This is a genomic window from Vibrio sp. V31_P5A7T61 (assembly GCF_009904895.1).
Classification (GTDB): domain Bacteria; phylum Pseudomonadota; class Gammaproteobacteria; order Enterobacterales; family Vibrionaceae; genus Vibrio; species Vibrio metschnikovii.
In genome coordinates this window covers 1-57,671 of the sequence record NZ_WXWI01000060.1, presented here as the reverse complement: position 1 = coordinate 57,671, position 57,671 = coordinate 1, and the positions used below count along the sequence as shown (strand labels likewise).

Below are 57,671 nucleotides of genomic sequence, written 5' to 3'. Positions count from 1 at the left end.
ACTTGTTCAAATGGCGCTTCTTCGACAAGTAATTCATAAGCGGTGGCATCGACTTGGTATTTATCCACGCCACTGGCCATCGTTGCGTTGCCTTGCGGGTCAAGATCCACCACCAAAACTTTACGTTTTGTGGCCGCCATTGAAGCCGCTAAATTAATGCACGTTGTTGTTTTACCTACGCCACCTTTCTGGTTGGCGATCGCTACGATTTTGCCCACGGTATGCCTCGCTATTATCCCTTGCGCGATAAGATTACAAGATGACGCTCACCTTCCAACTCCGGAACTTTCAAAGCTTTGATGTCGATCACACTGCACCATTCAGGAAGAGAGTTTAGCTCTTCTTGCGGACGTTGCCCCTTTAAGGCTAAAAACACCCCCTGTTTAGCACAAGGTAAGTGATGACACCACTCTACCATATCTAACATGGAAGCAAAGGCACGACTGAGTACGCCATCAAAACCGTGCTCTGGCTTAAACTCTTCTACTCGACTTTGCAGTGCGGTGACATTATCGATTCTCAGCTCATGCAAAACTTGCTTAATAAATCGGATCCGCTTGCCTAAGCTATCGAGTAACACAAACTGTCTATCTGGGTTCATGATCGCCAAAGGAATCCCCGGCAATCCAGGCCCCGTACCTACATCAATAAAGCGTTGCCCCTGTAAATAGGGGCTGACCACAATACTATCGAGAATATGCTTAACCAACATTTCCTGTGGATCGCGTACAGAAGTTAGATTATACGCTTTATTCCACTTATTGAGTAACTCTACGTAACCGACCAGTTGCTCACGCTGCTGATCGGAAACGACCAAATCCGTTTGTGCAATCAATGCATCGAGTTTACTTCGTAATGGGTTCATTACGCAGCCTCTCCTTTTTTCAAGAGACCTTGCTTTTTCAGGTGTACTAATAAAATCGAGATAGCGGCAGGAGTTATCCCTGATATACGCGATGCAATCCCTAATGTTTCTGGCTTCGCCGCGTTTAATTTAAGTACAACTTCATTCGATAAGCCTTTGACTTGCTTATAATCTAAATCTGCTGGCAATTTGGTATGCTCATAGCGCAATGATTTTTCTATTTCATCTCGCTGACGCTGAATATAACCTTCGTATTTAACTTGAATCTCAACTTGTTCCGCCGCTTCACTATCTTCAATCGCTGGAGAAAACGTCGCGATAGACGTCACCTGTTGATAGCTCATTTCTGGACGACGCAACAAATCTTCCCCATTGGCTTCTCGCGAAATAGGGGTTTTCAATAATGCGTTCAACGCCTCAGCATCTGTAGACGTTGGATTAATCCAGGTTTCTTTTAAACGCTGGCGTTCTTGCTGCATATGCTCGACTTTTTGATTAAAACGAGCCCAACGTTGTTCACAAACTAAACCCAGTTGATAAGCTTTTTCTGTGAGACGGAGATCGGCGTTATCTTCGCGCAGCAACAAACGGTATTCAGCGCGAGAAGTGAACATACGATAAGGTTCTTTGGTGCCCATGGTTGAAAGATCATCGATCAATACGCCCATATAAGCTTGATCGCGGCGCGGGCTCCAACCTTCTTTATCTTGGCTATACAAGCTGGCATTCAAACCTGCCATCAAGCCTTGAGCGGCCGCTTCTTCATAGCCGGTGGTACCATTGATTTGCCCAGCAAAGAACAAGCCGTTAATAAACTTGGTCTCGTAAGTCTGTTTTAGATCTCTTGGGTCAAAGAAGTCATATTCAATCGCATAACCAGGTCGAACAATATGCGCATTTTCGAAGCCCTGCATCGAGCGCACAATTTGTACTTGGACATCAAACGGCAAACTGGTCGAGATACCATTAGGGTAAAGCTCGGTTGTTGTTAGTCCTTCAGGCTCAATAAAAATTTGGTGGCTGTTCTTATCTGCAAAGCGCATCACTTTATCTTCAATGGATGGGCAATAACGCGGACCAATCCCTTCGATAACTCCGGCATACATCGGGCTACGATCCAAGTTATTACGAATCACATCATGGGTTTTTTCATTGGTGTGGGTAATAAAACAAGGAATTTGACGTGGATGTTGCTCACGCTTGCCCATGAATGAAAAAACTGGCGTTGGATTATCGCCGTGTTGTGCTTCTAGCTGGGAGAAATCAACACTACGTGCATCAATTCGTGGCGGAGTACCCGTTTTTAAACGATCGACACGGAATGGCAGTTCACGTAAACGATGAGCCAAAGCGATCGAAGGAGGATCCCCAGCTCGACCGCCTGAAAAGTTTTCTAATCCTATATGGATCTTGCCACCAAGGAAAGTCCCTACCGTCAATACCACCGATTTAGCGTGAAACTTAAGGCCCATTTGCGTGACAACACCACGCACATGATCTTGTTCAACGATCAAGTCGTCGGCTGCCTGCTGAAACAGGGTTAAATTCGGCGTATTTTCTAATGCATGACGAACATAAGCTTTATAAAGTGCACGATCTGCCTGAGCTCGAGTCGCACGAACCGCTGGACCTTTAGAAGCATTTAAAGTTCTAAATTGAATACCTGCATGGTCAATGGCTTGTGCCATTAAACCACCCATCGCATCCACTTCTTTGACTAAGTGGCCTTTACCAATTCCGCCGATCGCGGGATTGCAGGACATCTGGCCTAAAGTATCGATATTATGAGTCAGAAGTAACGTACGCTGTCCTGTACGAGCGGCTGCGAGTGCGGCTTCCGTTCCTGCGTGACCGCCACCAACCACAATGACGTCAAATGTTTCGTGATAAAGCATGAACGACCTCAGGTATTTATTGAGATAGGGATAAACAAAAGAGACGTATTCTACCTTCTTTCCTAAGCAGAGAAAATCGCTTTTCGAGTTTTTTACTTCACGCGTTATTTAATAATATAAAGAAAGATCTATAGAGAGATCTTTTATTAGATCTATTATTACGCAAGATGATCTCTGTGGATAAGCGGGAAATGATCAACAAGATCATGATCATGTTAGCGATCAGATCATGTGTTCAGACACTGATCAAATCGCGTATTAGCTGGGATCAAAAAAAGGTTTTATGCACAGGCATAAAAAAGATCTTCAGTTTAAAAAGAATAACTATAGGTTAATCACCGTATAAAGACATACTTATCCACAAGTGTTCGGAGAGTCAACCAAGTGAATAGGGATAAAAAGTGATGGGTATGAAGAGTGAAAAACGTAAAAAAGCGGCCGAAGCCGCTTTTTTGTTGTTTCTGAGAGTAGGGATTACTGATTTTCTAATAGATGATGCTGATTAATGGCAATCTTACGCGGTTGCATAGCTTGTGGTATTTCTCGTTCTAAGTCGATATGCAATAAACCGTTTTCAAGCCCTGCTCCTATCACTTTTACGTAGTCCGCTAATTGGAATTTACGTTCAAAATTACGTTCAGCAATACCTTGATAGATATAGTTGCGGTTGTCTTCTTGCTGACGCTCACCACGAACAATTAAGGTATTTTCTTGTTGAGTAATATCGAGTTCTTGCTCGGCAAAGCCAGCAACCGCCATTGTGATACGGTATTTATTGTCTTCTTGTTGCTCGATATTATAAGGAGGATAACCCCCTTGAGTATTTTTGTTACTGTTTGCTTCCATCATATTTAATAGACGATCAAAGCCAATCGCGTTGCGGTATAAAGGAGTAAAATCGACAGTTCTCATAATGCTATCCTCTTAGTAAGCAATAGTCTTAACGAGTTTCGTTAAGGATGAGGCTTATTGTTAACAACTAAGCTCATCAAGATTAATGTTGATGGACGGGCTTACCTCAGTGAGCGTAACGCCAATCCAAGTTGAGGCCCTTGCGGCATCCTCTTCACTACTTTATATAAGGTCAGTCGTTGGACTTTCAAGAGTCGCGTATCGATTTTTTTTAAAAAAAAGCCTAATCGGATGATTAGGCTCAGGGAGAATCGATTAGCTAAGAAAACGTTACTTGGCGCGACTTTTACGTGCTTTTTCTACTCCGTTTTCTGAGGCTTTTTCTTGTTTCAATTTACGCTTTTCCTTTAAGCTTAATTGAGGTTTCTTCAGGTCTTTTTTACTCATGAGTGAGATCTCCTTCATTTACTGACAAAGTAAACAACCACATGGTACAGATGTACGTCGAGGTTGGTATGACTGACGGGTAACTTGGGTGATAACAAAAGAGTGTCGTTGGCCGAGCAGTAGCAGACTAATCACTTCTTGCTCAGTTCGGCCAAACAGTGCGGCTCCTAAGTAGGAATCGACCGCAATATAGCCCACGGTATGATCACAACGATGATCTGCAACCAGCTTGATTTTAAAAGGACTGTTGGTGGCTACATCCAATAGGTGTACGGTATCACCTAAGCGAATGCTGGTGGCTTGAGGGCAATGCGGGGTATTTTGCTGTTCTTGTCGCTCGAACAATTGAATGAGGAGCAAAGGGGATTGGTAGGTGATAAACCCACTGGTTAGCCACCACATGCGTAGCGTTTGTAGCCATGATCGATAAAAGCGGTAAAGCATAGTGATTTCTCCTCACTCCTGATAACAAGACAGCCGTTAAGTGTCTCCCGAGAGCAAGTTTGCTCTCGGTCTAAACCAGAAATGCCATCACTATTCCTCCTACAAACGTTATGTGATTCCCTGTCACGGCTAGTGACGATTGGGCTATATCATGAAGTCTGTTGACTATAGCGAGTTAAAAAAAGAAAGCAAAAGCGCTCGACCAGAGAAAATGGCGTTTTTAGTCATTAAAGGACAGAAAATGGTAAGGGTAAGATTGATACTAGGACTAAAGGCCAGTTTTATCGAAATAAGAGAATAAAATGGTTATTTTCGCTGTTTATATAAACAAAAACGCAGTGCCGAAGCACTGCGTGAGAGAACACGATGTTATGAAAAACTACACATCTAAGTTTGCTACTCTTAATGCGTTGTTCTCAATAAAGGCCCGACGAGGTTCTACTTGATCGCCCATCAATGTGGTAAATAGTTCATCAGCACCGACGGCATCTTCAATGGTGACTTGCATCATGCGACGTGACTCAGGATCCATGGTGGTTTCCCAAAGTTGATCTGGGTTCATTTCTCCCAAACCTTTATAACGTTGGATTGCTAAACCACGACGTGATTCTTTAATGAGCCAGTCAAGGGCGGCGGTGAAACTGGAAACCACTTGGGTACGCTCGCCACGTTGAATGTATGCCCCCTCTTCTAGAAGCCCATCGAGCGAGTCAAAAAGATCCGCTAATCGGTTGTATTCTTTAGAATTAAGTAAATCAACACTGAGTAGGTAATCGTACGTAACTCCATGGGTACGGACGATAATTTTCGGTGAATAAACACCGAGCTCTGGATTATGCTCAATCGCAAAGTGATACTGACTTGCACCGACTTCTTTGGCGTTCAATTGAGTGACCAAACGTTCGGTCCATGCTTCTACCGCACTGCTATCTTGGCATTGTTGCTCGGTTAAACGTGGCATATAGGTAAATTCATTGAGCATCGCCAGTGGATAACGGCGGCTCATTCTTTCCACTAATTTCATCGCTGCATTGTATTGCAGCACCAGTTTCTCGAGTGGTTCACCCGCTAACGCTGGCGCATCGGCATTCACATGCAAAGAGGCATTATCGAGCGCTAAAGCAATTTGATATTGCGTCATGGCATCTTCATCTTTGATGTACTGCTCTTGTTTGCCTTTTTTGACTTTATACAGCGGTGGCTGAGCAATATAGATGTAGCCACGTTCGATCAATTCTGGCATTTGACGATAGAAGAAGGTCAATAATAGTGTTCGGATGTGCGAACCATCGACGTCAGCATCGGTCATGATGATGATATTATGATAACGCAGTTTGTCTGGGTTGTATTCATCGCGGCCAATACCACAGCCCAGTGCGGTGATCAGCGTCGCCACCTCTTGTGACGAGAGCATTTTATCAAAACGCGCTTTTTCTACGTTAAGGATTTTACCTTTGAGCGGCAAAATGGCTTGATTCTTACGGTTGCGTCCCTGCTTTGCAGAGCCGCCCGCTGAATCTCCCTCGACAATATACAGTTCAGACAGTGCTGGATCTTTCTCTTGGCAATCAGCAAGTTTGCCTGGCAAGCCTGCAAGGTCGAGTGCGCCTTTACGACGCGTCATTTCACGCGCTTTACGTGCCGCTTCGCGAGCTCGAGCGGCATCAATAATTTTACTGCACACCATTTTCGCTTCAGAAGGATGCTCTGCTAAAAACTCATTGAGCTTTTCACCCATCGCTGATTCAACCGCTGCCTTCACTTCAGAAGAGACCAATTTGTCTTTGGTTTGGCTGGAGAACTTAGGATCGGGAACTTTAACAGAAACGACCGCTGTTAAGCCTTCACGAGCATCATCACCAGAGGTCGCGGTTTTGGCTTTTTTGCTGTAGCCTTCTTTTTCCATATAGGTGTTAAGCGTTCGAGTCAGTGCTGCACGGAATCCGGCTAAGTGAGTCCCGCCATCACGCTGTGGGATATTATTGGTAAAGCAGTAGATGTTTTCTTGGAAACCATCATTCCATTGCATAGCGACTTCAACGCTGGTGCCATCTTCACGGTCATGATTGAAGTGGAATACTTTGTCATGAATAGGCGTTTTATTGCGATTGAGGTGGGTAACGAACGCTCGAATTCCCCCTTCATACATAAAGTGATCGTGTTTATCCGCTTCACGCTCATCTTGTAGACGAATCGAGACACCTGAGTTTAAAAAAGACAGCTCACGCAGGCGTTTAGCTAGAATTTCATAATGGAATTCAATGTTGGTAAACGTCTCGGCACTCGGCCAAAAGCGCAGTGTAGTACCAGTACGTTCGGTATCACCAACCACCGCTAAGGGTGCTTGAGGTACGCCATGACGATAGGTTTGAGTGTGAACTTTGCCACCACGATAAATGGTTAACACGACTTTTTCAGATAACGCGTTGACGACAGAAACCCCAACGCCGTGCAAGCCACCGGATACTTTGTAGGAGTTATCATCAAACTTACCCCCAGCGTGCAATACGGTCATGATAACTTCTGCAGCAGAGACGTTTTCTTCGGTATGTAATTCCGTTGGGATACCACGGCCATCATCGCTGACCGATACCGAATTATCTTCATGAATTGTCACGACGATATCTTTACAGTGACCCGCTAACGCTTCATCTATTGAGTTATCCACCACCTCAAAAACCATGTGGTGAAGACCGGTGCCATCATCGGTGTCGCCGATGTACATTCCTGGACGCTTACGTACCGCGTCTAGACCCTTCAGTACCTTAATACTCGATGAATCGTAATTATTCGACATGAGTGACTCTCTCAGTAGTTATCCTTGCTCTATTGTGCCATGTTCGACATGAAACATCTTGCTATTCGGCTCGATCATGTCGGTGACTTGGCTTTCAGTAATAGAACTTACAAAAACTTGAGCCCCCGTCGCTTTTAAGCAGTCTGCTAGACGCTGACGACGTTGGCTATCGAGTTCGGAAGCAAAATCATCAATCAGATAAATGCATTGCTTCCCGGTCAGCTCGGTTAAATGTTGACCTTGTGCTACGCGCAGGGCGCAGACCATCAACTTAAGCTGGCCGCGTGATAGAACATCTTCTACAGGTGTTCCATTCACTTTTATTTTCAAATCCGCTTTGTTTGGACCGCTGAAGGTGTAACCCAACAATTGGTCACGGGCAAAGTTGTTTTGCAATATCTCTTTATAAGGCGTTTGTTTATCCCAACCTCGATAGTAGGTTAAGCTGATCGAAAATTCGGGTAAGAAGCTTTGGCACAATGCTTCGGCGACTTTTTTCATGTGCTCGACATAGATCTGACGCCATTGATCTATTTGCTCGGCAAGCTGAGCTAATTCTTGATCCCAGTAGCTGATCTCGCGATAGCTTTTGGCGGTTTTAAGCAACGCATTACGCTGTTTATTTAAGCGTTTAAATCGTCCCCAAGCATCAAAAAAAGCCGGTTGAGAATGAAAAACCCCCCAATCAATAAAGGCTCGACGCTGTTTCGGTCCATCGGTTAGTAGTTCAAATCCTTCAGGATGAATTAACTGCAATGGTAGGACTTGCGCCAGCTGAGCTAACTTTTGTCCTGATTGACCGCCTATTTTAACCTCTGTTGAGCCATCTCGCTGCTTATTAATGCCAATCGGTAGCTCAAATTGATCCGAGTTCAAAAAACGGCCATGAACAAACAGTTCTGAGCACTCATTTTGGATCACTCTGCCAGTTAATGAGCTCTTAAATGAGCGGCCATGACCCAATAAATAGATAGCTTCTAGTACACTGGTTTTACCGCTGCCATTTGGACCAATAAGAAAATTAAAGCCTGATGACAGGGTCATATCACAGGCTTTAATGTTACGAAACTGCTGAACGACTAAGCGCGTTAATGGCATGCTATGTTCTTTATCTGTCAATTAAAGACGGATTGGCATCACCACATACATGGCACTGTCGTCCTCAACGTTTTCGATTAATGCACTGGCATTCGCATCTGACATTGAGATGCGGACTTGGTCACAGCGCAAGGTATTGAGCACATCAATCACGTAACTGACGTTAAAACCAATCTCAATTGCCTCACCAGTAAAGCTCACATCGAGCATCTCTTCGGCTTCTTCTTGCTCTGGGTTATTGGCGGTAATGCGCATCGTTCCTTCAGCAAGGTTGACGCGCACGCCACGAAACTTTTCATTAGATAAAATCGCCGCGCGCGAGAAAGCTTGGCGTAATTCATCGCAGCCAGTGATTAGTGTCTTATTAGTATTTTGCGGTAAAACTCGGCGATAATCAGGGAAACGGCCGTCAACGAGCTTAGATGTAAAGACAAATTGGTTGACTTCTGCACGTAGATTTGACGCACCAATTTGCAACACAACCGGTTGTTCTGGTGCATCAAGTAGTTTTACGAGCTCTAAAATGCCTTTACGGGGAACGATAATTTGTTTGTTTGCCAACGCTTGAGAGACGGTCGTTTGAGCGACAGCCATACGATGGCCATCTGTTGCTACGGCACGTAAGGTCGACGCATCGATTTCAAACATCATTCCATTCAGATAATAACGCACATCTTGGTTAGCCATAGAAAACTGAGTTTTCTCAATCAGACCCCGTAATTCGGCTTGAGTGACAGTAATATCGATATCGCTCTGCCAATCTTCAATATTTGGGAAGTCATTGGCTGGTAAGGTTGCCAGTGAAAAACGGCTGCGACCTGAGCGAATCGAAATGCGGTCTCCTTCAAGCAGCACGGTGATCACCGCACTGTCTGGTAAACCTCGACAGATATCCAAAAATTTACGCGCTGGAACGGTAATACTGCCTGCTTCAAAGTCCCCTTCCAGGGTAACTCGACTGATCAATTCCACTTCTAAGTCGGTTGCGGTGATCGAGAGTTGGTTATCTTCAATCTTTAATAATAAATGACTTAGAATGGGTAACGCAGCTCGCCCACCTAATGTACCGGAGACCTGTTGCAGGGGTTTAATAAAGTGACTACGTTCAATGGTAAATTTCATAGTGAGATCTTAACCTAACAATATGGAATAAAACGGTACCTAATAAGCGTTCAATATAGCGTAAAAACTTATGAAGAAAGGGTACGAATTAAATTGGAATAATCTTCTTTTATGTCGTGACTTTCTTCACGCAATTGTTCGATTTTTCGGCAAGCATGCAGCACCGTAGTATGGTCTCTACCACCAAATGCATCGCCAATTTCTGGTAGGCTATGGTTGGTCAACTCTTTCGAAAGCGCCATGGCTAGCTGGCGAGGACGAGCCACCGAACGAGAGCGGCGTTTAGATAACAAATCAGCAACTTTGATTTTGTAGTATTCAGCAACGGTTTTTTGAATGTTATCAATCGTGACCAGCTTCTCTTGTAAAGCAAGCAGATCGCGGAGTGCTTCACGAACAAAATCAATCGTGATCGGTCGACCGGTAAAATTGGCATTGGCGATCACTCGGTTAAGTGCTCCTTCCAATTCACGCACATTAGAACGTAAGCGTTTAGCAATAAAGAATGCCACTTCATCAGGAAGATGAATTTGATGATCTTCCGCTTTGGTCATTAATATGGCTACGCGTGTTTCCAATTCCGGAGGCTCAATCGCAACGGTTAATCCCCACCCGAAACGAGACTTCAGACGATCTTCTACCCCGTTGATCTCTTTGGGATAACGATCCGATGTTAAAATGATCTGTTGATTCCCTTCAAGTAATGCGTTGAAGGTGTGGAAAAACTCTTCTTGAGAACGTTCTTTGTTGGCGAAAAATTGAATGTCATCGATCAATAAAGCATCGACGCTACGATAATAACGTTTAAATTCTTCAATCGCGTTATTTTGCAGCGCTTTAACCATATCTTGCACAAAACGCTCAGAGTGCATGTAGACCACTTTCGCATTGGGTTTGTTATCGACAATCGCATTACCCACCGCGTGCAATAGGTGAGTTTTACCTAAGCCGGTTCCCCCATATAAAAACAATGGGTTATAAGCTGCACCTGGGTTATCGGCCACTTGACGCGCGGCGGCAAGACCGAGTTGGTTCGATTTACCTTCAACAAAATTATTAAACTTATGCTTAGGGTTTACATTAGAGCGATGATTGATATCGCTAGCGGCAGAATCGTCATCCCATGTTTTATGAACCGGTCGGCGCTGAGCTAATTGCGCTGGGGCAGAGGATTCGGCAGCAACATCCGCTGCGGTTCGGATGGGGGCGGATGGAGCGGACGCAATTACTCGTCGACTGCCGACTTCAAACCGTAAACTGGGCGCATTGTGCCCGCAATGTTCTCTAAGTAACCTGTTGATATTGTTTATGTATTTATCACGTACCCAATCGAGCACAAAGCGGTTTGGGGCGAACAAAGTGAGAGTATTGTCATTGAGCTCCGCTTGTAACGGACGAACCCACATACTGAATTCTGTGGCTGGTAGCTCTTCTTGAAGCTGTTGCAAACACTGCAACCAAAGCGAAGATGACACGGTTCCCTCACTCTAAAATTAATGGCTAATAAAGAAGGTGATTCTACCTGTTGATAACTTAGATCGCCAGTGATTGATCGATAAACTCTTGAATAAGATCGAAGTTATACACAAGGTTCAGGGGATATTTACGAAGATCCTCACAGGGATCAAGCTAATTACCCCCATTATGATCCACATATACTAAGATCTTGCTAAGTTATCCCCAATAGTGATTTTTACTATCTTATTTTGTATTAATCGCCGATAAGCTATGGTTAACTCGGTATAAGATGTGCATCAGATGAGATATTGATCCGTCGTTGAGTCTGTGGAAAAAGCCAGATTAAGTAAAAAAGCGTGAAGATCGAGCGAGGATCCTTGAGATTTCATTGATACTCCGTATAATCGCCCGACCGGAAAGAATGGGGAGGTAAATGGCTTATTGAAAAATGAGTAACACTTCGCCACCCCAAGTCATTGACACTTTTTGTGACTGTGATTACAATTCCGCCTCTTTGTTGAGAGGCGTCGGCGTCTTTACGAAGACACATATCCCACGCCGGGTTAACTTAAGAACCTAACACTACTGATCAGTAAAGGTAATAATAATGTCTAAACGCACTTTTCAACCTTCAGTTCTAAAGCGCAAGCGTAGCCACGGTTTCCGTGCACGCATGGCGACTGCGAACGGTCGTAAAGTAATCAATGCACGTCGTGCAAAAGGCCGTAAGCGCCTGTCAAAATAATCACTGAATTATTTTGAATACGTACGCGTTCAATCGGGAGTTACGTCTGTTAACTCCCGAGCATTATCAAAAAGTCTTCCAGCAAGCGCATCGTGCTGGCTCTCCTCACTTTACCATCATTGCTCGCGATAATAACCTTTCTCATCCTCGTTTAGGATTAGCTGTCCCAAAGAAGCAAATTAAAACGGCTGTGGGTCGTAATCGCTTTAAACGTATTGCTCGTGAAAGTTTTCGTCTCCATCAACATAAACTTGCTAACAAAGATTTTGTTGTGATCGCGAAGAAAACCGCGCAAGATTTAAGCAATGAAGAACTGTTTACTTTATTCGACAAGTTATGGCATCGCCTATCTCGCCCTTCACGTGGTTGACTATTGGTTTAGTTAAACTTTACCAATGGATCATCAGTCCGCTTATCGGCCCTCGTTGCCGGTTTACGCCGACTTGCTCAAATTATGCGATAGAAGCATTGAGAGCTCACGGTTTTATAAAAGGGTGTTGGTTATCTGGCAAACGTCTATTAAAATGCCACCCTTTGAACGAAGGGGGATATGACCCCATTCCACCAGTCAAAAAACCAGACAGAGACAAATAACGATGGATTCTCAACGTAATATCCTGTTAATTGCTTTGGCGCTTGTTTCTTTTTTACTTTTCCAGCAATGGCAAGCAGCAAAGAACCCAGCCCCACAAGTGATTGAGCAGGCTCAAACCAGCACCACGGCCCCAGCACCTTCATTTGCAGATGAATTTGATCCTGCTCCTGAGCAACATCGTGCTGCTGCACAAACCGTGACGGTCACCACGGATGTTTTGACTCTGTCAATTGATACCGTTGGTGGGGATATTATTCATGCTTTGCTCAATCAGTACGCTGATGAACTTAATTCATCGACGCCATTTACTTTGTTAAGAAATGACCCTAATCACTTGTTTATCGCTCAAAGTGGTTTGATTGGTCCGCAAGGTATCGATTTGAGTAGCAATCATCGTCCGGTTTATCACGTTGATGGTGATCATTTTGTGTTAGCGGATGGTGAGCAGGAACTGCGTATTCCGATGACCTATCAAGCGAATGGCATTGAGTACGTGAAAACCTTCATTGTTAGACGTGGTGATTATGCCGTTGATGTTACGTTTGATGTGATCAACCGTTCTGGTAATAACGCGACGTTAGGTATGTATGCGCATTTGCGTCAAACCTTACTTGATTCAGGCGGCAGTTTAGCGATGCCGACTTATCGTGGTGGCGCTTACTCTACCGAAGATACACGTTATAAAAAATTCAGCTTCAAAGATATGCAAGATCGTAACTTGTCACTACCTTTACCGAATGGTCAGGGGTGGGCAGCGATGATCCAGCATTACTTTGCTAGCGCATGGATTCCTCGCAATGAACCTGGTACCAATCTGTATTCTCGTGTGATTGGTAACGTTGGTGATATTGGTGTGCGCATGCCAAACAAAACTATTGCTGATGGTGATGCGACTCAGTTTACGGCGACCTTATGGGTTGGCCCTAAATTGCAAAATGACATGGCCGCTACCGCTCCGAATCTAGACTTGGTGGTCGACTACGGTTGGTTATGGTTTATTGCTAAGCCGCTGCATACTTTGCTGTCATTTATTCAGAGCTTTGTCGGCAACTGGGGTGTGGCGATTATCTGTTTGACCTTTATCGTTCGTGGTGCCATGTACCCACTGACCAAAGCGCAATACACGTCAATGGCCAAAATGCGTATGCTACAGCCTAAGCTACAAGCTATGCGTGAGCGTATTGGCGATGATCGTCAGCGTATGAGCCAAGAAATGATGGAATTGTACAAGAAAGAGAAAGTGAACCCTCTGGGTGGCTGTCTACCTATCTTGCTACAGATGCCGATCTTCATTGCTTTATACTGGGCATTGATGGAATCAGTTGAACTGCGTCATTCACCATTCTTTGGTTGGATTCATGATTTATCAGCGCAAGACCCATACTACATCTTGCCATTGCTGATGGGTGCCAGTATGTTCCTGATTCAGAAAATGAGTCCGAATACCATTACTGACCCTATGCAGCAGAAGATCATGACCTTCATGCCGGTGATGTTTACCTTCTTCTTCCTGTTCTTCCCATCAGGCTTAGTGCTTTACTGGTTGGTATCGAACATCGTAACGTTAATTCAACAAACGTTGATTTACCGTTCACTAGAGAAGCGCGGTTTGCACTCTAAGTAATAGGCGATTGAGTTAATGAAGGCGACCTTTTGGTCGCCTTTTTGTTCGCTGCTGATTACAATAATCACTCATCGATCGTTAAGTAGGTAATAGTATGACCACCGATACCATTGTCGCGCAAGCTACCGCTCCTGGGCGAGGCGGCGTTGGCATCATTCGTGTTTCTGGCCCACAAGCCGCTTTCGTGGCCAAGCAAGTAACCGGAATGGACCTTAAGCCTCGTTATGCGCAGTATTTGTCTTTCAAAGATGCTGATGGCGCTGAACTAGACCAAGGCATCGCGCTGTATTTCCCAAATCCTCACTCCTTTACCGGTGAAGATGTCCTTGAGCTACAAGGTCATGGCGGCCCCGTGGTAATGGACATGTTGATCAAGCGTATCTTAGCGATTCCTGGTCTTCGTCCAGCGCGCCCTGGCGAGTTTTCTGAGCGAGCGTTTTTGAACGATAAGTTAGATTTAACCCAAGCGGAAGCGATTGCGGACTTAATTGACGCCAGCTCAGAACAGGCGGCAAAATCCGCCCTTCAGTCGCTGCAAGGACAATTTTCTAAACGAATTAATACCCTAGTTGAATCACTGATACATTTGCGTATTTACGTTGAAGCGGCGATTGATTTCCCGGAAGAAGAAATTGATTTTCTGGCGGATGGTAAAGTTTCTGCTGATTTACAAGCCATCATTGATAATCTGGCTGCGGTTCGTCAAGAAGCCAACCAAGGTGCGATTATGCGTGAAGGGATGAAGGTAGTGATAGCCGGTCGCCCTAATGCCGGTAAATCGAGCCTGTTAAATGCGTTATCGGGTAAAGACTCGGCGATTGTGACCGACATTGCTGGTACCACGCGTGATGTATTGCGTGAACACATTCATATTGATGGTATGCCGCTGCACATCATTGATACCGCAGGTTTACGTGATGCCTCTGATGAAGTAGAAAAAATTGGTATCGAGCGTGCGTGGGAAGAGATCAAACAAGCTGACCGCGTTTTATTTATGGTCGATGGCACGACGACTGAAGCAACCGATCCAAAGGATATTTGGCCGGACTTTGTTGACCGTCTACCCGATCAAATGGGGATGACGGTGATCCGTAATAAAGTTGATCAAACCGGTGAAACACTGGGTGTCTGTCACGCTAGCCAACCAACTTTGATTCGTCTTTCCGCCAAAACCGGCCAAGGCGTCGAAGCGCTACGCACGCATTTGAAAGAGTGCATGGGCTTTACCGGTAATCAAGAGGGCGGTTTTATGGCGCGTCGTCGCCATCTTGATGCGTTAGAGCGTGCCGCAGAACACTTAGCGATTGGTCAACAGCAACTCGAAGGCTACATGGCCGGTGAGATTCTTGCCGAAGAGTTACGCATTGCTCAGCAGCACTTAAATGAGATCACCGGCGAGTTCAGCTCTGATGATCTCCTTGGACGCATCTTCTCTTCGTTTTGTATTGGCAAATAGAGTGGATAATCCGCTCTATTTTTGCTTGTCATGAGAAATAAAGCCCACGCGTGATCCGCTTGGGCTTTTTTCGTCATTTTGGCTACTCCATCTCTTGCTGAGAGCGATAGGTTTTGATGCGAGAGTGGATCCCTTCAAGTAAGGTTGTGGTCGATAAGCGTGATTTGAGTAACACGGCTTCAACTTGATCATGCTGATGCTGAGTGACTGGTTTACCAGAAAGAATGACGATTTTTATTTCAGGTTGGAGTAGCTTTGCTTCAGAAAGTAGCTCCCAGCCTGAGCCGTCAGGAAGGTTAAGGTCTAATAATAGGACATCAAAAGACGCTTGTTGTAGCTTTAGACGAGCTTGTGCAAGGGTTGAAGCAAGTTCAAAATGTGCTGAATCTCCCGCCATCTCACGAATGACCTCATGTAAGTCAGAATCATCTTCAACATGCAGTACGTGTGGCTGGTAGGGCGATGTTAAGGAAAGCTGTTGTTGGACTAAATGAATCAGTTGCTGTTGATCAATGGGTTTAGAGAGCCACTCGATACCACCGCCATCACCATTAAGCGCTAAGCGTCCTTGCTCAATGGTGGCAGAGACAACCACAATCGGGATAGTGGCCGTGGTGGTTTGCTGGCGAAGTTGACGGATGATCGCTAATCCGCTGATATCAGGAAGCATCAGATCTAAACTAATCAGGTCGTAAGTTCGGCTGTGTATAGCTTGCAGCGCATCAGCACCGTTATAGCAGATATCAACCTGATACCCAGCATCGCCTAGCATGATGGCCAACAGTTTCGCCACATCAACATTATCTTCTACCACCAAAATACGTCCTGTTGGCGGATGGTTATCGTCATGGCTTGCATCAGATTTGAGCGTACATAGTGGTGAAACTAAGGGTAATACAAAGAAAAATCGCGAGCCTTTACCCACCGTAGATTCAAAATCAATTTGCCCACCCATGCGTTCAATCAGCTCACGTGAAATGGCTAGTCCAAGTCCTGTGCCTTCTTTTGCTCGAGTATCAGAGGAATCGGCTTGAGCAAAACGTTGGAAAATACGTTCACGAAACGCTTGGCTAATGCCCGGGCCTTGGTCAATAACGCTGACGATCGCTTTACCGTTATCGGTGGTGACCTCAACAATTACCTGACCATGATCGGATGAAAATTTAATGGCATTGGATAATAAATTAGCCAGTACTTGCAGTAAACGTTGGCTATCGACATGAACCAAAATTGTGCTCGCGTCACAGATTAAGCGGATTGAGACATCGCGACTGCTGCCATAGTGTTGGTTAGTTTCTATCGCTTGTTCGACCAATGGCCTTAACTCGTGCAAGCGCATGTCGAAATGCAGTTTACCGGCAGCAATTTTTTCAATATCGAGTAAATCATTAATCAAATGGGACAAACGTTGACTATTGCGATGGGCTGTCTCGATTAGTTTTTGAGTTTTGTCCGGTAGTTGTTCAAAGCGACTACCGATAATCAAACCGAGCGCGCCAGAAATAGAGGTAAGGGGGGTTCTTAATTCATGGCTGACGGTTGAGATAAACTCACTTTTCATTTTATTCATACGTTTGTATTCAGTGATATCTTCTGCGATACCAAGGTAGCCGGTTATTTCACCAACCGCATTACGCATGGTGGTGACGATCAGAGATACTGGAATATGGCGGCCATTTTTGTGCACATAGGTCCACTCTCGTTTCTCGTGATTTTCTTTTTCTGCAATATCAACAAATACTCTAAAACCTTCAACAGGATAACCAAGGAGTGCGGTCAGTTCTACTGAACGCGCGGCGACTTCCTCTTCAATATGTAAGCTCGCCGGGGTCTGTTTGCCAATCATCTCGTGCTTGCTGTAACCAACTAAATGTTCCGCACCAGTATTAAATGCGGTGATAAGCCCATGCTTGTCGGTCGCAATAATCGAAATCTCGCTGGCCGCATCTAATACAGTCGCTAAAAAACGCTCGGCTTGAGATAAGGCAATTTCTGCGGTTTTTCGTTGTTCAGCAAGGCGATTCATCGCCCTCGCTAATGCGCAAACTTCAGGGCCTCCTTGTTCTAGGAAATCACCGTCAAAGCGGCCACTATCCGCCATTCGATCAATGCGTCGAGTCATTTTTTCAATCGGTTTGGTGATGCTGTGTGCCAAGCCGATCCCTGCTAATCCTATACTGCTTGTGGCGATGAGAGTGATTAATAGTAAGCGATGAAAAGAGGTTTGTGCGGGAGCCATTGCCTCGGTGTAAGGGATAGCGCGTAATACGACCCAGCCGAGTTCTTGTAGCGATCGATTGATCAGTAGATAGCGCTGTTGTTGATAATTAACTAAGGTGCCTGCTGGACTGAGAGACACAGCGGAATCAACCAAAGGGTTAATACCTACTTCGGGTAAGGGCTCAGGCTTATCAAAGGGTTGTTGCATCGATACAAATAAGCGATGTGTCGGATCAATAATGATGGTGATTAAGTTAGCGGAATCATTAGTGGCTAGCTGTTTATTGAGTAGCGGTGTTTTAGATAGATCTAAACTGCCGCCAAGGTAGCCTAAAATCTCTCCCTCGCTGGTGACCAAAGGATGTATATAGGAAATTAACGGTAGGCCAGTTCGACGACCTAATATGGGTTCCGAGATGACGGGTTGCTGAGTTTCTTTGGCGCGTTGAAAATGTGGTCTGTCGGCATAGTTGGTTCCAAGGCGACCAGGCACATAATCACTTTCGGCAATTAATGTTGCCTGGGCATCAAAAATAAGTACCCCATCAGGAAACAGATAGCGAGCGACAGAGGGCTTTTGCAGTAAAGCTTGTAGTATCGATGGGGGGGATAATTGCCCTTCTTGGTTTAATACACGACTCGCCAAGCCTTCTAATCCGAGTAAGCGTTGTTGTTGAGAGAGTTCAAGTTCTGACACTAGGCGGTCTATTTTAGCACTCTCGCGCTCCATCACTAACGCTTGGTAATCATTGATCATCAGTTTATAGACGGTCATCAGCAAGCCACCCACCAATACGGTACTGGTGATGATCACGAGGAGAATAATCCGCAGACTTAATGGCACTCGTAGCATGCGCTTCATCCTATCGGCAATTGAATAATAAACTCGGCCCCACGGCCGTTAGGTTGTCGGTACATGACACAACCTCCGAGTTGTTGACAGATTTCCTGAGTAATCGCGAGCCCAAGTCCGGTTCCAGGTAGTTTACGGGTGTCGCTACTGTCAGCTTGAGAAAAACGTTGAAACAGTCGGTCTTGAAATTCAGGTGCGACACCTTGACCACGATCGCGTACCAGAATGTGGATATTGGTATCCTGTTGTTGCACCTTGATGGTTATCGCTTCGCCTTGCGGAGAAAATTTAATCGCATTAGAGAGTAGGTTACTCAATGCTTGAATCAAACGCTGCCCATCAACATTGACTTGTACGGCAGGCCAGCTTCCAGAGTATTGCAGCACAACATTATGCTGATGAGCATAACTGCTTAAGGAATCGATGGTTTCATCCAGTAAAGGACCAAGAGGTTGTTTTAAAAAGGTCATCGGCATTTTGCCTGCAACCAATTTTTCCATGTCGAGTAAATCGTTAATCAAGGTCGTTAAACGTTGAGCATTACGCTCAGCGGTGACTAATAGGGCTTGTGCTTTATCAGAAACGGAGCCAACCGCTCCTCCGGCAAGTAAATTGAGTGAACCTTTAATTGATGTTAGTGGCGTTCGAAGTTCGTGGCTGACCGTTGAGATAAATTGATCTTTCATCTTATCAAGCTTACGGCGCTCGGTAATATCTTCAATCAATGACCAAATTACTGTGCGACCATCTTGCTCTTTGCTTAACATGCCTTGTAAGCGAACGGGATAGCGACTGCCATCTTTACGAATATATTCTTTTTCAAATGGGCCGTAGCGTCCCGTGGTGTTTAAGTTGGCGAGTGCTTGCTTTTCGAGTGGTTGATATTCTTGAGGCGTAATATCCCAATAGCTAAGGGCGACAAATTCTTCGCGAGTATAACCAGTAGGGGCAATCAGTGCGTTATTCAGATCTAGAAACTGGCCGGTTTCGAAATCGTTAAGTGCGATACCAATCGGTGAAAAATCGAATAAACTGCGCAATCTTGCTTCATTTCTTTCGGTGGTTTGGCGTGCTTGTTCTTGCTCGTGGATATCGTGTAAATAGCCGTGCCATAATACACTGCCATCGCTTAATCTTTCTGGCTTGGCTTGCCCAGCAAACCAGCGGTAATCTTGACCTTGGTAGCGGACTCGATAAGTTGCTTGCCAATATTCTAAAGTATTCGCGGAATGCTCAATAGAGTCACTAATTCCTTGCAAATCGTCAGGATGGATTCGTTCAAAAGCTGGGCTAGCATCTTGCGCGGCGTGTTCAGGTGTAATGCCATAGAGATCGAGAATTTGTGGTGAGCTAAAAGGGAAGGTGATTTTACCATTAGCAAAGCGTTGAAATTGATAGACGACCCCCGGAAGCTGGGCGGTTAACTTACCAAGTCGCTCATTACTGATCTCCTCCGCTTGAATTAATGCTTCAACGGTGGCGGCCAAATCTTTGAGCATTGAGCGTTGCTTGTTTGAGAATGATCGCGGCTGGCTATCAATTAAACAGAGTGTACCAAGGCGATAACCTTTAGTTGAGTGTAGCGGAGCGCCAGCGTAAAAACGAATATCAGGAGGCTCCATGACCAAGGGGTTATCGCAAAATCGTTGATCGATGAGTGCATTTTCAATCACAAATACCTCGCTATTTAAAATAGCGTGGCCACAAAATGAAATTTCTCTTGGGGTTTGCTGTGCATCAAGCCCTTGACGAGATTTAAACCATTGACGATCTCGGTCAACCAGAGAGATGAGTGCGATCGGGACAGAAAAAATCTGCTGCGCGAGACGCGTAATACGATCAAAGCGAGCTTCGGATCCACTGTTGAGTAAGCCGGTTTTATCCAGTGTTTTCTGACGTTCGCTTTCTTCCTCAGGAAGAGGTGGTATTTGCATTAGTCATCCTTAATCATTCGAGGTCGCCTCTGGCGTTGCTAAGCAAACTCGATTACGCCCGCGGTTTTTGGCCAGATATAGCGCTTGATCGGCACGCTTGAGTAGCGTTTCGGCGTCATCGTTGGGAAATTGCTGATTATCGGCAATACCTGCTGATATTGTGCAGGAAAATTGTTGTTGGCCACCACTAAATTGAATCGCTGAAAAATCTTGCCTTAAACCATTCACCATTTTTTCTGCCTGCTGAAGATCACAATGGAGAAGAATCAGCATAAACTCCTCACCACCGTAGCGACCGAGCTTATCTGTACGGCGAAAGCGTTGTTTTAATAAAGTTCCAGTCGTGGCAATAACCACATCACCGACCGAATGACCATAGGTATCGTTAACCCGTTTAAAGTGGTCAATATCGAGCATAACCACACAATAACCTTGCGCTTGCCTTTGAGATATAAGCCACTGATTATGTAAGGCTTCTTTAATACTGGCGTGCTTTAATAGCTGAGTTAAGCCATCTTGAGTTCGCGCTTGTTCTCGTTCACGGAGTTGCTGTACTCGTGCTCGACACAGTTTGATCAGTAGGGTGATGTCGATAGGTTTAGTCAATAATCCATCGGCGCCAGTGATTAACAGATCGGCTTCTGCTGTATTATCTGATTGGGGGGCGAGATAAATAATCGGTAGTTGACGCCATCGGTCGGATTGCCTTAATAAAGTCGCTATTTCTACTCCCGAGACATCAGGAAAGCTTAGGCTGATGAGTATTATTTCAGGATTAAATTCACTCATTGCTTCAAACAAGGTTTCTGGTCGATCGAGTGCCATCACTTCCATTCCCGCTTCGCTTAATGCGGTTTGGTAATCTTGTGCTAGGCCTTGGTTGTCTTCAATCAGTAGAACGCGTTCAGGAGCGGTTTGCTCGGTGTTAGTTAGTTCAATGATATAAGAAGAAAGCTTAATGATATCTAATGGTTTAATAAAATAGGCTTGTCCACCACTGCGCAGCGCACGCAAACGAGCGGTAAAGGTTTCCTCGACGCCCATAAATAGTCGTGGACAGGAAAAAGCGTTGAGATATTGCTGCCAAAAAGCGACCGGTTCGGACTTGAGTGCTTCTGTTTGTCCTGCGTTATGATCAATCAAAAGTAAATCTGGCGACTCAGAAGTGTGATGCTCAAGTTCATCAGCATCTTTTAAGTGCTTAACACGAAAGCCAAAGCTTTCTAGTTGCTGCATGGTGTATTCGGCGAGGATGATATCGCGTTCAATTAACCACACCTTTGGTTTTTCGATTAGTGTCTCAGCGTTAGGTGTCGAAAAGCTCACCGCGGTTTTTTGTTCTGTATCTGAATCAACGATGATCGCTAGTTGTTTGACCCATTCGAGAACAGCTAAGGGGTGTCGGTCGGTACGTTTTTTTGCTAGCTCTTGTTGGACTTGTTGCTCAAATAATCGTGCTTGTCGACCCAGTTGATTGAAACCAAAGGTGCCAGCCGAGCCAGCTAGGGTATGTAATGTTGAATGCAACTGTTCAAGATAGGCCGTATCATCAGGTTTACTGGTTATCTGTTTGGCGAGAGATCGAAGCTGTTCCAGTTCGGAATCGAGGCGTTTTGAATAGGCAAGCTTTAAGGCTTCTAAGCGAGTAGTTAGCGAGCTCGGCGGTGATGAGTTACTCATTAAATAATGCCCAAATTTTGATGATATCGTCAGCCAGTGTCATTGGGTCGAAAGGTTTAGAAATGACCTCTATCGCGCCAAGCTGTTTATAACGTTCAATTTCCTCAGGGTGGACTTTCGCGGTCATAAATACAATAGCAATGGATTGATTGACATCTCCCTGCTGGATCAGCCTCTGTAGTGTTTCTGGCCCATCCATATCGGGCATCATGACATCTAATAGCAGCATTTGTGGCGCAAAGTCGCTAATGTCTCGTAAAGCTTGTGCGCCTGAATCACAAGCTTTTACCGTCAGACCTCCAACATCGACCAGCGCAATGGTGGCAATTTCGCGGATATCTGGATCGTCTTCGACATACAAAATACGTTCGAGTTGTTGCAAAAAGAGTCTCCTCACGGTTTAGCCAATGCTTTAATGGCATCCGCTTCTTTTTATTGGTTTCGATGAGTCGATGAACGATTTATTTATCCTTGTTCTAACTTATGATCTCTGCGCGTTTATTCTCATCATGACTTTGTTAGGTTTTGGCTACAGAGTGCTTCATTTTACGTGTAATATAATTATCTTAGACGGCTATGTCGCTCGTTTCCAATCTCAAGAAACGATTTGTTGGCTTTCTTGAGCGATTGACGTCACGTTGCTGTATTAAGGCAGTTCGTCAACAGATATAGGCGAGAAGTTCATCACGCTAGCTGCGTCATTTTTTTATATCAGTTAATCGAGTAATGCACATGATTCATATTATTACCGGAAGTACCTTGGGCGGGGCTGAGTACGTAGGCGATCACATTAGTGACGTATTGCAGCAAGCGGGGCTTGATACTCAGATTCATAACCAGCCCGTATTGACGGATATTCCAGCGCAAGGTACATGGCTTATTGTGACCTCAACTCATGGTGCTGGAGATTATCCTGATAATATTCAGCCTTTTATTAATGATCTTCAGCAAACGCCACCGAATACTCAGCAGTTGTCTTACGCGGTGGTTGCGATTGGTGATTCAAGTTATGACACCTTTTGTGCGGCGGGAAAACACGTTGATGATTTATTGGAAGACATTGGCGCAACACCGATTGCAGATTGCTTAACGATTGATATTCAGCACCATCCTGTACCTGAAGATGCAGTTGAAGAGTGGTTAAGTGAATTTATTCAGCGTGTGGCGAAGTAACCTGAACCTGTAAAGTAAGTTAGTCGGCGGATTGAACGTGCGCGCATTTACGATTTGCGCATAAGTGTTTAGTGCCGTTGGCAAATTTTTTCTCTACCAGTAATGGGAATCCACAAACTTGGCATTGTCCTGCTAATGGTGGCTGATTGACGGCAAATTTGCATTTTGGGAAGGCATCACAGGCATAAAAGGCTTTGCCAAACCGAGATTGACGTTCGATCAGATGGCCTTGGCGACATTCTGGACAAACCAAGTGACTCGTATGGTTTTCTTTTGGTGTGTTTGCGGTTGGTGACTCGATATGGTGACAGATTGGATAGTTAATGCAACCGATAAACATGCCGTAGCGTCCTTGGCGTAGCACCAGTTCATGTTGACATTCTGGGCAAGCGACACCGAGTGGTTTGACAATGTGTCCATCGTTGTGATGCAAGGGTTTGATATAGTCACACTGGGGGTAGTGCTCACAGCCTAAGAATGGGCCAAGTTTAGCGTGGCGAAGCTGTAGGGCTCCGCCACACTTGGGACATGGTTGATGGTTAAGGGCTTGTTCATGAGCCGAAAATAGCGATGGATCGATCGAATTGCTCATAGTGGCTTAATGTAAAATACCTTGTTCTTTGCTGTACAGTAGCTCTTCCATCAAAGTGTAGGCATTTTCATTGCCAGGAACATTAAACAGCACCATTAAAATGATCCATTTTAGGTCATCGAGTTCGAATTCGTTGGTTTCTAAGCCCATGACTCGATCAATAACCATTTCTCTGGTATCAGAGGTTAATACTTTTATTTGCTCTAAAAACAGTAAGAATCCACGTGCTTCGATGTCCAAACGTTCCATTTCTTGGGCGGTAAACATTCGCATCGACGTGGTTGCGCTGGTGGCGATGGCAGAGTGAGTATCGGTTTGTTGCAACGCTGCCAGCTCTTCGAGCCAATGTAGTGCTTTGTAAATATCTGGTTGATGAAAGCCTGCTCTTAACAATTCATCTTCGAGCTCGTCTTGATCCACCTGCAATTCAGCATCGCTATGGATATACGTCTCAAATAGATACATCAAAATATCCATCATCATAGCTTGCCTCTCCCCTTACGAATATAGCCACCGGAAACGGCAACAACATGGCCTAAAAGCTCTAACTCTAGTAGCTGCATCATGACTTCTTGCACGGGGATATGGGTCCGTTGTGCCAGAATATCAACTGGTGTCGCTTCTACTCCTACGTTAGCTAACAGCTCGGGAAATGGCAATTGTTCTTCATCATTTGGGCAAGAAAAAAGTTCACCTTGTGTGCTAGAGGGTGAATCTTTGCACCAATTGAGCAGGTTTTCTACTTCTGCCAAAATATCCTCAACAGTCTGTACGAGACAGGCACCTTGACGGATCAACTGATTACTGCCTTGGCTATTGGTACTCGTGATCGGGCCGGGAATCACAAAAACGTCTCGTCCTTGTTCTATTGCGTAGCGGGCGGTGATTAATGAGCCGCTTTTTTCAGCGGCTTCTACAACCAACACCCCAAGAGATAAGCCACTGATAATGCGATTGCGTCGTGGAAAATGTTCGGCACGCGGTGGTGTATTAGGACGAAACTCAGAAATTAATGCGCCATTATCTTTGATCCGCTCCGCAAGCGTTTTATGCCGTGTGGGATAAATACAATTCAGTCCAGAGCCTAATACTGCGAGGGTTGCTCCCCCAGCTTTCAGCGCTCCATCATGCGCATAACCATCAATGCCTAAAGCCAGTCCACTGGTGATCACTATATTGTGCGCGGCTAATTCACCGGCAAATTGTTGAGCGATATGTTGATTATCAATCGTCGCATTACGACTGCCGACAATAGCGATTTGAGGTTGTTTTAACCAGTGCCGTTGTCCTTCAACAAACAGTACTTTGGGGGGCGAGGGAATTTCACGCAATAACGGAGGATAATTGACTTCATCATAGAGAGGGATGATATGACGCTGTGTGGCTTGTTGTTGCCAGATTAAACACTGTTCAACGTCCTTCTTACCTTGGTTAAGCAGATAATCCACTTGTTGAGCGGTTAATCCCAGAGCCAGCCATTGTTGAGCGGTGTAGCCCGCAAGGTTAGTCAATGCATCACGACTCAGTAATCGGCTTAAGTTTTTTTGGGTTAACTTAGGCGTAAAACTGAGTGCGAGCCAGATGGTTAAATCGTGTTGGTCGGTTGGCATCACTGTGCTATGGGTGAAGTGAGCTGAACGTCGATGTCGCGCTATCCGATACCTCGGGAGGTAGGATCACTATCTGATTATCAATCGCGGCTTGGCTACTGGTGATCAGCGCTAGACTCATGGTGGGATAAGGACGAATGACCATGAGAGTACCGACTTTTTTCGCTGGTAATGTAATGACTTGGCTGGCGCGCTGTGCTTTGTCGGTATATTGCTCCCCCTTTTGGTAAACCGTTTGGCCGGCTTGATAAAGTTCAAACATGCTGCCTTGTTCTAGGCCCTCTTCTCGCCCATGGTCGATAACCACCACATGGTGCTTCGCTGCGTATTGACTGCCTTCCAACGTGCCGAGTAGCCTAGGGCGCGCATCATGTGGTGCTGGGCGAGGGAAAAAAGTTGTACTTAATGGTAATGATTCCAAGCTGATTTCTGGCAAAGCGATATCGTTTGCACGGATCTCTTGATTGAGCTCATCAATGGCTAAGGTTGTCATTGAGGGGGTACTTTCAACCAGATGTGCGGTCGCCAAGCGACGTAGAGCTCGCATAGAGTGGTTGGCACGTTGAAACTCGTTCATGGGACGATAGATACCCCAATGTTGCGCCTCATGTTGACCTTCAAGGTATATCGCATCCGTTTGACTCAGGTATTGCTTGCCTTGATTTGAGCCAAGAATGCGTAACTGGTCGTTCAACTCTTGGGAGGGAATCAGTCTATCAGCCAGTAAATAAGGCAGCAGTAACGCTTCTTCGACCGTTGTGAGGGGCGGTTTTTTGAGTACTCGTGCTTGTGGGCTGAGTTTGATCATCGGTTTAAGGCTTAATGTCGGTTGACCGTCGCGCCAGATTAACGTCAGTTGATCGCCAGGATAAATTAAATGCGGATTACTTATCTCAGGATTTGCTTGCCACAGACGTGGCCATAACCAAGGGCTATCTAAATACAGGGCAGAAATCCCCCACAGTGTATCGCCTTTAACTACCGTATAAGTCCGTGGTGCTGAGTCTTTGATGCTTAACGGAGCAGGAGAGGCTAATGCATTGATGGATAAGCAGAGAGCGGCTAAACCTAGTGCGCTAAACCGTAGCCACAGAGAGCGATATCGAGTCATTAATACGGTCATCACCTGACTTCCTTGCTGGATGAATGAGAAAAGGTTTGTGAGAAATATGGCAGGATGCTGTCATTTAGGTCATAAAATGTCTAGAATTGACCCAACCAGCGTTAAGCTGTTTCGGCACAGTTCAATTTTTCGAGTGTATATGTCTGTATTACAAGTATTAACATTCCCTGATGATCGTCTTCGCACCGTTGCCAAGCCGGTTGAAAAGGTCACGCCAGAGATCCAAAAAATCGTTGATGACATGCTAGAAACCATGTACGACGAAGAGGGTATCGGGCTTGCTGCGACTCAAGTCGATATTCATCAACGTATTGTGGTGATTGATGTTTCGGATAGCCGAGATCAACCCATGGTGCTAATTAACCCGCAAATTATTGAAAAGCGCGGTGAAGATGGTATCGAAGAAGGTTGCTTATCGGTACCTGGATCGCGAGCTTTAGTGCCTCGTGCTGCTGAGGTGACTGTAAAAGCGCTTAATCGCGATGGCGAAGAGTATACCTTTGAGGCTGATGATTTATTGGCTATCTGCGTTCAGCATGAGCTGGACCACTTAGAAGGTAAGCTATTTGTTGATTACTTATCGCCATTAAAGCGTAAGCGTATCAAAGAGAAGTTAGAAAAGATTAAGCGTTTCAACGAGAAACGAAATTAATGCAATAGAGAGGTCAGCGTGAACCAATCATTACGTATTGTGTTTGCAGGAACTCCGGATTTCGCCGCCCGTCACTTGGCGGCGTTGTTGTCTTCGGAGCATGAGGTTATCGCGGTTTATACTCCGCCCGATCGACCTGCCGGACGCGGTAAAAAACTCACCGCCAGCCCAGTTAAACAGATGGCGCTTGAGCAAAATATCCCTGTGTATCAGCCAGAGAATTTCAAAAGCGACGAAGCAAAACAGACCTTGGCTGATCTTAATGCCGATGTGATGGTAGTGGTGGCTTACAGTTTGTTATTACCGAAAGCTGTGCTTGATATCCCTAAATTGGGTTGTATTAATGTTCATGGCTCAATTTTACCTCGCTGGCGTGGCGCAGCGCCGATTCAGCGCTCGATTTGGGCCGGTGACAGTGAAACTGGCGTCACCATCATGCAGATGGATGTTGGTTTAGATACCGGTGATATGCTGAGTATCGTTCGCTTACCGATAGAAGCCAGTGATACCAGCGCTTCAATGTATGACAAATTAGCTGAGCTTGGCCCACAGGCTTTGGTTGCTTGCCTTGATAAATTAGCTTTAGGCCAACTTAGCCCAGAAAAGCAAGACGATGCTTTGGCAAATTACGCCCAGAAGCTGAGTAAAGAAGAAGCGAAAATCGATTGGACACAAGAGGCGGCGTTTATTGAACGCTGCGTGCGAGCGTTCAATCCTTGGCCGATCAGTCATTTTGATGTCGCTGATAATACGATTAAAGTCTGGCAAAGCCGTGTCGATGAGCGCGAGTCTACTCATGCCCCCGGTACCATTATTCAAGCGGATAAATCGGGCATTTATGTGGCGACAGGCCGTGGTGTGTTAGTGCTAGAGCAAATCCAAGTGCCGGGTAAAAAAGCCATGCCAGTACAGGATATTCTTAATGCCCGAGCCAGTTGGTTTGCGGTGGGCACCCAACTTAGCTAAACCTTTACGAGGGCAGAGATGCCCTAATTGATTTTCTTTTTAATGTGGTATTACTCATGAATGTTCGCGCAGCTGCGGCCAATGTTTTATTCCAAGTGGTCGATAAAGGCCACTCTCTGTCACACGCTTTGCCTGCGGCGCAAAAAACCATCCGTCCCCGCGATCATGCTTTATTACAAGAAATTTGCTACGGGGCATTACGTTATTTACCCCGTTTAGAGTCGATAGCCGGCCAGTTAATGGATAATCCATTAAAAGGTAAAAAGCGCGTCTTTCATCATCTGATCTTAGTCGGTTTGTATCAGTTGAGCTTTATGCGCATTCCTTCCCATGCCGCAGTGGCGGAAACGGTGGAAGCCACCAAAACTTTGCGTGGTCCAAGTTTAAGTGGTCTGATCAATGCCGTACTGCGCAGCTATTTACGCGATCAAGAAGCCCTTGATGCTTTTGCTGTTAGCCATAATGCAGGATTATATGCGCACCCAAGTTGGTTATTGAAACTGCTGCAAGAGGCTTATCCTCAGCAATGGCAAACCATCATTGAAGCCAACAATAGTAAAGCACCGATGTGGCTGCGGGTTAATCGCCAGCATCATAGCCGTGAAGCATACCTTGCGCTGCTTGATAATGAGCAGATCGAATACACCGTACATCCACAGGCGGCAGACGCGATTAAGCTCGCGAGTCCGTGTGATGTTACTTTATTGCCCGGTTTTGATCGTGGTTGGGTGTCAGTGCAAGATGCTGCTGCTCAGTTAGCGGTAGATTATTTACAACCGCAAGATGGTGAGCTGATTTTAGATTGCTGCGCGGCACCGGGCGGAAAAACAGCGCATATTTTAGAGCATACTCAAGATACTGAAGTAGTGGCGATCGACAGCGATGCGGCACGTTTGGAGCGAGTCTACGATAATTTAGAACGTCTGCAACTGCGCGCGGATGTGATTTGCGGCGATGCACGCTACCCAGAAGAGTGGTGGCAAGGTGAGCAGTTTGATCGTATCTTGCTGGATGCGCCTTGTTCGGCAACGGGAGTGATTCGCCGTCATCCGGATATTAAATGGTTACGCCGCGCCAGTGATATTGAGGCTTTAGCTGAGCTACAGAGTGAAATTCTCGATGCTATGTGGAAGCAACTTAAAATCGGCGGCACTTTAGTCTACGCAACGTGCTCAATTACTCCGCAAGAAAACAGCCAGCAAATCAAAGCTTTCTTGGCGCGAACGCCTAAGGCACAGCTGATCGACTCTGATCCCGAGCAGCCGGGCAGACAAATTTTGCCTGGTGAGCAGGACATGGACGGCTTCTACTATGCGGTGTTGCGCAAGCAAGCCTAGTCATAGATAGACGATCATGGTTGTTGAGCGTTGATTAAAACCATCAGAGTTCAAAATATCATCCGTTGGATTACGTGAAGACAAGAGAGTAGGGTATGAAAATCATCATTCTTGGTGCAGGGCAGGTCGGTGGCACGCTAGCAGAAAACTTGGTCGGCGAAAATAATGATATTACCGTTGTTGACCGTAATCCCGAACGGTTGCGTGAATTACAAGATAAATACGATTTGCGAGTGATTAATGGCCATGCTAGCCATCCGAGTGTGCTACGTGAAGCGGGTGCACAAGATGCCGATATGTTAGTGGCCGTGACCAATACAGATGAAACGAATATGGCTGCCTGCCAAGTCGCGTTTACTTTATTTAACACCCCAAATCGAGTGGCGCGGATTCGTTCTCCTGAGTACTTGTTAGAAAAAGAGGCACTGTTTCAATCGGGCGCGGTGCCCGTTGATCATCTGATCGCTCCAGAAGAGCTGGTAACCAGTTATATTGAGCGTTTAGTTCAGTATCCCGGTGCGTTGCAGGTAGTCAGTTTTGCCGAAGAAAAAGTCAGCTTAGTGGCGGTAAAAGCCTATTATGGCGGCCCGTTAGTGGGCAATGCATTATCGGCATTACGCGAGCATATGCCACATATTGATACTCGTGTGGCGGCGATTTTTAGACAAGGTAGACCGATTCGACCGCAAGGTACGACGATCATTGAAGCTGACGATGAAGTTTTTTTCGTCGCTGCGAGCAACCACATTCGCGCGGTGATGAGTGAGCTACAACGGTTAGAAAAACCGTATCGACGGATCATGATTGTTGGTGGCGGTAATATTGGCGCGAGTCTAGCCAAACGTTTAGAACATACCTATAGCGTGAAACTTATCGAGCGTAATTATCAACGGGCGGAGCAACTGTCTGAAGAGCTCGAAAACACGATTGTATTTTGTGGTGATGCGGCGGATCAAGAGCTATTGTCGGAAGAAAATATCGATCAAGTCGATGTGTTTATTGCCCTAACCAACGAAGATGAAACCAATATTATGTCCGCCATGCTAGCAAAACGCATGGGCGCGAAAAAAGTCATGGTGTTGATTCAGCGTGGTGCTTACGTCGATTTAGTGCAAGGTGGGGTAATTGATGTGGCGATCTCGCCTCAACAAGCGACCATCTCGGCGTTATTGACCCATGTGCGTCGTGCTGACATTGTCAACGTCTCTTCGTTAAGGCGCGGCGCAGCAGAAGCGATTGAAGCGATTGCTCACGGTGATGAAACTACTTCTAAAGTGGTCGGACGCACGGTGGGAGAAATACGCTTGCCACCGGGAACGACCATTGGAGCGATTGTCCGTGGTGAAGAAGTGCTGATTGCCCATGATCGCACCGTGATTGAACAAGATGATCACGTGGTGATGTTCTTGGTCGATAAAAAATACGTGCCTGACGTGGAAAGCTTATTCCAGCCAAGCCCCTTCTTTTTATAACTATTCTTTCTGTAACTATAGGTATTTGGCGTTATGTTGAATATACGCCCGATTTTATTCGTGGTAGGGCTGGTACTGTCAAAGCTAGCGCTATTTATGTATGTCCCGACATTGGTGGCCTTTTTTACTGGCACTGAAGGGTTTATCGATTTTGCGCAAGCGCTAGTGATCACCCATCTTGCGTCGTTTGCTTGTTTGAGTATTGGCCGCTCCGCTGTATTTCGTCTGAATGCCCGAGATATGTTTTTGATCACCAGTTTGGTTTGGACGATTGCCAGTGCCTTTGCGGCATTACCGTTTGTGTTCATCAACCACATCAGCTTTACCGACGCTTATTTTGAAACCATGTCAGGTCTCACTACCACGGGTTCTACGGTGCTCAGTGGCTTGGATTCTATGGCCCCGAGCATTCTACTCTGGCGCTCCATTTTACAATGGCTAGGCGGCGTTGGTTTTATCGTCATGGCGGTGGCGGTATTGCCAATGCTTAACGTTGGCGGGATGCGTCTGTTCCAGACTGAATCATCCGATTGGTCCGATAAAAGCAGTCCCCGCGCTAAAACGGTAGCGAAAAATATTGTCGGGGTTTACTTGGTGTTAACCGGGCTGTGTATCCTCAGCTACTTATTGACGGGCATGGGATGGTTTGATGCTATTAATCATGCGTTCACGACTTTATCGACCGGAGGTTATTCAACCTCTGATGGCTCAATGAACCATTTCTCTCATGGTGCTCACTGGGTAGCGATCGTGTTTATGTTTTTGGGTGGGTTGCCTTTCCTATTATTTATTGCCGCCCTTCGTAAGCGTAGCCTACAAACGGTCATTCAAGATGCCCAAGTACGCGGCTTTTTCCTATTATTTATGATCACCAGTTTAGTGATTGCGCTATGGCTAACCATACATAATGGCTACTCGTTATTAGATGCACTGCGCGTGGCGATGTTCAATATTGTCTCGGTAGTGACCACCACAGGATTTGGACTGGATGATTTTACGGCGTGGGGGGCCTTCCCTGCGACGTTATTCGCTTTTTTGATGGTCTCTGGGGCGTGCTCGGGATCCACCTCTGGGGGGATAAAAGTCTTTCGTTTTCAAATCGGTTTTGCCTTGCTCAATAAACAAATGTTGAAACTGGTTCATCCGTCGGGTGTGTTTGTACAGCGCTATAATCAACGGCCGGTTAATGAAGATATTGTGCGTTCCGTCGTCGCCTTTGGTTTGGCATTTTTTATTACCATTATTTTGCTTGCTGGTGCGTTATCGGCGATGGGGTTGGATGCCGTAACCAGTATTTCTGGAGCGATCACGGCCGTCGCGAATGTGGGTCCAGGTATGGGCAATGTGATTGGCCCAAGTGGCAATTTTGCCCCGTTACCCGATGCGGCGAAGTGGCTGCTCAGTATTGGTATGCTGATGGGGAGATTGGAAATATTGACGATTTTAGTGCTATTTTTTCCGGCTTTTTGGCGACGGTAGAGGGTTGAGTCTATCCTTCGCTGTGCGTTTATGATGCTGGCACATAAAAATAAATCGCTAAAAAGTGGCAAGCGCAGCCGACCAAAACAAACACATGCCAAATCGCATGATGGTAAGGGATGCGCTTAGCAACATAAAAAATAACGCCCAATGAATAAATCAATCCGCCTAATGCCAACAGCAATAAGCCCCCTAAAGGTAAATTAGCGGTTAGTTGATAAATCACGATCAGCGATAACCAGCCCATGCTCAAATAGCTAAACAGCGAAAAGCGTTTAAAGCGCTGCATGAACGCGATTTTCATGATGATCCCCGCCAGCGCAATCGACCAAATGATCACCATTAAACCTATCGCTAAAGGCGTACGTAAGCTGACCAATAAAAAAGGTGTATAACTGCCAGCGATCAACAGATAAATCGCGCAGTGGTCAAAAACTTTCAACCCCTGTTTGATTTTTTGATCAGAAACCGCATGGTACAAGGTAGAGGCAAGAAACAGCACAATCATGCTACTACCATACAGAGCCATACTGGTAATGGTTAGCGGATCGGCCTCATAAGCCAGAGCCTTATTGAGCAATAGAATCAAACCAATAACCCCCATCAATAGGCCAATCGCGTGGCTGATGGTGTTGGCGATCTCTTCTTTATAAGGATAAGTATCTGTTGCCATGGTCTCTTTACCCATTAATGTATTTATCATTCGATTATCGCACATTAAGCGTACACGTGTAAGTTGGTTTTTTGTTAGTAAAAATGTTGGTTAACTATCGATCAATGGTTGAGTTGGTGCTAATCTATTATTGATATGCAAACATATCGTCATCCCTAAATAATTATTTGGATTGGCACTGCCAGAATGAGCCACTTTTTAGCCATTATTGGATAAAGATTAACTCATAATTATTTAGGCTATACCATTGGCAATGGATATGCCTGACCGTTAGGTAAGTTAATGCGCCCAACAGCTGTCAGGTTTTCGCACACTAACCGTAGTGCAATGCGCCGTCGTAGTGGTTTTACTACTGCATTGGTTGCAAAAAAAATCGCGTCTGCACCGACTCTTGTCGAACAACGTGCGTTTATCGCATCGAATGAAACAAAAGTGGTCCAGGCCGCTTAAGTTAAAAAGCGCAGCTTATTTTCTGCGCTTTTTTTTGTCTGTTGCTCTCCCTTTTTTGTCGCTCGCCACGGTTTTTTTTCATCGATGGCATCATGGCTACTGACCTTGCGCCGATGGTGCTATCTCTCCGATTAACTCGCTTACCCTTCCCCTTTGGATTGTTTGCCAGAAGGCAATTTGCTACCTTTAGTGAAAAACCATCATAACCATATGGAGACGAGCATGAAATGCCATCGCGTTGAAGAGTTATTAGCCTTATTAGAGCCAGAATGGCACAAGCAATCTGAATTGAATTTGGTCCAGTTTATTGGATTATTAGCTCAAGAGGCTGGTTACCAAGGTAATCTGAGTGAGTTAACCGATGATGTACTGATTTATCATTTGAAAATGCGTAATAGCAGTAAAGATGAAGTGATCCCAGGCCTTAAAAAAGACTACGAAGATGATTTTAAAACGGCGATCTTACGTGCGCGTGGTATCTTGCCTGAATAAACGAAGGATTAGCGAACGATTCCTTGGTTCTTCCTGGGTATAAGCTGATTGACACGATCTCACTATGGCAAGGGGCTCAGTAATGATCTCCTTTATGCAATGACGCAAGCGACTTTTCATTTCGATGCACTGACTCCGGATTTAATTTGGTACGCACTAGAAAGCATCGGCGTGCGTGCTGAATCAGGTTTTTTAGCCCTCAATAGCTATGAAAACCGAGTCTATCAATTTACTGACGAAGAGAGTCGACGTTTTGTCGTTAAGTTCTATCGACCACAACGTTGGACGGAGCAGCAAATCCAAGAGGAGCACGATTTCGCTTTAGAACTCGCTGCGGCAGAAATCCCATTAGCGCCCCCTTTAGTGATCAATGGCAACAGCTTACATTACTATCAAGGTTACTATTTTGCGCTGTTTACTAGCATGGGAGGACGCCAGTTTGAAGTGGATAATCCGCAGCAGCTAGAGTGGGTGGGACGTTTTTTAGGGCGAATCCATAAAATAGGGGGCAGTAAAACCTTTATTCATCGCCCGAACTTAGGTTTAGAAGAGTATTTATATCAACCGAAACGAGTCTTAGAACAAGCTTCGTTTATTCCATCACATTTACAAAATGCTTTTTTTAATGATCTCAATTTGTTAATAGAGCGTATCGAGCAATATTGGCAACCCACACTGAGCCCCATTCGCCTGCATGGTGATTGCCATCCCGGCAATATTTTATGGCGAGATGGGCCAATGTTTGTCGATTTAGATGACGCGCGTAATGGGCCTGCAGTGCAAGATTTATGGATGCTGCTTAGTGGCGATCGGCAGGATAAGCTTGTTCAGTTGGATATTTTGCTGGAAGGTTATCAAGAGTTTTGTGATTTTAATCCCCAGCAATTGAAACTTATTGAGCCATTGCGTGGTCTACGCATGGTGCATTATATGGCCTGGTTGGCTAAACGCTGGCATGATCCGGCGTTTCCACTCGCTTTCCCATGGTTCAATGATCCAAAATATTGGGAAGGTCAAGTGCTTGCGTTTAAAGAGCAGTTATCTGCCTTAGAAGAACCTTCTCTATCACTGATGCCAAATTGGTAACTTGCCTCATCAAAGGAATAATGGAGTTTAATCATGAAAAAGCTGTTTGCACTGGTTGCAACCCTAATCTTAAGCCTTTCGGCTCATGCCGCTCAGTTTAAAGAGGGAGTGCACTACAAAGTGCTTGATTTACCCAAGGCTAGCCAGCCTAGTGTCAGTGAATACTTTTCGTTTTACTGCCCGCATTGCTACTCGTTTGAGCCGATCATTAAACAGCTTAAAGAGCAGTTGCCAGCAGAGGTCCGATTACAAAAAAATCACGTCTCCTTCATGGGCGGTAATATGGGCAAATCAATGAGTAAAGCGTATGCGACGATGCTGGCTTTAAACGTTGAAGATCAAATGTTGCCAGTGATGTTTAATCGTATTCATAATCAACGTAAAGCACCGAAAAACGATCAAGAGTTACGTCAAATATTCACCGATGAAGGTATCGACGGAGCAAAGTTTGATGCTGCGTTCAATGGTTTTGCGGTCGATTCGATGGTACGTCGTTTTGATAAACAGTTCCAAGATAGCGGTTTAACTGGTGTACCTGCGGTGGTGGTGAACAACCGTTACCTAGTGCAAGCTCAGGGCATCAAAACCGTTGATGAGTATTTTGAGCTAGTCAACTTTTTGTTAACGCAGTAATTATTTGTTAACGCAGTAATTTTTCAGGCATCTCACATTGTTGTTGGTCAAGCGAATCATGCATTGCTGAAGAGCCATGCATGATTTTTTTATACACAACCCAACGGTGTCATTTAGCCATATTTTCCGATTATTGAGTCATGGTCAAACAGCCTGCGCAACCAATTGTTTGAGTAGTCTATCCATTGCTCGATAGCCGAGCGCTTCCGCCAGATGTGACCGCTGAATATCGGCTACGCCTTCTAAATCTGCGATAGTCCGTGCCACTTTAATGATCCGGTGATAAGCGCGGACGGATAAGCCTAAGCGATGCAATGCCGCTTCTAAGAACTCTGCATCCGAACGAGCTAATGGGCAAAAAATATCAATCTCACGACTTTGCAGCAGCCCGTTAACCTTACCACTGCGCGCCAGCATTCGCTGGCGCGCGATCTGTACTCGTTGCCGTACCACCTCCGTTGTTTCTCCTCGATCACCGCCTTGAGATAACGTCCCTTTTGGTAGCGCAGGAATTTCAATCGACATATCAAATCGGTCTAGCAAAGGGCCAGAAAGTCGACTTAAATAGCGCAGGATCACTTGCGGGTTAACCCTTGCTTGGTTGCCCTCATAATAGCCAGTAGGGCTAGGATTGAGTGCACCCACCAGTTGAAAGCGTGCCGGAAAGCGAGTTTTACCTTGGGCGCGTGAAATAATAATCTCTCCTGATTCAAGGGGCTCGCGGAGTGAATCAAGCACTTTTCGTTCAAATTCAGGCATTTCGTCGAGAAACAATAGGCCGTTATGGGCTAATGAGATTTCTCCTGGCCGTGGAATCGTACCGCCGCCAACTAAGGCTGCCATCGAGCTTGAGTGGTGTGGTGACCGAAAAGGACGACGTTTCCAGTTGTATTGATTGATCTCCTGCTGGGTCAGCGAGGCGACAGAGGCGGTTTCCATCGCCTCATCTTCGCTCATTTCTGGTAGTAAATCACACAGCCGCGATGCGAGCATGGTTTTCCCGGTCCCCGGAGGGCCAAGAAATAGCAAGTTATGATTCCCTGCTGCGGCAATTTCCAGTGCTCGTTTTCCTTGTTGTTGACCAATAATATCTTGTAGATCTCGATAGTGATCGGGTGGTTGTACAATCGGTTCGCTTTGAAAGAGCGTTAAGTTCTTTTGACCACATAAATCCGCGCAAACTTCTAACAGGTTTTGTGCGGATTTATGGTTGCTTTCACCGACTAACGCCGCTTGATCACCGTTATCTTGCGGTACGACCAAACTGCGTTGAGCATGATTCGCTGCCAATGCCGCGGGCAAAACCCCCTTAACGCGCCTGATTTCTCCCGACAATGCCAGCTCACCAATAAACTCATAAGCGGCTAAATGAGTGTGAGGAATTTGTTCAGACGCAGCTAAAATCCCCAGAGCGATGGGTAAATCAAACCGTCCTCCCTCCTTGGGGAGATCGGCAGGTGCCAAGTTAACCGTGATTCGTTTAGCGGGAAACTCGAAGCGTGAGTTAATGATCGCACTGCGCACTCGGTCTTTGGATTCTTTTACCGTAGTTTCGGGGAGGCCGACTAAGGTGAAGCCGGGCATGCCGTTACTGATGTGTACTTCGACAGTGACTTCTGGTGCTTGGACGCCAATACTGGCTCGGCTATGAATAATCGCAAGGCCCATTTTTTCCCTTTATCGTTAGGTTGACTTCTACTGGCAATGTGCCTGAAAAACGTGCGAAGAATCAGCGTTCTGAGGATAAAAATGGTGATATTTCGATAGAAGACGCACAAATAAGCTTAAGAGAGTGTGAAAAAATAATCAGTTTTTGCTTGTCATGTAACAGATATGTGTGTTACCACTAGAACTGCAAACAATTACGTACTCAGTACGGCAACATATAGAACGATTATTATGAATTTTAACGCTCGCATTAACGCACTAATTAACCTGCTGATCGTGGTCATTATTATGACGGCGCGGGGGCTTGTGGGCGCAAAATAACACACAAATTTAAAAAGACCCCCGCACTGAGAAGTTCGGGGGTTTTTTTTCAACTATCTAACGACATCGTGCAATCTGATCGGTGATTATCCAACCAGATATGGACAGGAAGAATGGGAGCGGCACATGAAGTGCAAACACAACAATGTTAACGGCGCAACGCGCGCTTTAGGAGGGGTACAATGACGGGAGCACAACTTGTCGTTGCCGCCTTACAGCAACAGGGCATCAAAACCGTTTTTGGTTACCCTGGTGGTGCCATCATGCCTATTTATGATGCGCTGTATGATGGCGGAGTGGAGCATATCCTTTGTCGCCACGAGCAAGGGGCGGCGATGGCGGCGATTGGTATGGCTCGCTCAACCCAAAGCGTGGCGGTCTGTATGGCAACCTCGGGACCTGGAGCGACCAATTTAGTCACTGGCCTTGCGGATGCATTTCTGGATTCGGTTCCTCTAGTAGCGATCACAGGTCAAGTAGCAAGCTCACACATAGGTACCGACGCTTTCCAAGAGATGGATGTGATAGGGATGTCGCTCTCTTGTACCAAGCACAGCTATCTGGTGACCGATATTGGTGAATTAGCCGCGACACTGGCTGAAGCGTTTGAGGTGGCGAAAACCGGTCGTCCGGGGCCGGTTATCGTTGATATCGCGAAAGATGTTCAGTTAGCCCAAGCGCCAAGTTCAGAGTTTCCTGTGTTCACACCACCAGCGATGCCGGAAGCTTGCCCAGAGCAATTGCAAGCAGCGCAGCAGCTATTGTCTGCCAGTCAGCATCCAGTGTTGTATGTGGGTGGTGGCGTGCAATTGGCGAAAGCCACAGCGACAGTGCGTGAGTTCTTGCGTTTAAATCCTATGCCTTCAGTGAGTACCTTAAAAGGGCTCGGTACGATAGAACGGCATGACCCGCATTATCTGGGTATGTTGGGTATGCATGGTACCAAAGCCGCCAACTTAGTTGTTCAAGAGAGTGATTTATTGATTGTGGTTGGTGCGCGTTTTGATGACCGAGTCACCGGCAAGCTAGATACTTTTGCACCGCATGCGAAAGTCATTCATATCGATATTGATGCCGCTGAATTTAATAAATTGCGCCGAGCCAATGTGGCTTTGCGTGGCGATATTAATCGCATTCTTCCACAACTGGAGTTAAACCATGATATTTCATCATGGGCTGATTACAGTGAAAGTTTACGCTGCGATTTTACTTGGCGTTATGACCATCCCGGCGAGATGATTTTTGCGCCACTGCTACTGAAGCAACTCTCCGATATGATGCCTGATAGTGCGATGGTTTCCACCGATGTCGGTCAGCATCAAATGTGGGCAGCGCAGCATATTCAGCCCCGAGCGCCACAAAACTTCATTACTTCGGCTGGCCTTGGCACGATGGGTTTTGGACTACCCGCGTCAATGGGCGCAGCGGTGGCTCGTCCAGACGACCAATCTATTCTGATCTCTGGTGATGGCTCTTTCATGATGAATGTTCAGGAGCTCGGCACGCTCAAGCGGCGTCAAATCCCAGTGAAAATGGTGTTACTCGATAACCAACGTTTAGGCATGGTCCGTCAATGGCAATCGCTGTTTTTTGATGGTCGTCATAGTGAAACGATTTTGGATGACAACCCAGACTTCGTGATGCTGGCCCAAGCCTTCGGTATCCCAGGTAAGACCATCACCAAAAAAGAGCAAGTGGAACCAGCATTGCAAGAGATGCTTGCCAGTAAAACCGCTTACTTATTGCATGTTTTGATCGATGAAGAAGAAAATGTTTGGCCGTTGGTACCACCCGGCGCCTCAAATAGTGATATGTTGGAGAACACCTAATGGAAAGATATTTATTAGACATCAAAGCCGATGATAAACCGGTCCTATTAGAGCGTGTTCTGCGGGTGGTGCGTCATCGCGGCTTTACTATCAGACAAGTGGCGGCAACCCAAAACCATATTAGTCAGGTCGCCAGTGTTGAAATTATTGTCGATAGCGATCGGCCGATCAGCACTTTGGTTAACCAAATTGAAAAATTATGGGATATTCGTAGTGTCGACGTTACCCCTTTAAACCTCGACGAACTCCCTAACAACAATTTACAACAAAAGATTTGTGCATAAGGAAGGCAAGCAATGGCAACAAAAACAGCAGATTACATTTGGTTTAACGGTGAAATGGTGCCATGGGCAAACGCTAATGTTCATGTCCTGACCCATGCAATGCATTACGGTACCTCGGTATTTGAAGGCGTGCGTTGCTATAACACACCAAAAGGCCCAATCGTTTTCCGTCATCGCGAGCATGCTCAGCGTCTGAAAGATTCGGCAAAAATTTATCGCTTTCCAATTCCCTATACGATTGACGAAATCATGGAAGCAACGCGCGAAACCTTGCGGATTAATAAGCTTGATTCGGCTTACATTCGCCCGTTGGGTTTTGTGGGCAATGTCGGACTTGGCGTTTGTCCACCAGTGAATACGGAAATGGAATTGATCATCGCAGCTTTCCCTTGGGGTGCTTATTTAGGCGATGAAGCTCTAGAAAATGGCGTCGATGCGATGGTTTCTAGTTGGCATCGCGCTGCGCCGAATACCATTCCAACCGCTGCTAAAGCGGGTGGTAACTACTTATCCTCTTTGCTTGTTGGCGGTGAAGCGCGTCGTCATGGCTATGCCGAAGGTATTGCCTTAAGCGTGGATGGCTATTTATCTGAAGGTGCAGGCGAAAATATCTTTGTGATCAAAAATGGCGTACTGCTGACTCCGCCAACGACCAGCTCCATTCTGCCTGGCATTACCCGCGATTCGATCATGACCCTTGCCAAAGACATGGGCTACGAAGTGCGTGAAGTGAATATTGCCCGTGAGGCGCTGTATTTGGCGGATGAAATTTTCATGACCGGAACGGCAGCGGAAATTGTCCCAGTACGCAGTGTCGATCAAATTACGGTAGGTGAAGGTAAACGCGGACCAATCACTAAAGTGATGCAAGAGGCGTACTTTGGCTTATTCAACGGCACCACAGAAGATAAATGGGGTTGGTTGGATTATGTGTACTCAGAGAAGCAGTCATAGGGGATAACCGATAATGCCAAAGTATCGTTCAGCGACCACTACTCATGGTCGTAATATGGCGGGCGCTCGCGCATTATGGCGTGCGACCGGGGTTAAAGAAGAAGATTTTGGAAAGCCGATCATTGCGGTGGTCAACTCGTTTACCCAGTTTGTACCGGGCCATGTGCATCTTAAAGACATGGGGCAATTGGTGGCGGGTGAAATTGAAAAAGCCGGCGGTATCGCCAAAGAATTTAATACCATCGCGGTGGATGATGGTATCGCCATGGGCCATGGCGGCATGTTGTATTCACTGCCATCACGCGAGCTGATTGCAGACTCTGTCGAGTACATGGTTAATGCGCACTGTGCCGATGCCATGGTCTGTATCTCGAACTGTGACAAAATCACCCCGGGAATGATGATGGCGGCGCTGCGCTTAAATATTCCGGTGATTTTTGTCTCTGGCGGCCCGATGGAAGCGGGCAAAACCAAATTGTCCGATCAAATTATCAAGCTTGATTTGGTCGATGCGATGATTCAAGGGGCAGACCCGACCGTCTCTGATGAGCAAAGCCAGCAAATTGAGCGCTCGGCTTGTCCGACTTGCGGCTCTTGTTCGGGCATGTTTACCGCTAACTCCATGAACTGTTTAACCGAAGCATTAGGGCTTTCACAGCCTGGTAATGGTTCGATGCTGGCGACTCATGCCGATCGCGAAGCGTTATTTATCAATGCGGGCAAGCGGATTGTCGAACTGACCAAGCGTTACTACGAGCAAGACGATCACTCGGCGTTGCCACGTAATATTGCTAATAAAGCGGCGTTTGAAAATGCCATGGCGCTGGATATTGCTATGGGCGGTTCTACCAATACGGTTTTACACCTCTTAGCGGCGGCGCAAGAGGGTGAGATTGATTTTGATATGACGGATATTGACCGCATGTCACGCCAAGTGCCGCATCTCTGTAAAGTGGCACCGTCGACTCAGAAATATCACATGGAAGATGTCCATCGCGCTGGAGGCGTCATGGCAATTTTAGGCGAATTGGATCGCGCAGGATTGATCGATAATCAAACCCATACTGTGTTGGGGATGACCTTGCAGCAGCAATTAACGCAATACGACATCATGCAAACTGACGATCAAGCGGTGCTCGACTTTTTCCGTGCTGGCCCTGCTGGCATTCGTACCACCAAGGCGTTTTCACAATCTTGTCGCTGGGATCGATTAGACGATGATCGCACCTCAGGCTGCATTCGCAGTAAAGCCCACGCCTTTAGTCAAGATGGTGGTTTGGCGGTGCTTCGTGGCAACATTGCCCTTGACGGTTGTATTGTGAAAACTGCGGGTGTCGATGAAGACAATCTAACCTTTACTGGTCCGGCGATTGTGTTTGAAAGCCAAGATACTGCCGTAGAAGGTATTTTAGGTGGCCAAGTTAAAGCTGGTGATGTGGTAGTGATTCGCTACGAAGGTCCGAAAGGTGGCCCAGGCATGCAAGAGATGCTTTATCCAACCACCTATCTTAAATCGATGGGGCTTGGTAAGGCTTGTGCGTTATTGACCGATGGCCGCTTTTCCGGTGGTACTTCTGGCTTGTCGATTGGCCATGTCTCTCCTGAAGCCGCTAATGGTGGCACGATTGGTTTGGTCAATACCGGTGATATGATTGCGATTGATATTCCGAATCGTTCGATTAGCTTGCAGGTTTCAGAAGCGGAGCTGGCTGAGCGTCGAGCTGCGCAAGATAAGCGTGGCTGGAAGCCCGTGAATCGCCAGCGTGAAGTCTCTTTAGCACTCAAGGCTTACGCGAGTATGGCGACCAGTGCCGATAAAGGCGCGGTGCGAGATAAATCGAAACTCGAGGGCTAGCGGATGAGTGCCAGTAAGCAAACGGGCGCGGAGTATTTACGGCAAATTTTGCGTGCACCGGTCTATGATGTGGCGTTAGTGACGCCATTACAAGCAATGCCGCGCCTATCGGCGCGTATTCAAAACCGTGTGCAGTTAAAACGAGAAGACCGTCAGCCCGTGCACTCATTTAAATTGCGCGGTGCTTATAATATGGTATCGAGCTTATCCGATGAGCAAAAACACGCTGGGGTGATTGCTGCCTCCGCGGGTAACCATGCGCAGGGTATGGCGTTATCTGGGACTAAATTAGGCATTAAAACCACGATCGTGATGCCCAAAACCACCCCAGATATTAAAGTCGAAGCCGTACGTGGATTCGGTGGTCTGGTCATTTTGCATGGCAATAACTTTGATGAAGCGAAAGCAGAAGCGGAACGATTAGCCGCTCAGCATGGCTATACTTTTGTGCCGCCTTTTGATCACCCACTGGTGATTGCAGGTCAAGGAACGATTGGTATGGAGATGCTGCAGCAAAATGGTCATCTCGATTATATTTTTCTGCCGGTGGGTGGGGGTGGGTTAGCCGCAGGAGTGGCGGTACTCATCAAGCAGTTGATGCCTGATATTCAAGTGATTGCCGTCGAGCCAGAAGATTCGGCGTGTTTAAAAGCCGCTTTAGATGCCGGTCAACCTGTGGTACTTGATCAAGTCAGCATGTTTGCCGATGGTGTGGCGGTGAAGCGGATTGGTGATGAAACCTTCCGTTTATGCCAGCAATACATTGATGGCCACATTACGGTATCAAGTGATGAAATCTGCTCGGCGGTTAAAGATATCTTCGAAGACACGCGCGCGATTGCCGAGCCTTCTGGAGCTTTAGCCTTAGCTGGATTGAAGAAGTTTGCTGAACAGCACCAGTTAGTGGATAAGCAGCTTGGTACGGTGTTATCGGGTGCCAATACTAACTTTCATGGTTTACGTTATGTTTCTGAACGTTGTGAGTTGGGTGAAAAGCGTGAAGGACTTTTGGCGGTGACGATACCTGAACGCCAAGGCGCATTTTTTGAGTTTTGCCATATTATCGGCGGCCGTGCGGTCACCGAGTTCAACTATCGCTATAACGATGACAAGCTGGCTAATATCTTTGTTGGCGTACGTTTGTTAGGCGGTCAAGAGGAGCTGCAGCATATTATCCATGATTTGCGTCAAGGCGGTTATCCGGTGGTCGATCTGTCTGACGATGAAATGGCTAAGCTGCATGTGCGTTACATGATCGGTGGTAAACCTTCGAAGCCGCTCAAAGAGCGCTTGTACAGCTTTGAGTTTCCAGAATACCCAGGTGCATTACTCAAATTTTTGAGTACCTTAGGCACCCATTGGAATATTAGCTTATTTAATTATCGTAATCATGGTGCGGATTATGGTCGGGTACTGTGTGGTTTTGAACTGGAAGAGAGCGACTTAGCGCGTTTTTCTGCTCATCTTTATGAGCTGGGTTATCAATATAAAGATGAAACCAATAATTCCGCGTATCATTTTTTTCTATCTTAACTGAGTTAAAGTTCAGCATGCCAGTCCAATGACTGGCATTTTTTGTCGATTATTCCCTTCCTACTTGAATCTGCAGCGGTGTTGGCCCCCAATCACATCATTTGCCTATACTTATGGGGATTCACTCACTTACCGCCTACCTGCAACTTAAAGTCGTTTGGGTATAGCTTTGTGATCATGGTATCGGTAATCTAACTATGCACCCAATCATTACTGCCGAGGTTTACGTATACTGTGGCTATTTGAATTGAAGCTCATGTTTTTATTGTCGTTATGGTGAGTTCATCGATTATGGCACCACGTCTACATTGTTAATTATCAGCAAGGAGATCCGAATGTTTAAAGCGCTAATCCTCAACCAACAAGAAAAAGCCACAACCGCGACCATCGAATCACTCGATGATACTCAATTGCCTGATGGCGAAGTTTTGGTTGCCGTGGAGTACTCTTCACTCAATTATAAAGACGGGTTGGCGATTACTGGCAAAGGTAAAATTATTCGTGATTTCCCTATGGTTCCAGGGATTGATCTAGCGGGTACGGTTATTGAGTCTAAGGATGCTCGCTACCAAAGCGGTGACCAAGTGGTGTTAACCGGATGGGGCGTGGGTGAAAATCATTGGGGCGGTATGGCACAAAAGGCTCGTTTGCAAGCCGATTGGCTCGTGCCGTTAGCTTCTGGGTTGGACAGTAAACAAGCAATGATGATTGGCACTGCGGGCTTTACCGCTATGCTCTGTGTTCAAGCTCTGTTAGATGCAGGCATTAAACCTGAACAAGGTGAAATCCTCGTTACTGGTGCCAGTGGCGGTGTTGGTTCTGTTGCAGTAACACTATTAGCTAATCTAGGTTATAAAGTTGCGGCGGTCACTGGTCGTGTTGAACAAAATGGCCCACTACTCGAAAAACTCGGTGCCAGTCGAATTATTGATCGGGTTGAGTTTGAAGAGCACGCTCGTCCTCTGGAAAAACAGCTTTGGGCTGGGGCGATTGATACCGTAGGCAGCAAAGTATTAGCCAAAGTGTTAGCGCAAATGGATTACAATAGCACCGTTGCGGCGTGTGGTTTAGCGGGTGGCTTTGATTTACCGACGACAGTGATGCCATTTATTTTACGTAATGTACGCTTGCAAGGCGTCGATTCCGTCTCTTGTCCACCAGAAAAACGTGTCGCAGCATGGCACAGTCTCTCGCAATATTTACCTGCCAGTTATTTTGCGCAAGCGTGCCACGAGATCACTCTTGAGCAGGTGCCTGAATTTGCACAGGCGATTACGCAAGGCCAAGTGACTGGCCGAGTAGTGATTAAACTCTAATAGAAGATAGCCGTGATTAATCAAAACTAAGACGCTGAGCGATTTGTTGTGTCTTAGTTTTGCGCTTAGGTAAATAGCAAAAAAAATCCCGCCATACAGCGGGGAAGCCCAAGAAAAATTAAAGCGTTATTATCGGAGATTTTTGTTAATGGTCAGTTAAATGACTGTTAATAAATTTAGTCGATAGGATTGATTTTGCCAAGTGATTATTGAATATTTTTTCTCCAGCCGTATTATCTACGCCTTATTTTGCTACTCGATTAGGTTTTTGCATGACATTTGACTCAACATTAGCGACCCATTCCCTTGATGCGCAAGGACTGCGTTGCCCTGAACCAGTAATGATGGTGCGAAAGACCATTCGCACCATGCAAGCTGGCGATGTGTTATTGGTGATGGCGGATGATCCTTCCACGACTCGAGATATCCCCAGTTTTTGCCGCTTTATGGATCATCAACTGTTGGCGCAGCAAACCGAGCAGTTGCCTTACCAGTACTTGATCAAAAAAGGTTTAGTCTAGTTTTGAAGTCTTTGGCAACGATGATGGATGGGAATTTAGTCGATAAAAGTAAGGCAGCAATATGATGCGCCCTACCTTATCATTTCTAGAGTAACCAGCATGAATGTTGATTATATCTGCTGATTGCGGATGAAGTTTATTCTTGGTACTCAATCGCTCGGATTTCAGCTTGCAGTTTATTGACTTGTTGCTGCAAAGTCCTTAATTCGTTATGCATTGGAATGATGTAGGCGACTCGGATCCAAGCTTCGACAGTCAGAGCAGCCATAATAATCGCTCCGGCGACCATCGGCAGCCACATATTGGTTAACGTCATACCTAATAAGGTGAGTAGAAAGCCAAAAGTGAATAAGTAGCTCTGACTTTTGGCGGTCATTCCTGTATAGCGTGTCAGCATAATTAACCCTCTTACCGCACCACGATAGGTTTAACCTAGCACGGCAATAGTGATACGAATATGGCGAACATCACGCTCTTAATCGCTTTTCATCAAGAGCGTGATCCAGTGCTAACAATTTTTATCGAAAAAGCTCAGTTGTTGGGTCTTAAAATAGCGCTGCGCCAATCGCTAAGCCGACAAATAAAATCGCGGTGATTTTTCGGATCAGGGCTAGTGGTAGTTTATTGGCCGATAATTTACCGATCACTACGACAGGGACATTAGCCAACAGCATACCAATTGTGGTGCCTAAAATGACCCACAATAAAGCATCAGCGTATTGAGCGCCTAAAATGGAAGTGGCTATCTGGGTTTTATCGCCGATTTCAGCAATAAAAAAGGCGATAAAGCTGGCGACAAAAGGCCCACGGTTAGAAATCGATTCTTCATCATCCAGTTTATCGGGAATCAACACCCAGCCAGCCATGATTAAGAAGCTCACCACCAAGACCCATTTTAATATCTCGGGCGACAAATAATCGGCCACGACGACGCCTAACCAAGCCGCTAAGGCATGATTGGCTAGCGTAGCGAGAAATATCGCCGCAATGATCGGAATCGGTTTTCGGTATCGACTGGCTAACAGTAGAGAAAGCAGTTGGGTTTTATCGCCAATTTCAGCTAAGGCGACGGTAGTAATTGAAATAGCTAATACGCTCACGACAGGCTCAATGGGGCGGGATAATTATAATAACCATAGACAAACGCCACGCCCCACCCCGGTTCGCGTTGTTTGCCTAAGGTCTTGCTCAGCTAAAATGATTTTAGCCTCGGACGCCATGGTGATTTGGCACCAATCATGTTGACGAACGAACCGTTAAGATTAAACCCTCTTACCGGCAAGCTACTCCCCAAAGACGGCGCAATTCTAATCAGGCTGTTAAAAAATCTCAAGTCTCAAATGACCTCAAGGCTTATTTTTGGGATAATTTGCCACAATCCATGGTGTAAATTGCCCTAAAAGGGATTTTTGACCATTAATTAAGCAAGATTACCCCTACTCGCTGAGCGAATATCTCGGTATACTTGTTCGCTATTTCTTATCAATTCAAACAGAAGAATCGCGCGAACCTGACTATGCAAAAATACGATATCAAAACCTTTCAGGGTATGATCCTCGCGCTGCAGGATTATTGGGCCCAACAAGGCTGTACCATTGTTCAACCATTAGATATGGAAGTTGGTGCAGGCACCTCTCACCCAATGACATGCCTGCGAGCTATCGGCCCAGAGCCTATCGCCACGGCGTATGTTCAACCTTCTCGTCGTCCAACCGACGGTCGTTATGGTGAAAACCCGAACCGCCTACAGCACTACTATCAATTTCAAGTCATCATCAAACCATCACCGGATAATATTCAAGAGCTGTATCTTGGATCACTTGAGGTATTGGGTGTTGACCCGCTGGTTCACGATATTCGTTTCGTCGAAGATAACTGGGAAAACCCAACCTTAGGCGCATGGGGATTAGGCTGGGAAGTATGGCTTAACGGTATGGAAGTAACCCAGTTTACTTACTTCCAACAAGTTGGTGGTCTTGAGTGCAAACCAGTAACCGGGGAAATCACTTACGGTATTGAACGTCTGGCGATGTATATTCAGGGTGTTGATTCTGTTTATGATTTAGTCTGGACAGATGGTCCATTAGGTAAAGTAACCTATGGCGATATTTTCCATCAAAATGAAGTAGAGCAGTCAACCTACAACTTTGAACACGCGGATGTGGATTTTCTGTTCACTTTCTTCGATCAGTGCGAGAAAGAGTGTCAATACCTGCTTGAGCTTGAAAAACCACTGCCACTACCGGCTTATGAGCGGATTTTAAAAGCGGGTCATGCATTTAACCTGCTTGACGCTCGTAAGGCGATTTCGGTGACTGAGCGCCAACGTTATATCCTGCGTATCCGCAACCTCACTAAAGCGGTTGCTGAAGCGTATTACGCCTCTCGCGAAGCGCTAGGCTTCCCAATGTGTAAAAAGGGTGAGGATAAATAACATGGCCAAAGAATTTCTAATCGAACTGGGTACAGAAGAGTTACCACCAAAGCAGCTGCGCACTTTAGCTGAAGCGTTTGCCGCCAATTTTAGTACAGAACTTGCCGCGGCAGAGTTGACTCATGACGGCATAAAATGGTTTGCGACCCCGCGCCGTTTGGCGCTGAAAGTCGCTAATCTTGCCGAAAAGCAAGCGGATAAAGTTCTAGAAAAACGTGGACCTGCGGTGTCTGTGGCTTTTGATGCACAAGGTAACCCGACTAAAGCAGCACAAGGTTGGGCGCGTGGTAATGGGATTACCGTTGAGCAAGCCGATCGCCTCAAAACTGAGCAAGGTGAGTGGTTGCTGTTCAAACAAGAAGTGAAAGGTCAAGCGGCGAAAGCGATTGTCGTTGAGCTGGCTGCCAAAGCATTGGCCAACTTGCCTATCGCTAAGCCAATGCGCTGGGGCGATAAAGAGACTCAATTTATTCGTCCAGTAAAAACCTTGACCATTCTGCTTGGTGATGAGTTGATCGACGGCGAAATTTTAGGCGTGGCTTCAGCACGCACCATTCGTGGTCACCGTTTTATGGGTGAGAAAGAATTTACCATCGACTCCGCCCAGCAGTATCCAGACATTTTAGAGCAACGCGGTAAAGTGATTGCCGACTATGAGACGCGTAAAGCGACGATCATCGCGGGTGCTCAGCAAGCGGCCCAACAAGTGGGTGGTATTGCGGAACTTGACGACGATTTAGTGGAAGAAGTCACCGCATTAGTGGAATGGCCGGTGGTTTTAACGGCAAAATTTGAAGAGAAATTCCTCAATGTGCCATCGGAAGCGTTGGTGTACACCATGAAAGGTGACCAAAAATACTTCCCAGTGTATGACGCTAATAAGCAACTCTTACCCAACTTTATCTTTGTGACCAACATTGAGTCTAAAGAGCCACGCCACGTTATCGAAGGTAACGAAAAGGTGGTACGTCCACGTTTGGCTGATGCTGAATTCTTCTTTAATACCGATCTCAAGAGCAAGCTGATTGATCGCTTACCACAGCTTGAAACGGCGATTTTCCAGCAGAAATTGGGCACAATTAAAGATAAAACCGACCGAATCACGGAGTTAGCCGGTTATATTGCAGAGCAAATTGGCGCTGACGTTGCACAAGCTAAACGTGCAGGCTTGCTCGCTAAATGTGATTTAATGACCTCAATGGTGTTTGAGTTTACCGACACTCAAGGCGTAATGGGTATGCATTATGCGCGTCATGATGGTGAGCCAGAAGCGGTAGCATTGGCGATGAACGAGCAGTATATGCCGCGCTTTGCTGGTGATCAGTTGCCGAGTGATGGGGTTTCTTCTGCGCTAGCGATGGCAGATAAACTGGATACCATCGTCGGTATTTTCGGGATTGGCCAAGCACCAAAAGGTTCTGATCCTTTTGCTTTGCGCCGCGCTTCTTTAGGTGTGCTGCGGATCATCGTTGAATACGGCTACAAGCTTGACTTAGTGGATTTAGTCGCGAAAGCGAAATCCCTCTTTGGTGATCGTTTGACTAATCAAGCGGTTGAACACGATGTGATTGAATTTATGCTGGGTCGTTTCCGCGCTTGGTATCAAGACGAAGGCTTTAGTGTTGATGTTATTCAAGCGGTGTTGGCGCGTCGTCCAACCAAGCCGGCTGATTTCGATCAGCGGGTAAAAGCCGTGTCGCACTTCCGTGAACTTGAAGCGGCAGAAGCGTTGGCAGCAGCCAATAAACGGGTTGGTAATATTCTCGCGAAATTTGCTGGTCAGTTGCCTGCTGATGTTGATCTCGCCTTGCTGCAAGAGCCGGCAGAAAAAGCCTTGGCACAAGACGTGGCGGTGATGAGCGAAGCGTTAGAGCCTGCGTTTGCCTCGGGTAACTATCAACAAGCGTTGAGTCAATTGGCCTCACTACGTGAACCCGTTGATGCGTTCTTTGATAACGTGATGGTGATGGCTGACGATGAAGCGCTAAAGCAAAACCGTTTAACTTTGCTTAACGACTTACGCAATTTATTCCTGCAAATTGCTGATATTTCTCTGTTACAAAAGTAATGATTAGCAATAAACCATACGGTTTGTGATTGAAGCCCAACTCTAATCAGTTGGGCTTTTTTTCAATTGAATACTCAGGCGTTCAAAAATAGTACTTTGATAGGTAAAAGCGTTACGGTATGTTCAAAGATTGATCGATGAGCATGGCATCGTTTTATGCTCCTTTAAGCAAGCAAATACAATCATGAATTAGGCAGTCAGCAATGCAGTTTTCAAAATTTGGTGAAAAATTTAATCAGTATTCCGGTATTACTCAATTAATGGATGATTTAAACGATGGTCTGCGCACACCAGGAGCCATCATGCTCGGTGGCGGAAATCCTGCCGCAATACCAGCGATGATCGACTATTTTCATCAAACCAGCGCTGAGATGCTGAGTAATGGTGAGCTGATCGCTGCGTTGAGTAATTACGATGGACCACAAGGCAAAGATCGTTTCGTTAAATCACTCGCTGCGCTACTAAAAACGACTTATGGCTGGGAAATTAGTCAGAAAAACATCAGCTTAACCAATGGTAGCCAAAGTGGTTTTTTCTATCTGTTTAACTTATTCGCCGGTCAGCAGCCCAATGGATCGCATAAGAAGATTTTACTGCCGTTGGCTCCGGAATACATTGGTTATGGCGATGCAGGGATTGATGACGATCTGTTTATCTCTTATCGCCCCGAGATTGAAATGCTTGATGATGGGTTATTCAAATACCATGTCGACTTTAACCAGTTAACGGTCGATTCCTCCATCGCGGCGATCTGCGCCTCTCGTCCCACCAACCCGACGGGTAATGTCTTGACCGAAGATGAGATCCATAAGCTCGATCAGTTAGCGCGGGATAATGGTATTCCGTTGATCATAGATAATGCTTATGGTGTGCCATTCCCCAATATCATTTTTGAACAGGTTGAACCGTTTTGGAATGACAATACCATTTTATGCATGAGCTTATCCAAACTTGGATTACCAGGCGTACGTTGCGGCATTGTGATAGCCAATGAAACGGTGACTCAAGCTTTAACCAATATGAATGGCATTATTAGTTTAGCCCCCGGCAGTGTTGGCCCCGCGATAGCTCAACATATGATTGAACGAGGGGATTTACTGCGCTTGAGTGACGAAGTTATTCGCCCATTTTATCAACAAAAATCACAAACCGCGGTGAAGTTACTTCAGCAGGCGATACCTGACCCGCGCTTTCGCATTCACAAACCTGAAGGGGCGATTTTCCTATGGCTGTGGTTTGATGAATTGCCGATCAGCACTATGGCGCTGTATCAGCGTCTTAAAGCACGAGGAGTATTGGTTGTTCCTGGTGAATATTTCTTTATTGGGCAGCAGGAAGACTGGTCACATGCTCATCAATGTCTACGGATGAACTACGTGCAAGATGATCAGGAAATGCAAAAAGGTATTCAGATTATCGCCGAAGAAGTCGCTAAGGCTTATCAGCAAGCTGAGCAGTCATCGATCTGCTGAAGGTATTAGGGGCTGTTATCACCACCGCCAGCCTAATGTGTGGCTGGCGTGGTTTTAGGCGATGAGTCAGCGTTTAATCATCTTTGTGCAGCGCAGGAAAATCCTCTTTATCCAATAGCTGGCTGAGGCGTGCAAGGCGTCTTTGCAGTTCACCGCTATAATCGGCACTGATATTAATATGGCCCATTTTACGCCCCGGGCGTTTTTGTTTGCCATACCAATGGACATGACACCTTTCCATCGCAAGCAACGCGTCCGGCAGGCTATCAAGGCCTAAGATGTTAATCATCGCTGTCGGGCGGATCAGTTGCGTGCTACCCAATGGTAAACCGCATACGGCGCGCAAATGGTTTTCAAATTGACAGGTTTCGGCACCTTGTTGTGTCCAGTGACCGGAGTTATGCACTCGAGGAGCAATTTCATTGACCAATAGCTGCCCGCTGATATCAAAAAATTCTAAAGCCAGTACGCCCACATAGTCTAATTGCTCAGCTACCGCGCGAAAGATGCTTTCGGCCTGTTGTTGTAGCGCGAGATCATCCAACGAGGTGGATAAACTCAACACGCCATTGGTGTGCACATTTTCCGTCAGGGGATAGGTCACTATGCTGCCATCTTGTCCTCTAGCGCCAATCAGCGAGACTTCGCGATCAAAAGCGATAAATTGCTCTGCAATGATGGTTTGTTGCGCTGAGCTTGCTAAGCAGTCTTGTAGCTCGGGCCAAATGTTATCAATATCTTGCGCTTGTTTGAGACGCCATTGACCTTTGCCATCATAACCACCCAGAGTGCTTTTTAATACCATCGGTAGTCCAATGGTTTCGATAGCAGTGAGCAAATCGTCACGAGAGTGTACGATGGCGTATTGCGCACTATTGACGCCAGCTTGCTGAAGCAATACTTTTTCACGCTGCCGATTGCCACCAGCTTTGATGGCCGTTTGGTTCGGTAACAGCTTGCCACTTTGCGCACATTGCTCAAGTACATCATCAGGAATATGTTCAAATTCAGCGGTAATCACATCCGCTTGGTCAATGGCCAGAGCCAGCCCTTGGCCGATGACTTGCCCCGTGATCGGCTGCACGATATTACCGGTTGTTACATCAAACGCATGGATCTCAATATTCAGCGGAGTGCCTGCTAGCGCCATCATGCGGGCTAATTGGCCAGCCCCTAAGACTAAAACTTGCATGTGATTAGTCCTCTGCTGGATTGGGGTTGGCGAGCACGGTTTCGGTTTGCGCTAAACGAAAGGCATCGATTTTCGCCATGATATGTTGATCATGTGTGGCTAGGATTTGTGCGGCTAATAAGCCAGCATTAGCGGCTCCCGCTTCACCGATAGCCAGCGTCCCGACCGCAATGCCTTTTGGCATCTGCACGATGGAGAGTAATGAGTCCATGCCATTCAGCGCTTTTGACTGCACTGGTACGCCGAGTACCGGTAAGCTAGTAAACGCCGCGGTCATGCCTGGTAAATGCGCTGCACCGCCGGCGCCGGCGATGATAACTTTAATGCCTCGTTGCTGAGCGCTGCTAGCATAATCAGCCAGTAGTTGAGGAGTTCGGTGAGCAGACACCACCTTGGTTTCATAATCGATCCCAAATTGCTCCAACATCTCTGCGGCTAGCTTCATGGTTGGCCAATCGGATTTCGAACCCATAATAATCGCCACTTTCATTGTAAACTCCTTCAAACATCATCACATTAGGGTGAATGGGTTATTTGCGCGCATTATACGAGTATTTTTTTCTTAGGAAAACGTTTGCGTCATGGTTATTTTGCCAAAGATACCATTTGTCATTAAATAGCTTTAGCCTGTTTCAGCCAGAATTTGTAAACTCAGTGAGTCGATTAAATGTCACAAGAGAAAGGTATCGTGGATAATTTTCAATTTTGTTTACAGGCATTACGTAATGGTGATGTTATTGCCTATCCGACCGAAGGGGTGTTCGGTGTCGGATGCGATCCGGATAACCCGCAAGCCATTGAAAAACTACTCACGCTGAAACAGCGACCGGTAGAAAAAGGCTTGATTTTGATTGCGGCCTCTTATCAGCAATTGTTGCCGTATATTGATGAAAGCCAACTAAGCGCAGAACAATTGGCGACGATTCATGCGACTTGGCCGGGACCCGTTACATGGGTGATGCCTGCTAGTCAGAAAGTCTCGTCATGGGTCAGCGGTCAGTTTGACTCGATTGCGGTGCGAGTCACCGATCATCCACTAGTACAACAGTTATGTAATGCGTTCGGTAAACCGCTTACCTCGACCAGTGCTAATTTAACAGGGCTGCCGCCGTGTATGACCACTGAGCAAGTTGAGCAGCAACTGGGTGAGCACCTGCCAGCTATTTTACGCGGTGAAACGGGTGGTAGAAATAAACCGAGTGAAATTCGTGACGCGAAAACGGGTCAAATTTTAAGACAAGGTTAAGCAAGGAAATCGACGATGCCAGACATTGATAAGCAAGCGGTAAAGCAGTTTTTGCTTGAGTTACAAGACAGTATTTGCCAGCAATTAGAACAGGCCGATGGCAAGGCCAAGTTTGTCGAAGAAATCTGGCATCGGGAGCCGGGCGAACGCTTAGGTGGTGGTGGGCGAACACGAGTGATGAAAGAAGGTCAAGTCTTTGAGCAAGGCGGCGTTAATTTTTCCCATGTCACCGGTCAACAGATGCCCGTATCGGCCACCGCACATCGCCCGGAATTAGCTGGTCGTCGCTTTGAAGCAATGGGTGTGTCGTTAGTGATGCACGCTCATAACCCTTATGTGCCGACGTCTCATGCCAACGTGCGTTTTTTTATTGCCGAAAAAGAGGGAGAAACGCCCATTTGGTGGTTTGGTGGAGGCTTTGATTTAACGCCGTTTTACCCATTTTTAGAGGATGTGCAAGCATGGCACGCCACAGCGCGGACCTTATGCGCGCCTTTTGGTGATCAGGTTTATGCTGAACATAAGGCTTGGTGTGATGACTATTTCTTCTTACCGCACCGTAATGAAACTCGCGGTGTGGGTGGGCTCTTTTTCGACGACTTAAACCAATGGCCATTTGCCAAGTGTTTTGCCTATATGCAAGCGGTTGGTAAAGGATACACCGAAGCTTACCTACCGATTGTTGCGCGACGTAAAGATACGGCCTATGGTGAAGCGCAGCGGCAATTTCAGTTATATCGCCGTGGTCGATACGTGGAATTTAACTTAGTTTATGACCGAGGGACGTTATTTGGGCTGCAAACTGGAGGGCGTACCGAGTCAATACTGATGTCGATGCCACCGTTAGTGCGCTGGGAATACAATTACCAGCCAGAGCCGAATAGCCCAGAGGCGAAATTGGCGGAATTTTTAGTACCACGCGATTGGTGACAGAAAATCAACGCAGTGATAGGGTCTGAAAAGATACTTTGGCTAATTTAGGTTAATGACATGGAATATCAACACGATCGTTATGCCGTCTTTGGCAATCCGATTGGGCACAGTAAATCGCCCTTTATTCATGGCTTGTTTGCACGTCAAACCAATCAAAGCATGAACTACACGGCGCAGATGGCAGCGATTGATGGTTTTGAGCAAGCGATCAACGAATTTTTTGCTCATGGCGGTAAAGGTTGCAATGTGACCGTACCGTTTAAAGAGCAGGCCTTTCAGCTGGCGGATCGTTTAACAGAGCGAGCGCAATTAGCTGGTGCCGTCAACACTCTGAAAAAACTGGATGATGGAGAAGTGCTCGGTGATAACACCGATGGAGAAGGTTTGGTTCAAGACTTGCTGCAGCATCAAGTTCCGTTGACTGGGGCGAAGATTTTATTAATTGGTGCGGGTGGGGCAGCTCGAGGCGTTATCAAGCCGCTATTAGACCAACAGCCCGAGCTTATTGTGATCACTAACCGGACATTATCCAAAGCGGAAGGTCTTGCACAGCAGTTTTCTGTTTATGGCGCCGTGATCGCCCAACCAATGAGTCAACGGTATACGCCGTTTGATCTTGTCATTAACTCGACCTCAGCCAGCTTGGACGGAGAGCGACCGCAGGTATCTGAGACTATTTTTAGCCCGCGTAGCATTGCTTACGACATGATGTACAGCAAGCAACCAACGGCGTTTAATCAGTGGGCTAAGGAACAAGGATGCCATTCAGTTTATGACGGGCTAGGCATGTTAGTCGCACAAGCAGCAGAAAGCTTTATGTTATGGCGAGGGTTACGCCCAGGGACTAAGCAAGTGCTACGTGAATTAAGAAAAAATTTATCTGGTGGTGTATGAACCAAGCAATTTTATTTACCGATGATCAACAGTGGAATGAGCAGCAGCAAGCGGTTGAGTTTTCCGCGCAGCAGAGTGGTGCGCTTATCCGTTGTTTTATTTCTCTATCTGAGCTGCAATCTTGGTCTGGGGTGACGATGACCACTCCACAGCAGGCACTGACGGTTTTTAGTGAGTGGCGTTTTGATATTGAAGAACGAGCGGAGCAGCTAATTGAGGAAGAGTGTTTTACTTCAGCAGGTATGATTGAGGTGCTAAAACCGTAAACACCTCATGGGAGGGCTCGAACGAAAGGTCAATAGATCTAGAGCAATGATATAGCTAGATTTGCGATTGTTCAGCTAAGTACTCATTTTTGGTTTGTACATAGTTACTCGCTGATTGCAGTAAAAATTGTTGTTCCCCTTCAGTCAGCTTACGGGCTTGTTTCACTGGGCTTCCTACGTACAGATAGCCACTGACTAAGATTTTTCCGGGCGGTACTAAGCTACCCGCACCTATCATGACGTCACTTTCAATGACTGCCCCATCAAGAATAATAGAGCCCATTCCCACCAGAACCCGATCGTGAATGGTGCAGCCGTGCAGCATGACTTTATGGCCGATGGTGACATCATTACCGATCAGTAACGGACAACCATTAGGATTGTGGCTATTTTTATGGGTGACGTGTAAAACGCTACCATCTTGTATATTGGTGCGTGCACCGATACGGATATGGTTGACGTCACCACGTGCAGCGACTAAAGGCCAAATGCTGGCATCATTCTCAATCGTGATATCGCCAACTAATACAGAACTGTTATCTATATAGACACGTTCATTTAGCGTCGGTAATACCCCTTTATAACTTCGGATAGAACTCATCAAACCATCCTTAACAGGCTTAAATTGCAGTAAACAAGCTAAGAATAGTACTAGAAATGGCTTTTCTGAGCAATAATTAGCCTTTTAAGCTAAAAATAACAAAAAAAGCAAAAAAAGCACTTGCCAAGTTAACCAGGCTCCCTATAATGCGACCTCACTGACACGGCAGATGCCGCAAGGCTTCAGGCAGTGTTGGTTGAGGGAAAGCTTCTAAAAAAGAAAATTTGAAAAAGTGTTTGACTCTTCAGATTAACTCGCTAGAATTCACCTCCGCTTCGAAGCTCAACGAGAGATTCGCAAGCCAGCTCTTTAACAATTTAAACCAATCAATCTGTGTGGGCACTCGTTGATGATAATCAAAATGCTTAGCAATAAGCACTTCGGTTTCAATGAACTGAGTGACCAAATTGATAGCGCTTTTAGCACTATCGGCACAGTCAATTCATTATCGTTCTGTTGGA

53 protein-coding genes (1 of these 53 running past the window's edge) are annotated in these 57,671 nt (G+C 46.1%); 29 read left to right on the top strand and 24 right to left on the bottom strand.

What is annotated here, in order from left to right:
* The 9 genes from CAG58_RS14140 to dnaA form a co-directional block, all read right to left on the bottom strand.
* On the bottom strand, window positions 1-218 hold the start of the coding sequence (locus CAG58_RS14140; RefSeq protein WP_004397540.1) for a ParA family protein. The gene continues 556 nt to the left of window position 1, outside the view; 218 of the gene's 774 nt are visible here — the first part of the coding sequence; the start codon lies at window positions 216-218; its stop codon lies beyond the left edge, outside the window.
* A gap of 14 nt (window positions 219-232) precedes the next feature.
* Window positions 233-865: a 16S rRNA (guanine(527)-N(7))-methyltransferase RsmG gene (gene rsmG, locus CAG58_RS14135; RefSeq protein ID WP_154169703.1), complete on the bottom strand. Its 633-nt coding sequence runs from the start codon at window positions 863-865 to the stop codon at window positions 233-235.
* Complete coding sequence (mnmG, locus tag CAG58_RS14130) at window positions 865-2,760, bottom strand: tRNA uridine-5-carboxymethylaminomethyl(34) synthesis enzyme MnmG (protein WP_158137553.1); 1,896 nt, start codon at window positions 2,758-2,760, stop codon at window positions 865-867. Before mnmG ends, rsmG begins: the two co-directional genes overlap by 1 nt.
* A 474-nt stretch (window positions 2,761-3,234) precedes the next feature.
* The gene (locus CAG58_RS14125) at window positions 3,235-3,672 is read right to left on the bottom strand and encodes an Hsp20 family protein (RefSeq protein WP_161425215.1); all 438 of its coding nucleotides are present in this window, start codon (window positions 3,670-3,672) and stop codon (window positions 3,235-3,237) included.
* Window positions 3,673-4,077: 405 nt separating this feature from the next.
* Complete coding sequence (locus tag CAG58_RS14120; RefSeq protein WP_161425216.1) at window positions 4,078-4,503, bottom strand: GreA/GreB family elongation factor; 426 nt, start codon at window positions 4,501-4,503, stop codon at window positions 4,078-4,080.
* Between the two features lie 379 nt (window positions 4,504-4,882).
* A complete protein-coding gene (gene gyrB, locus CAG58_RS14115) occupies window positions 4,883-7,300 on the bottom strand; it encodes a DNA topoisomerase (ATP-hydrolyzing) subunit B (protein ID WP_154169693.1) in 2,418 nt (805 codons plus the stop codon).
* A gap of 18 nt (window positions 7,301-7,318) precedes the next feature.
* Window positions 7,319-8,398: a DNA replication/repair protein RecF gene (gene recF, locus CAG58_RS14110; RefSeq protein WP_004397546.1), complete on the bottom strand. Its 1,080-nt coding sequence runs from the start codon at window positions 8,396-8,398 to the stop codon at window positions 7,319-7,321.
* A 21-nt stretch (window positions 8,399-8,419) separates the two neighbouring features.
* Window positions 8,420-9,520, bottom strand: a complete 1,101-nt coding sequence (dnaN, locus tag CAG58_RS14105) for a DNA polymerase III subunit beta (protein ID WP_161425217.1) — start codon at window positions 9,518-9,520, stop codon at window positions 8,420-8,422.
* A 68-nt stretch (window positions 9,521-9,588) separates the two neighbouring features.
* Window positions 9,589-10,995: a chromosomal replication initiator protein DnaA gene (gene dnaA, locus CAG58_RS14100; RefSeq protein ID WP_161425218.1), complete on the bottom strand. Its 1,407-nt coding sequence runs from the start codon at window positions 10,993-10,995 to the stop codon at window positions 9,589-9,591.
* 590 nt (window positions 10,996-11,585) lie between these two features.
* On the opposite strand from dnaA, the gene rpmH reads away from it, so the two are divergent.
* From rpmH to mnmE, 5 genes are all read left to right on the top strand, one after another.
* On the top strand, window positions 11,586-11,723 hold the full coding sequence (gene rpmH, locus CAG58_RS14095; RefSeq protein ID WP_004397549.1) for a 50S ribosomal protein L34: 138 nt from the start codon (window positions 11,586-11,588) through the stop codon (window positions 11,721-11,723).
* A 46-nt stretch (window positions 11,724-11,769) separates the two neighbouring features.
* Window positions 11,770-12,093 carry a ribonuclease P protein component gene (gene rnpA, locus CAG58_RS14090; protein ID WP_233268204.1) on the top strand — a complete coding sequence of 108 codons (324 nt, stop codon included), beginning with the start codon at window positions 11,770-11,772 and terminating at the stop codon, window positions 12,091-12,093.
* Window positions 12,060-12,317, top strand: coding sequence for a membrane protein insertion efficiency factor YidD (yidD, locus tag CAG58_RS14085; RefSeq protein WP_072670255.1), 258 nt, complete (start codon window positions 12,060-12,062; stop codon window positions 12,315-12,317). Before rnpA ends, yidD begins: the two co-directional genes overlap by 34 nt.
* Window positions 12,318-12,319: 2 nt before the next feature.
* Window positions 12,320-13,942, top strand: a complete 1,623-nt coding sequence (gene yidC, locus CAG58_RS14080; protein WP_161426103.1) for a membrane protein insertase YidC — start codon at window positions 12,320-12,322, stop codon at window positions 13,940-13,942.
* 94 nt (window positions 13,943-14,036) lie between these two features.
* Window positions 14,037-15,398: a tRNA uridine-5-carboxymethylaminomethyl(34) synthesis GTPase MnmE gene (mnmE, locus tag CAG58_RS14075; RefSeq protein ID WP_161426102.1), complete on the top strand. Its 1,362-nt coding sequence runs from the start codon at window positions 14,037-14,039 to the stop codon at window positions 15,396-15,398.
* A gap of 82 nt (window positions 15,399-15,480) precedes the next feature.
* On the opposite strand, the gene CAG58_RS14070 is transcribed toward mnmE, so the two are convergent.
* The 4 genes from CAG58_RS14070 to CAG58_RS14055 are packed head-to-tail and all read right to left on the bottom strand — an operon-like array spanning window position 15,481 to window position 22,467.
* A complete protein-coding gene (locus CAG58_RS14070) occupies window positions 15,481-18,471 on the bottom strand; it encodes a response regulator (protein WP_161426101.1) in 2,991 nt (996 codons plus the stop codon).
* Window positions 18,472-18,476: 5 nt separating this feature from the next.
* Window positions 18,477-20,405, bottom strand: a complete 1,929-nt coding sequence (locus CAG58_RS14065) for an ATP-binding protein (RefSeq protein ID WP_161426100.1) — start codon at window positions 20,403-20,405, stop codon at window positions 18,477-18,479.
* 9 nt (window positions 20,406-20,414) lie between these two features.
* Window positions 20,415-22,085 (bottom strand): diguanylate cyclase, encoded by a 1,671-nt coding sequence (locus tag CAG58_RS14060; protein ID WP_161429687.1) that lies wholly within the window; start codon window positions 22,083-22,085, stop codon window positions 20,415-20,417.
* Window positions 22,078-22,467, bottom strand: coding sequence for a response regulator (locus tag CAG58_RS14055; protein ID WP_154169677.1), 390 nt, complete (start codon window positions 22,465-22,467; stop codon window positions 22,078-22,080). Before CAG58_RS14055 ends, CAG58_RS14060 begins: the two co-directional genes overlap by 8 nt.
* Window positions 22,468-22,817: 350 nt before the next feature.
* Between CAG58_RS14055 and mioC the strand changes: the two genes are divergently transcribed.
* On the top strand, window positions 22,818-23,258 hold the full coding sequence (gene mioC, locus CAG58_RS14050; protein WP_161425264.1) for an FMN-binding protein MioC: 441 nt from the start codon (window positions 22,818-22,820) through the stop codon (window positions 23,256-23,258).
* Between the two features lie 19 nt (window positions 23,259-23,277).
* Here mioC and CAG58_RS14045 read toward each other — a convergent pair whose 3' ends face one another.
* The 4 genes from CAG58_RS14045 to CAG58_RS14030 are packed head-to-tail and all read right to left on the bottom strand — an operon-like array spanning window position 23,278 to window position 26,583.
* Complete coding sequence (locus CAG58_RS14045) at window positions 23,278-23,850, bottom strand: DNA topoisomerase family protein (protein ID WP_161425263.1); 573 nt, start codon at window positions 23,848-23,850, stop codon at window positions 23,278-23,280.
* A gap of 6 nt (window positions 23,851-23,856) precedes the next feature.
* A complete protein-coding gene (locus tag CAG58_RS14040) occupies window positions 23,857-24,333 on the bottom strand; it encodes a DUF494 family protein (protein WP_154169673.1) in 477 nt (158 codons plus the stop codon).
* Complete coding sequence (gene dprA / locus CAG58_RS14035) at window positions 24,330-25,460, bottom strand: DNA-processing protein DprA (protein ID WP_161425262.1); 1,131 nt, start codon at window positions 25,458-25,460, stop codon at window positions 24,330-24,332. The genes CAG58_RS14040 and dprA overlap by 4 nt, the downstream gene beginning before the upstream one ends.
* A gap of 7 nt (window positions 25,461-25,467) precedes the next feature.
* Window positions 25,468-26,583, bottom strand: a complete 1,116-nt coding sequence (locus CAG58_RS14030; protein WP_161425265.1) for a LysM peptidoglycan-binding domain-containing protein — start codon at window positions 26,581-26,583, stop codon at window positions 25,468-25,470.
* A gap of 139 nt (window positions 26,584-26,722) precedes the next feature.
* On the opposite strand from CAG58_RS14030, the gene def reads away from it, so the two are divergent.
* The 5 genes from def (at window position 26,723) to CAG58_RS14005 (ending at window position 32,489) form a co-directional block, all read left to right on the top strand.
* Window positions 26,723-27,235 carry a peptide deformylase gene (def, locus tag CAG58_RS14025; RefSeq protein WP_004397567.1) on the top strand — a complete coding sequence of 171 codons (513 nt, stop codon included), beginning with the start codon at window positions 26,723-26,725 and terminating at the stop codon, window positions 27,233-27,235.
* 18 nt (window positions 27,236-27,253) lie between these two features.
* A complete protein-coding gene (fmt, locus tag CAG58_RS14020; RefSeq protein WP_040905798.1) occupies window positions 27,254-28,201 on the top strand; it encodes a methionyl-tRNA formyltransferase in 948 nt (315 codons plus the stop codon).
* 56 nt (window positions 28,202-28,257) lie between these two features.
* Window positions 28,258-29,538 (top strand): 16S rRNA (cytosine(967)-C(5))-methyltransferase RsmB, encoded by a 1,281-nt coding sequence (rsmB, locus tag CAG58_RS14015; protein WP_158137562.1) that lies wholly within the window; start codon window positions 28,258-28,260, stop codon window positions 29,536-29,538.
* A gap of 95 nt (window positions 29,539-29,633) precedes the next feature.
* Window positions 29,634-31,010 (top strand): Trk system potassium transporter TrkA, encoded by a 1,377-nt coding sequence (gene trkA / locus CAG58_RS14010; RefSeq protein WP_004397573.1) that lies wholly within the window; start codon window positions 29,634-29,636, stop codon window positions 31,008-31,010.
* A gap of 33 nt (window positions 31,011-31,043) precedes the next feature.
* Window positions 31,044-32,489 carry a TrkH family potassium uptake protein gene (locus CAG58_RS14005; RefSeq protein WP_004397575.1) on the top strand — a complete coding sequence of 482 codons (1,446 nt, stop codon included), beginning with the start codon at window positions 31,044-31,046 and terminating at the stop codon, window positions 32,487-32,489.
* A 28-nt stretch (window positions 32,490-32,517) separates the two neighbouring features.
* Here the strand turns inward: CAG58_RS14005 and trhA are convergent, their stop codons facing one another.
* On the bottom strand, window positions 32,518-33,162 hold the full coding sequence (gene trhA / locus CAG58_RS14000; RefSeq protein ID WP_154169667.1) for a PAQR family membrane homeostasis protein TrhA: 645 nt from the start codon (window positions 33,160-33,162) through the stop codon (window positions 32,518-32,520).
* 282 nt (window positions 33,163-33,444) lie between these two features.
* Here trhA and CAG58_RS16835 point away from each other — a divergent pair, with 282 nt between their 5' ends.
* From CAG58_RS16835 to CAG58_RS13985, 4 genes are all read left to right on the top strand, one after another.
* A complete protein-coding gene (locus tag CAG58_RS16835; RefSeq protein ID WP_110168332.1) occupies window positions 33,445-33,612 on the top strand; it encodes a hypothetical protein in 168 nt (55 codons plus the stop codon).
* Between the two features lie 222 nt (window positions 33,613-33,834).
* Window positions 33,835-34,104, top strand: a complete 270-nt coding sequence (locus CAG58_RS13995; protein ID WP_004397581.1) for a YihD family protein — start codon at window positions 33,835-33,837, stop codon at window positions 34,102-34,104.
* A gap of 99 nt (window positions 34,105-34,203) precedes the next feature.
* Entirely contained in the window at window positions 34,204-35,190 is a 987-nt protein-coding gene (locus tag CAG58_RS13990; protein ID WP_158144993.1) for a serine/threonine protein kinase, read from the top strand.
* Window positions 35,191-35,223: 33 nt separating this feature from the next.
* A complete protein-coding gene (locus CAG58_RS13985; RefSeq protein WP_161425261.1) occupies window positions 35,224-35,823 on the top strand; it encodes a thiol:disulfide interchange protein DsbA/DsbL in 600 nt (199 codons plus the stop codon).
* A 144-nt stretch (window positions 35,824-35,967) separates the two neighbouring features.
* On the opposite strand, the gene CAG58_RS13980 is transcribed toward CAG58_RS13985, so the two are convergent.
* A complete protein-coding gene (locus CAG58_RS13980) occupies window positions 35,968-37,491 on the bottom strand; it encodes a YifB family Mg chelatase-like AAA ATPase (protein ID WP_161425260.1) in 1,524 nt (507 codons plus the stop codon).
* Window positions 37,492-37,994: 503 nt separating this feature from the next.
* Between CAG58_RS13980 and ilvG the strand changes: the two genes are divergently transcribed.
* The 7 genes from ilvG (at window position 37,995) to tusA (ending at window position 46,104) form a co-directional block, all read left to right on the top strand.
* Window positions 37,995-39,641, top strand: coding sequence for an acetolactate synthase 2 catalytic subunit (gene ilvG / locus CAG58_RS13975; protein ID WP_161425259.1), 1,647 nt, complete (start codon window positions 37,995-37,997; stop codon window positions 39,639-39,641).
* Window positions 39,641-39,925 (top strand): acetolactate synthase 2 small subunit, encoded by a 285-nt coding sequence (ilvM, locus tag CAG58_RS13970; RefSeq protein WP_004397591.1) that lies wholly within the window; start codon window positions 39,641-39,643, stop codon window positions 39,923-39,925. The genes ilvG and ilvM overlap by 1 nt, the downstream gene beginning before the upstream one ends.
* A 12-nt stretch (window positions 39,926-39,937) precedes the next feature.
* On the top strand, window positions 39,938-40,879 hold the full coding sequence (ilvE, locus tag CAG58_RS13965; protein WP_004397593.1) for a branched-chain-amino-acid transaminase: 942 nt from the start codon (window positions 39,938-39,940) through the stop codon (window positions 40,877-40,879).
* A 13-nt stretch (window positions 40,880-40,892) separates the two neighbouring features.
* Entirely contained in the window at window positions 40,893-42,734 is a 1,842-nt protein-coding gene (gene ilvD / locus CAG58_RS13960; protein WP_161425258.1) for a dihydroxy-acid dehydratase, read from the top strand.
* 3 nt (window positions 42,735-42,737) lie between these two features.
* Window positions 42,738-44,267 (top strand): threonine ammonia-lyase, biosynthetic, encoded by a 1,530-nt coding sequence (ilvA, locus tag CAG58_RS13955; protein WP_161429688.1) that lies wholly within the window; start codon window positions 42,738-42,740, stop codon window positions 44,265-44,267.
* Window positions 44,268-44,602: 335 nt separating this feature from the next.
* Entirely contained in the window at window positions 44,603-45,583 is a 981-nt protein-coding gene (gene acuI / locus CAG58_RS13950; RefSeq protein ID WP_161425255.1) for an acrylyl-CoA reductase (NADPH), read from the top strand.
* 272 nt (window positions 45,584-45,855) lie between these two features.
* Entirely contained in the window at window positions 45,856-46,104 is a 249-nt protein-coding gene (gene tusA, locus CAG58_RS13945; protein ID WP_040905808.1) for a sulfurtransferase TusA, read from the top strand.
* A gap of 136 nt (window positions 46,105-46,240) precedes the next feature.
* Here tusA and CAG58_RS13940 read toward each other — a convergent pair whose 3' ends face one another.
* Both CAG58_RS13940 and CAG58_RS13935 read right to left on the bottom strand, forming a co-directional pair.
* Window positions 46,241-46,501, bottom strand: a complete 261-nt coding sequence (locus CAG58_RS13940; RefSeq protein ID WP_040905811.1) for a hypothetical protein — start codon at window positions 46,499-46,501, stop codon at window positions 46,241-46,243.
* Between the two features lie 148 nt (window positions 46,502-46,649).
* The gene (locus tag CAG58_RS13935; protein WP_115152667.1) at window positions 46,650-47,204 is read right to left on the bottom strand and encodes a TMEM165/GDT1 family protein; all 555 of its coding nucleotides are present in this window, start codon (window positions 47,202-47,204) and stop codon (window positions 46,650-46,652) included.
* A gap of 416 nt (window positions 47,205-47,620) precedes the next feature.
* Between CAG58_RS13935 and glyQ the strand changes: the two genes are divergently transcribed.
* The 3 genes from glyQ to CAG58_RS13920 all read left to right on the top strand — a co-directional run bounded on the left by glyQ (window position 47,621) and on the right by CAG58_RS13920 (window position 52,078).
* The gene (gene glyQ, locus CAG58_RS13930; protein WP_004397605.1) at window positions 47,621-48,538 is read left to right on the top strand and encodes a glycine--tRNA ligase subunit alpha; all 918 of its coding nucleotides are present in this window, start codon (window positions 47,621-47,623) and stop codon (window positions 48,536-48,538) included.
* A 1-nt stretch (window position 48,539) separates the two neighbouring features.
* Complete coding sequence (glyS, locus tag CAG58_RS13925; protein ID WP_161425254.1) at window positions 48,540-50,606, top strand: glycine--tRNA ligase subunit beta; 2,067 nt, start codon at window positions 48,540-48,542, stop codon at window positions 50,604-50,606.
* Between the two features lie 203 nt (window positions 50,607-50,809).
* Window positions 50,810-52,078 (top strand): valine--pyruvate transaminase, encoded by a 1,269-nt coding sequence (locus tag CAG58_RS13920; protein WP_161425714.1) that lies wholly within the window; start codon window positions 50,810-50,812, stop codon window positions 52,076-52,078.
* Between the two features lie 73 nt (window positions 52,079-52,151).
* On the opposite strand, the gene CAG58_RS13915 is transcribed toward CAG58_RS13920, so the two are convergent.
* Together CAG58_RS13915 and purE are read right to left on the bottom strand one after the other, a co-directional pair.
* Window positions 52,152-53,270, bottom strand: a complete 1,119-nt coding sequence (locus CAG58_RS13915; protein ID WP_161425713.1) for a 5-(carboxyamino)imidazole ribonucleotide synthase — start codon at window positions 53,268-53,270, stop codon at window positions 52,152-52,154.
* 4 nt (window positions 53,271-53,274) lie between these two features.
* Window positions 53,275-53,760: a 5-(carboxyamino)imidazole ribonucleotide mutase gene (gene purE / locus CAG58_RS13910; RefSeq protein ID WP_161425712.1), complete on the bottom strand. Its 486-nt coding sequence runs from the start codon at window positions 53,758-53,760 to the stop codon at window positions 53,275-53,277.
* A 198-nt stretch (window positions 53,761-53,958) separates the two neighbouring features.
* Here purE and CAG58_RS13905 point away from each other — a divergent pair, with 198 nt between their 5' ends.
* Genes CAG58_RS13905 through CAG58_RS13890 form a run of 4 tightly spaced genes read left to right on the top strand, consistent with a single transcriptional unit; the run spans window position 53,959 to window position 56,609 of the window.
* A complete protein-coding gene (locus CAG58_RS13905) occupies window positions 53,959-54,516 on the top strand; it encodes an L-threonylcarbamoyladenylate synthase (RefSeq protein ID WP_161425911.1) in 558 nt (185 codons plus the stop codon).
* A 15-nt stretch (window positions 54,517-54,531) separates the two neighbouring features.
* On the top strand, window positions 54,532-55,446 hold the full coding sequence (hemF, locus tag CAG58_RS13900) for an oxygen-dependent coproporphyrinogen oxidase (protein ID WP_161425910.1): 915 nt from the start codon (window positions 54,532-54,534) through the stop codon (window positions 55,444-55,446).
* Window positions 55,447-55,506: 60 nt separating this feature from the next.
* Window positions 55,507-56,343, top strand: coding sequence for a shikimate dehydrogenase (gene aroE, locus CAG58_RS13895; protein ID WP_158144533.1), 837 nt, complete (start codon window positions 55,507-55,509; stop codon window positions 56,341-56,343).
* Window positions 56,340-56,609 carry a DUF1488 domain-containing protein gene (locus tag CAG58_RS13890; protein ID WP_004397613.1) on the top strand — a complete coding sequence of 90 codons (270 nt, stop codon included), beginning with the start codon at window positions 56,340-56,342 and terminating at the stop codon, window positions 56,607-56,609. Before aroE ends, CAG58_RS13890 begins: the two co-directional genes overlap by 4 nt.
* Window positions 56,610-56,664: 55 nt before the next feature.
* Here CAG58_RS13890 and CAG58_RS13885 read toward each other — a convergent pair whose 3' ends face one another.
* Entirely contained in the window at window positions 56,665-57,210 is a 546-nt protein-coding gene (locus tag CAG58_RS13885; RefSeq protein WP_161425909.1) for a gamma carbonic anhydrase family protein, read from the bottom strand.
* Window positions 57,211-57,671 lie beyond the last annotated feature (461 nt).

What these genes read in the sequence shown, in the direction of transcription:
- rsmG (WP_154169703.1), bottom strand. Translation starts at nt 865, where the DNA reads ATGAACCCATTACGAAGTAAACTCGATGCATTGATTGCACAAACGGAT.
- mnmG (WP_158137553.1), bottom strand. Translation starts at nt 2,760, where the DNA reads ATGCTTTATCACGAAACATTTGACGTCATTGTGGTTGGTGGCGGTCAC.
- CAG58_RS14125 (WP_161425215.1), bottom strand. Translation starts at nt 3,672, where the DNA reads ATGAGAACTGTCGATTTTACTCCTTTATACCGCAACGCGATTGGCTTT.
- CAG58_RS14120 (WP_161425216.1), bottom strand. Translation starts at nt 4,503, where the DNA reads ATGCTTTACCGCTTTTATCGATCATGGCTACAAACGCTACGCATGTGG.
- gyrB (WP_154169693.1), bottom strand. Translation starts at nt 7,300, where the DNA reads ATGTCGAATAATTACGATTCATCGAGTATTAAGGTACTGAAGGGTCTA.
- recF (WP_004397546.1), bottom strand. Translation starts at nt 8,398, where the DNA reads ATGCCATTAACGCGCTTAGTCGTTCAGCAGTTTCGTAACATTAAAGCC.
- dnaN (WP_161425217.1), bottom strand. Translation starts at nt 9,520, where the DNA reads ATGAAATTTACCATTGAACGTAGTCACTTTATTAAACCCCTGCAACAG.
- rpmH (WP_004397549.1), top strand. Translation starts at nt 11,586, where the DNA reads ATGTCTAAACGCACTTTTCAACCTTCAGTTCTAAAGCGCAAGCGTAGC.
- yidD (WP_072670255.1), top strand. Translation starts at nt 12,060, where the DNA reads ATGGCATCGCCTATCTCGCCCTTCACGTGGTTGACTATTGGTTTAGTT.
- yidC (WP_161426103.1), top strand. Translation starts at nt 12,320, where the DNA reads ATGGATTCTCAACGTAATATCCTGTTAATTGCTTTGGCGCTTGTTTCT.
- mnmE (WP_161426102.1), top strand. Translation starts at nt 14,037, where the DNA reads ATGACCACCGATACCATTGTCGCGCAAGCTACCGCTCCTGGGCGAGGC.
- CAG58_RS14070 (WP_161426101.1), bottom strand. Translation starts at nt 18,471, where the DNA reads ATGCTACGAGTGCCATTAAGTCTGCGGATTATTCTCCTCGTGATCATC.
- CAG58_RS14065 (WP_161426100.1), bottom strand. Translation starts at nt 20,405, where the DNA reads ATGCAAATACCACCTCTTCCTGAGGAAGAAAGCGAACGTCAGAAAACA.
- CAG58_RS14060 (WP_161429687.1), bottom strand. Translation starts at nt 22,085, where the DNA reads ATGAGTAACTCATCACCGCCGAGCTCGCTAACTACTCGCTTAGAAGCC.
- mioC (WP_161425264.1), top strand. Translation starts at nt 22,818, where the DNA reads ATGATTCATATTATTACCGGAAGTACCTTGGGCGGGGCTGAGTACGTA.
- CAG58_RS14045 (WP_161425263.1), bottom strand. Translation starts at nt 23,850, where the DNA reads ATGAGCAATTCGATCGATCCATCGCTATTTTCGGCTCATGAACAAGCC.
- CAG58_RS14040 (WP_154169673.1), bottom strand. Translation starts at nt 24,333, where the DNA reads ATGATGATGGATATTTTGATGTATCTATTTGAGACGTATATCCATAGC.
- dprA (WP_161425262.1), bottom strand. Translation starts at nt 25,460, where the DNA reads ATGCCAACCGACCAACACGATTTAACCATCTGGCTCGCACTCAGTTTT.
- CAG58_RS14030 (WP_161425265.1), bottom strand. Translation starts at nt 26,583, where the DNA reads ATGACCGTATTAATGACTCGATATCGCTCTCTGTGGCTACGGTTTAGC.
- def (WP_004397567.1), top strand. Translation starts at nt 26,723, where the DNA reads ATGTCTGTATTACAAGTATTAACATTCCCTGATGATCGTCTTCGCACC.
- rsmB (WP_158137562.1), top strand. Translation starts at nt 28,258, where the DNA reads ATGAATGTTCGCGCAGCTGCGGCCAATGTTTTATTCCAAGTGGTCGAT.
- trkA (WP_004397573.1), top strand. Translation starts at nt 29,634, where the DNA reads ATGAAAATCATCATTCTTGGTGCAGGGCAGGTCGGTGGCACGCTAGCA.
- CAG58_RS14005 (WP_004397575.1), top strand. Translation starts at nt 31,044, where the DNA reads ATGTTGAATATACGCCCGATTTTATTCGTGGTAGGGCTGGTACTGTCA.
- trhA (WP_154169667.1), bottom strand. Translation starts at nt 33,162, where the DNA reads ATGGCAACAGATACTTATCCTTATAAAGAAGAGATCGCCAACACCATC.
- CAG58_RS16835 (WP_110168332.1), top strand. Translation starts at nt 33,445, where the DNA reads ATGCGCCCAACAGCTGTCAGGTTTTCGCACACTAACCGTAGTGCAATG.
- CAG58_RS13995 (WP_004397581.1), top strand. Translation starts at nt 33,835, where the DNA reads ATGAAATGCCATCGCGTTGAAGAGTTATTAGCCTTATTAGAGCCAGAA.
- CAG58_RS13990 (WP_158144993.1), top strand. Translation starts at nt 34,204, where the DNA reads ATGACGCAAGCGACTTTTCATTTCGATGCACTGACTCCGGATTTAATT.
- CAG58_RS13985 (WP_161425261.1), top strand. Translation starts at nt 35,224, where the DNA reads ATGAAAAAGCTGTTTGCACTGGTTGCAACCCTAATCTTAAGCCTTTCG.
- CAG58_RS13980 (WP_161425260.1), bottom strand. Translation starts at nt 37,491, where the DNA reads ATGGGCCTTGCGATTATTCATAGCCGAGCCAGTATTGGCGTCCAAGCA.
- ilvG (WP_161425259.1), top strand. Translation starts at nt 37,995, where the DNA reads ATGACGGGAGCACAACTTGTCGTTGCCGCCTTACAGCAACAGGGCATC.
- ilvM (WP_004397591.1), top strand. Translation starts at nt 39,641, where the DNA reads ATGGAAAGATATTTATTAGACATCAAAGCCGATGATAAACCGGTCCTA.
- ilvE (WP_004397593.1), top strand. Translation starts at nt 39,938, where the DNA reads ATGGCAACAAAAACAGCAGATTACATTTGGTTTAACGGTGAAATGGTG.
- ilvD (WP_161425258.1), top strand. Translation starts at nt 40,893, where the DNA reads ATGCCAAAGTATCGTTCAGCGACCACTACTCATGGTCGTAATATGGCG.
- ilvA (WP_161429688.1), top strand. Translation starts at nt 42,738, where the DNA reads ATGAGTGCCAGTAAGCAAACGGGCGCGGAGTATTTACGGCAAATTTTG.
- acuI (WP_161425255.1), top strand. Translation starts at nt 44,603, where the DNA reads ATGTTTAAAGCGCTAATCCTCAACCAACAAGAAAAAGCCACAACCGCG.
- tusA (WP_040905808.1), top strand. Translation starts at nt 45,856, where the DNA reads ATGACATTTGACTCAACATTAGCGACCCATTCCCTTGATGCGCAAGGA.
- CAG58_RS13940 (WP_040905811.1), bottom strand. Translation starts at nt 46,501, where the DNA reads ATGCTGACACGCTATACAGGAATGACCGCCAAAAGTCAGAGCTACTTA.
- glyQ (WP_004397605.1), top strand. Translation starts at nt 47,621, where the DNA reads ATGCAAAAATACGATATCAAAACCTTTCAGGGTATGATCCTCGCGCTG.
- glyS (WP_161425254.1), top strand. Translation starts at nt 48,540, where the DNA reads ATGGCCAAAGAATTTCTAATCGAACTGGGTACAGAAGAGTTACCACCA.
- CAG58_RS13920 (WP_161425714.1), top strand. Translation starts at nt 50,810, where the DNA reads ATGCAGTTTTCAAAATTTGGTGAAAAATTTAATCAGTATTCCGGTATT.
- CAG58_RS13915 (WP_161425713.1), bottom strand. Translation starts at nt 53,270, where the DNA reads ATGCAAGTTTTAGTCTTAGGGGCTGGCCAATTAGCCCGCATGATGGCG.
- purE (WP_161425712.1), bottom strand. Translation starts at nt 53,760, where the DNA reads ATGAAAGTGGCGATTATTATGGGTTCGAAATCCGATTGGCCAACCATG.
- hemF (WP_161425910.1), top strand. Translation starts at nt 54,532, where the DNA reads ATGCCAGACATTGATAAGCAAGCGGTAAAGCAGTTTTTGCTTGAGTTA.
- aroE (WP_158144533.1), top strand. Translation starts at nt 55,507, where the DNA reads ATGGAATATCAACACGATCGTTATGCCGTCTTTGGCAATCCGATTGGG.
- CAG58_RS13890 (WP_004397613.1), top strand. Translation starts at nt 56,340, where the DNA reads ATGAACCAAGCAATTTTATTTACCGATGATCAACAGTGGAATGAGCAG.
- CAG58_RS13885 (WP_161425909.1), bottom strand. Translation starts at nt 57,210, where the DNA reads ATGAGTTCTATCCGAAGTTATAAAGGGGTATTACCGACGCTAAATGAA.